Origin of the sequence: Nocardia sp. NPDC049526 (genome assembly GCF_044465765.1) — a bacterium.
Lineage (GTDB): Bacteria > Actinomycetota > Actinomycetes > Mycobacteriales > Mycobacteriaceae > Nocardia.
The window spans coordinates 110,602-166,914 of record NZ_JBITMA010000008.1 but is presented as its reverse complement, the minus strand read 5'-3'; the positions used below and the strand labels follow the sequence as shown (position 1 = coordinate 166,914).

58 protein-coding genes (2 of these 58 cut by a window edge) are annotated in these 56,313 nt (G+C 65.2%); 24 read left to right on the top strand and 34 right to left on the bottom strand.

Features of this window, described 5'->3' with window-relative positions; genetic code table 11:
• A protein-coding gene (locus tag ACIBW7_RS25290; protein WP_397050321.1) for an XdhC family protein crosses the window boundary here: on the top strand, positions 1 to 854 show its 3' portion. The gene continues 184 nt to the left of window position 1, outside the view; the window shows 854 of its 1,038 coding nt (coding positions 185-1,038); its start codon lies beyond the left edge, outside the window; its stop codon occupies positions 852 to 854.
• Positions 855 to 856: 2 nt separating this feature from the next.
• Here the strand turns inward: ACIBW7_RS25290 and ACIBW7_RS25285 are convergent, their stop codons facing one another.
• The 5 genes from ACIBW7_RS25285 to ACIBW7_RS25265 form a co-directional block, all read right to left on the bottom strand.
• Positions 857 to 1,948, bottom strand: coding sequence for an ABC transporter substrate-binding protein (locus ACIBW7_RS25285; RefSeq protein WP_397050319.1), 1,092 nt, complete (start codon positions 1,946 to 1,948; stop codon positions 857 to 859).
• A gap of 78 nt (positions 1,949 to 2,026) precedes the next feature.
• On the bottom strand, positions 2,027 to 2,764 hold the full coding sequence (locus ACIBW7_RS25280; protein ID WP_397050786.1) for an ABC transporter permease: 738 nt from the start codon (positions 2,762 to 2,764) through the stop codon (positions 2,027 to 2,029).
• Positions 2,765 to 2,910: 146 nt separating this feature from the next.
• On the bottom strand, positions 2,911 to 3,102 hold the full coding sequence (locus ACIBW7_RS25275; protein ID WP_397050318.1) for a hypothetical protein: 192 nt from the start codon (positions 3,100 to 3,102) through the stop codon (positions 2,911 to 2,913).
• On the bottom strand, positions 3,099 to 3,848 hold the full coding sequence (locus ACIBW7_RS25270) for an ABC transporter permease (protein ID WP_397050317.1): 750 nt from the start codon (positions 3,846 to 3,848) through the stop codon (positions 3,099 to 3,101). Before ACIBW7_RS25270 ends, ACIBW7_RS25275 begins: the two co-directional genes overlap by 4 nt.
• Positions 3,845 to 4,654, bottom strand: a complete 810-nt coding sequence (locus ACIBW7_RS25265; protein ID WP_397050315.1) for an ABC transporter ATP-binding protein — start codon at positions 4,652 to 4,654, stop codon at positions 3,845 to 3,847. Before ACIBW7_RS25265 ends, ACIBW7_RS25270 begins: the two co-directional genes overlap by 4 nt.
• 221 nt (positions 4,655 to 4,875) lie before the next feature.
• On the opposite strand from ACIBW7_RS25265, the gene pnuC reads away from it, so the two are divergent.
• The 4 genes from pnuC (at position 4,876) to ACIBW7_RS25245 (ending at position 9,579) form a co-directional block, all read left to right on the top strand.
• Positions 4,876 to 5,562, top strand: a complete 687-nt coding sequence (gene pnuC, locus ACIBW7_RS25260; protein ID WP_397050313.1) for a nicotinamide riboside transporter PnuC — start codon at positions 4,876 to 4,878, stop codon at positions 5,560 to 5,562.
• 74 nt (positions 5,563 to 5,636) lie between these two features.
• Entirely contained in the window at positions 5,637 to 7,121 is a 1,485-nt protein-coding gene (locus ACIBW7_RS25255; protein ID WP_397050311.1) for a DHA2 family efflux MFS transporter permease subunit, read from the top strand.
• A gap of 41 nt (positions 7,122 to 7,162) precedes the next feature.
• Positions 7,163 to 8,128 (top strand): sigma-70 family RNA polymerase sigma factor, encoded by a 966-nt coding sequence (locus ACIBW7_RS25250; protein ID WP_397050309.1) that lies wholly within the window; start codon positions 7,163 to 7,165, stop codon positions 8,126 to 8,128.
• Between the two features lie 83 nt (positions 8,129 to 8,211).
• Positions 8,212 to 9,579 carry a HEAT repeat domain-containing protein gene (locus ACIBW7_RS25245; protein WP_397050307.1) on the top strand — a complete coding sequence of 456 codons (1,368 nt, stop codon included), beginning with the start codon at positions 8,212 to 8,214 and terminating at the stop codon, positions 9,577 to 9,579.
• A gap of 9 nt (positions 9,580 to 9,588) precedes the next feature.
• Here the strand turns inward: ACIBW7_RS25245 and ACIBW7_RS25240 are convergent, their stop codons facing one another.
• Positions 9,589 to 10,380, bottom strand: a complete 792-nt coding sequence (locus ACIBW7_RS25240; RefSeq protein ID WP_397050305.1) for a DeoR/GlpR family DNA-binding transcription regulator — start codon at positions 10,378 to 10,380, stop codon at positions 9,589 to 9,591.
• Positions 10,381 to 10,500: 120 nt separating this feature from the next.
• Entirely contained in the window at positions 10,501 to 11,073 is a 573-nt protein-coding gene (locus ACIBW7_RS25235; protein WP_397050303.1) for a TetR/AcrR family transcriptional regulator, read from the bottom strand.
• Positions 11,074 to 11,163: 90 nt separating this feature from the next.
• Here ACIBW7_RS25235 and ACIBW7_RS25230 point away from each other — a divergent pair, with 90 nt between their 5' ends.
• Positions 11,164 to 12,312, top strand: coding sequence for an FAD-dependent monooxygenase (locus ACIBW7_RS25230; protein ID WP_397050301.1), 1,149 nt, complete (start codon positions 11,164 to 11,166; stop codon positions 12,310 to 12,312).
• Positions 12,313 to 12,342: 30 nt separating this feature from the next.
• Here the strand turns inward: ACIBW7_RS25230 and ACIBW7_RS25225 are convergent, their stop codons facing one another.
• The 4 genes from ACIBW7_RS25225 to ACIBW7_RS25210 form a co-directional block, all read right to left on the bottom strand.
• Positions 12,343 to 12,996: a TetR/AcrR family transcriptional regulator gene (locus tag ACIBW7_RS25225; protein WP_397050299.1), complete on the bottom strand. Its 654-nt coding sequence runs from the start codon at positions 12,994 to 12,996 to the stop codon at positions 12,343 to 12,345.
• Between the two features lie 79 nt (positions 12,997 to 13,075).
• Entirely contained in the window at positions 13,076 to 13,981 is a 906-nt protein-coding gene (locus ACIBW7_RS25220; protein ID WP_397050297.1) for a carbohydrate ABC transporter permease, read from the bottom strand.
• Positions 13,978 to 14,886 carry a carbohydrate ABC transporter permease gene (locus ACIBW7_RS25215; protein ID WP_397050294.1) on the bottom strand — a complete coding sequence of 303 codons (909 nt, stop codon included), beginning with the start codon at positions 14,884 to 14,886 and terminating at the stop codon, positions 13,978 to 13,980. Before ACIBW7_RS25215 ends, ACIBW7_RS25220 begins: the two co-directional genes overlap by 4 nt.
• Position 14,887: 1 nt before the next feature.
• On the bottom strand, positions 14,888 to 16,138 hold the full coding sequence (locus ACIBW7_RS25210) for an extracellular solute-binding protein (RefSeq protein WP_397050292.1): 1,251 nt from the start codon (positions 16,136 to 16,138) through the stop codon (positions 14,888 to 14,890).
• Between the two features lie 158 nt (positions 16,139 to 16,296).
• Between ACIBW7_RS25210 and ACIBW7_RS25205 the strand changes: the two genes are divergently transcribed.
• The 6 genes from ACIBW7_RS25205 to ACIBW7_RS25180 all read left to right on the top strand — a co-directional run bounded on the left by ACIBW7_RS25205 (position 16,297) and on the right by ACIBW7_RS25180 (position 22,773).
• Complete coding sequence (locus tag ACIBW7_RS25205) at positions 16,297 to 17,211, top strand: SIS domain-containing protein (protein WP_397050290.1); 915 nt, start codon at positions 16,297 to 16,299, stop codon at positions 17,209 to 17,211.
• Positions 17,212 to 17,241: 30 nt separating this feature from the next.
• Positions 17,242 to 18,291, top strand: coding sequence for an ROK family protein (locus ACIBW7_RS25200; protein ID WP_397050288.1), 1,050 nt, complete (start codon positions 17,242 to 17,244; stop codon positions 18,289 to 18,291).
• Complete coding sequence (locus ACIBW7_RS25195; RefSeq protein ID WP_397050286.1) at positions 18,288 to 19,457, top strand: N-acetylglucosamine-6-phosphate deacetylase; 1,170 nt, start codon at positions 18,288 to 18,290, stop codon at positions 19,455 to 19,457. The genes ACIBW7_RS25200 and ACIBW7_RS25195 overlap by 4 nt, the downstream gene beginning before the upstream one ends.
• Positions 19,454 to 20,404: a hexose kinase gene (locus ACIBW7_RS25190; protein WP_397050284.1), complete on the top strand. Its 951-nt coding sequence runs from the start codon at positions 19,454 to 19,456 to the stop codon at positions 20,402 to 20,404. The genes ACIBW7_RS25195 and ACIBW7_RS25190 overlap by 4 nt, the downstream gene beginning before the upstream one ends.
• Entirely contained in the window at positions 20,401 to 21,228 is an 828-nt protein-coding gene (locus ACIBW7_RS25185; RefSeq protein WP_397050282.1) for a class II fructose-bisphosphate aldolase, read from the top strand. The genes ACIBW7_RS25190 and ACIBW7_RS25185 overlap by 4 nt, the downstream gene beginning before the upstream one ends.
• A 129-nt stretch (positions 21,229 to 21,357) precedes the next feature.
• The gene (locus ACIBW7_RS25180; RefSeq protein WP_397050280.1) at positions 21,358 to 22,773 is read left to right on the top strand and encodes a glycosyltransferase 87 family protein; all 1,416 of its coding nucleotides are present in this window, start codon (positions 21,358 to 21,360) and stop codon (positions 22,771 to 22,773) included.
• A gap of 114 nt (positions 22,774 to 22,887) precedes the next feature.
• Here ACIBW7_RS25180 and ACIBW7_RS25175 read toward each other — a convergent pair whose 3' ends face one another.
• The 5 genes from ACIBW7_RS25175 to ACIBW7_RS25155 all read right to left on the bottom strand — a co-directional run bounded on the left by ACIBW7_RS25175 (position 22,888) and on the right by ACIBW7_RS25155 (position 27,881).
• Complete coding sequence (locus tag ACIBW7_RS25175) at positions 22,888 to 23,244, bottom strand: DUF3349 domain-containing protein (RefSeq protein ID WP_397050278.1); 357 nt, start codon at positions 23,242 to 23,244, stop codon at positions 22,888 to 22,890.
• Between the two features lie 12 nt (positions 23,245 to 23,256).
• Positions 23,257 to 23,538, bottom strand: a complete 282-nt coding sequence (locus tag ACIBW7_RS25170; RefSeq protein ID WP_397050276.1) for a hypothetical protein — start codon at positions 23,536 to 23,538, stop codon at positions 23,257 to 23,259.
• Positions 23,539 to 23,549: 11 nt separating this feature from the next.
• Positions 23,550 to 24,803 carry an anion permease gene (locus ACIBW7_RS25165; protein WP_397050273.1) on the bottom strand — a complete coding sequence of 418 codons (1,254 nt, stop codon included), beginning with the start codon at positions 24,801 to 24,803 and terminating at the stop codon, positions 23,550 to 23,552.
• 90 nt (positions 24,804 to 24,893) lie between these two features.
• Positions 24,894 to 26,150, bottom strand: coding sequence for a lipase family protein (locus ACIBW7_RS25160; RefSeq protein ID WP_397050271.1), 1,257 nt, complete (start codon positions 26,148 to 26,150; stop codon positions 24,894 to 24,896).
• A 219-nt stretch (positions 26,151 to 26,369) separates the two neighbouring features.
• On the bottom strand, positions 26,370 to 27,881 hold the full coding sequence (locus ACIBW7_RS25155) for an ATP-dependent DNA ligase (RefSeq protein WP_397050269.1): 1,512 nt from the start codon (positions 27,879 to 27,881) through the stop codon (positions 26,370 to 26,372).
• A 93-nt stretch (positions 27,882 to 27,974) separates the two neighbouring features.
• On the opposite strand from ACIBW7_RS25155, the gene ramB reads away from it, so the two are divergent.
• A complete protein-coding gene (gene ramB / locus ACIBW7_RS25150) occupies positions 27,975 to 29,381 on the top strand; it encodes an acetate metabolism transcriptional regulator RamB (RefSeq protein ID WP_397050267.1) in 1,407 nt (468 codons plus the stop codon).
• Positions 29,382 to 29,824: 443 nt separating this feature from the next.
• Here the strand turns inward: ramB and ACIBW7_RS25145 are convergent, their stop codons facing one another.
• A complete protein-coding gene (locus ACIBW7_RS25145; protein ID WP_397050265.1) occupies positions 29,825 to 31,057 on the bottom strand; it encodes an MFS transporter in 1,233 nt (410 codons plus the stop codon).
• Positions 31,058 to 31,132: 75 nt separating this feature from the next.
• On the opposite strand from ACIBW7_RS25145, the gene ACIBW7_RS25140 reads away from it, so the two are divergent.
• Complete coding sequence (locus ACIBW7_RS25140; RefSeq protein WP_397050263.1) at positions 31,133 to 31,981, top strand: TetR/AcrR family transcriptional regulator; 849 nt, start codon at positions 31,133 to 31,135, stop codon at positions 31,979 to 31,981.
• 138 nt (positions 31,982 to 32,119) lie between these two features.
• Here the strand turns inward: ACIBW7_RS25140 and ACIBW7_RS25135 are convergent, their stop codons facing one another.
• The 6 genes from ACIBW7_RS25135 to urtA all read right to left on the bottom strand — a co-directional run bounded on the left by ACIBW7_RS25135 (position 32,120) and on the right by urtA (position 37,738).
• Positions 32,120 to 32,824, bottom strand: coding sequence for a GntR family transcriptional regulator (locus tag ACIBW7_RS25135; RefSeq protein WP_397050261.1), 705 nt, complete (start codon positions 32,822 to 32,824; stop codon positions 32,120 to 32,122).
• Between the two features lie 10 nt (positions 32,825 to 32,834).
• Positions 32,835 to 33,527: an urea ABC transporter ATP-binding subunit UrtE gene (urtE, locus tag ACIBW7_RS25130; protein WP_040696473.1), complete on the bottom strand. Its 693-nt coding sequence runs from the start codon at positions 33,525 to 33,527 to the stop codon at positions 32,835 to 32,837.
• The gene (urtD, locus tag ACIBW7_RS25125) at positions 33,520 to 34,362 is read right to left on the bottom strand and encodes an urea ABC transporter ATP-binding protein UrtD (protein ID WP_397050259.1); all 843 of its coding nucleotides are present in this window, start codon (positions 34,360 to 34,362) and stop codon (positions 33,520 to 33,522) included. The genes urtE and urtD overlap by 8 nt, the downstream gene beginning before the upstream one ends.
• A complete protein-coding gene (gene urtC, locus ACIBW7_RS25120) occupies positions 34,359 to 35,507 on the bottom strand; it encodes an urea ABC transporter permease subunit UrtC (protein WP_397050256.1) in 1,149 nt (382 codons plus the stop codon). Before urtC ends, urtD begins: the two co-directional genes overlap by 4 nt.
• Entirely contained in the window at positions 35,504 to 36,388 is an 885-nt protein-coding gene (gene urtB / locus ACIBW7_RS25115) for an urea ABC transporter permease subunit UrtB (RefSeq protein ID WP_397050254.1), read from the bottom strand. Before urtB ends, urtC begins: the two co-directional genes overlap by 4 nt.
• 69 nt (positions 36,389 to 36,457) lie before the next feature.
• Positions 36,458 to 37,738, bottom strand: coding sequence for an urea ABC transporter substrate-binding protein (gene urtA / locus ACIBW7_RS25110; RefSeq protein WP_397050252.1), 1,281 nt, complete (start codon positions 37,736 to 37,738; stop codon positions 36,458 to 36,460).
• A 354-nt stretch (positions 37,739 to 38,092) separates the two neighbouring features.
• Here urtA and ACIBW7_RS25105 point away from each other — a divergent pair, with 354 nt between their 5' ends.
• Positions 38,093 to 39,922 carry an acyl-CoA dehydrogenase gene (locus tag ACIBW7_RS25105; RefSeq protein WP_397050250.1) on the top strand — a complete coding sequence of 610 codons (1,830 nt, stop codon included), beginning with the start codon at positions 38,093 to 38,095 and terminating at the stop codon, positions 39,920 to 39,922.
• Between the two features lies 1 nt (position 39,923).
• On the opposite strand, the gene ACIBW7_RS25100 is transcribed toward ACIBW7_RS25105, so the two are convergent.
• Complete coding sequence (locus ACIBW7_RS25100) at positions 39,924 to 40,808, bottom strand: nuclease-related domain-containing protein (protein WP_397050248.1); 885 nt, start codon at positions 40,806 to 40,808, stop codon at positions 39,924 to 39,926.
• A 343-nt stretch (positions 40,809 to 41,151) separates the two neighbouring features.
• Between ACIBW7_RS25100 and ACIBW7_RS25095 the strand changes: the two genes are divergently transcribed.
• Both ACIBW7_RS25095 and ACIBW7_RS25090 read left to right on the top strand, forming a co-directional pair.
• Positions 41,152 to 41,685 carry a carboxymuconolactone decarboxylase family protein gene (locus tag ACIBW7_RS25095; protein WP_397050783.1) on the top strand — a complete coding sequence of 178 codons (534 nt, stop codon included), beginning with the start codon at positions 41,152 to 41,154 and terminating at the stop codon, positions 41,683 to 41,685.
• Between the two features lie 274 nt (positions 41,686 to 41,959).
• Positions 41,960 to 42,091, top strand: a complete 132-nt coding sequence (locus ACIBW7_RS25090; protein WP_397050246.1) for a hypothetical protein — start codon at positions 41,960 to 41,962, stop codon at positions 42,089 to 42,091.
• Positions 42,092 to 42,101: 10 nt separating this feature from the next.
• Here ACIBW7_RS25090 and ACIBW7_RS25085 read toward each other — a convergent pair whose 3' ends face one another.
• Entirely contained in the window at positions 42,102 to 42,869 is a 768-nt protein-coding gene (locus ACIBW7_RS25085; protein ID WP_397050244.1) for a TetR/AcrR family transcriptional regulator C-terminal domain-containing protein, read from the bottom strand.
• A 133-nt stretch (positions 42,870 to 43,002) separates the two neighbouring features.
• Here ACIBW7_RS25085 and ACIBW7_RS25080 point away from each other — a divergent pair, with 133 nt between their 5' ends.
• A complete protein-coding gene (locus ACIBW7_RS25080) occupies positions 43,003 to 43,380 on the top strand; it encodes a VOC family protein (protein WP_397050242.1) in 378 nt (125 codons plus the stop codon).
• A 151-nt stretch (positions 43,381 to 43,531) separates the two neighbouring features.
• Here ACIBW7_RS25080 and ACIBW7_RS25075 read toward each other — a convergent pair whose 3' ends face one another.
• Entirely contained in the window at positions 43,532 to 44,383 is an 852-nt protein-coding gene (locus tag ACIBW7_RS25075) for an SDR family oxidoreductase (RefSeq protein ID WP_397050240.1), read from the bottom strand.
• Between the two features lie 99 nt (positions 44,384 to 44,482).
• Here ACIBW7_RS25075 and ACIBW7_RS25070 point away from each other — a divergent pair, with 99 nt between their 5' ends.
• Positions 44,483 to 44,881 (top strand): winged helix-turn-helix transcriptional regulator, encoded by a 399-nt coding sequence (locus tag ACIBW7_RS25070; protein ID WP_397050238.1) that lies wholly within the window; start codon positions 44,483 to 44,485, stop codon positions 44,879 to 44,881.
• A gap of 159 nt (positions 44,882 to 45,040) precedes the next feature.
• Positions 45,041 to 45,457, top strand: coding sequence for a PPOX class F420-dependent oxidoreductase (locus ACIBW7_RS25065; protein ID WP_397050236.1), 417 nt, complete (start codon positions 45,041 to 45,043; stop codon positions 45,455 to 45,457).
• Between the two features lie 6 nt (positions 45,458 to 45,463).
• On the opposite strand, the gene ACIBW7_RS25060 is transcribed toward ACIBW7_RS25065, so the two are convergent.
• Positions 45,464 to 46,165, bottom strand: coding sequence for a polysaccharide deacetylase family protein (locus tag ACIBW7_RS25060; RefSeq protein ID WP_397050234.1), 702 nt, complete (start codon positions 46,163 to 46,165; stop codon positions 45,464 to 45,466).
• Positions 46,166 to 46,234: 69 nt separating this feature from the next.
• Complete coding sequence (gene lpdA, locus ACIBW7_RS25055; RefSeq protein ID WP_397050232.1) at positions 46,235 to 47,635, bottom strand: dihydrolipoyl dehydrogenase; 1,401 nt, start codon at positions 47,633 to 47,635, stop codon at positions 46,235 to 46,237.
• A gap of 325 nt (positions 47,636 to 47,960) precedes the next feature.
• On the opposite strand from lpdA, the gene ACIBW7_RS25050 reads away from it, so the two are divergent.
• Positions 47,961 to 48,302: an MmcQ/YjbR family DNA-binding protein gene (locus ACIBW7_RS25050; RefSeq protein WP_397050230.1), complete on the top strand. Its 342-nt coding sequence runs from the start codon at positions 47,961 to 47,963 to the stop codon at positions 48,300 to 48,302.
• A gap of 9 nt (positions 48,303 to 48,311) precedes the next feature.
• Here ACIBW7_RS25050 and ACIBW7_RS25045 read toward each other — a convergent pair whose 3' ends face one another.
• Positions 48,312 to 49,286, bottom strand: a complete 975-nt coding sequence (locus ACIBW7_RS25045; RefSeq protein ID WP_397050228.1) for a dipeptidase — start codon at positions 49,284 to 49,286, stop codon at positions 48,312 to 48,314.
• 169 nt (positions 49,287 to 49,455) lie between these two features.
• Here ACIBW7_RS25045 and ACIBW7_RS25040 point away from each other — a divergent pair, with 169 nt between their 5' ends.
• The 3 genes from ACIBW7_RS25040 (at position 49,456) to ACIBW7_RS25030 (ending at position 53,126) form a co-directional block, all read left to right on the top strand.
• Positions 49,456 to 51,507, top strand: a complete 2,052-nt coding sequence (locus ACIBW7_RS25040) for a prolyl oligopeptidase family protein (protein ID WP_397050226.1) — start codon at positions 49,456 to 49,458, stop codon at positions 51,505 to 51,507.
• A gap of 99 nt (positions 51,508 to 51,606) precedes the next feature.
• On the top strand, positions 51,607 to 52,494 hold the full coding sequence (locus ACIBW7_RS25035; RefSeq protein WP_397050224.1) for an alpha/beta fold hydrolase: 888 nt from the start codon (positions 51,607 to 51,609) through the stop codon (positions 52,492 to 52,494).
• Positions 52,491 to 53,126, top strand: a complete 636-nt coding sequence (locus ACIBW7_RS25030; RefSeq protein WP_397050222.1) for a TetR/AcrR family transcriptional regulator C-terminal domain-containing protein — start codon at positions 52,491 to 52,493, stop codon at positions 53,124 to 53,126. The genes ACIBW7_RS25035 and ACIBW7_RS25030 overlap by 4 nt, the downstream gene beginning before the upstream one ends.
• A 3-nt stretch (positions 53,127 to 53,129) precedes the next feature.
• On the opposite strand, the gene ACIBW7_RS25025 is transcribed toward ACIBW7_RS25030, so the two are convergent.
• The 5 genes from ACIBW7_RS25025 to ACIBW7_RS25005 form a co-directional block, all read right to left on the bottom strand.
• Positions 53,130 to 53,576 (bottom strand): nitroreductase/quinone reductase family protein, encoded by a 447-nt coding sequence (locus ACIBW7_RS25025; RefSeq protein ID WP_397050220.1) that lies wholly within the window; start codon positions 53,574 to 53,576, stop codon positions 53,130 to 53,132.
• Between the two features lie 130 nt (positions 53,577 to 53,706).
• Positions 53,707 to 54,567, bottom strand: coding sequence for an alpha/beta fold hydrolase (locus tag ACIBW7_RS25020; protein ID WP_397050218.1), 861 nt, complete (start codon positions 54,565 to 54,567; stop codon positions 53,707 to 53,709).
• 30 nt (positions 54,568 to 54,597) lie between these two features.
• On the bottom strand, positions 54,598 to 55,230 hold the full coding sequence (locus ACIBW7_RS25015) for a TetR/AcrR family transcriptional regulator (protein WP_040696569.1): 633 nt from the start codon (positions 55,228 to 55,230) through the stop codon (positions 54,598 to 54,600).
• Positions 55,231 to 55,458: 228 nt separating this feature from the next.
• Positions 55,459 to 56,253 carry an HAD-IIA family hydrolase gene (locus ACIBW7_RS25010; protein ID WP_397050215.1) on the bottom strand — a complete coding sequence of 265 codons (795 nt, stop codon included), beginning with the start codon at positions 56,251 to 56,253 and terminating at the stop codon, positions 55,459 to 55,461.
• A gap of 57 nt (positions 56,254 to 56,310) precedes the next feature.
• Positions 56,311 to 56,313 carry the 3' portion of a DUF2867 domain-containing protein gene (locus ACIBW7_RS25005; RefSeq protein ID WP_397050213.1) on the bottom strand. Its footprint extends 180 nt past the window's final position, so 3 of the gene's 183 nt are visible here — the last part of the coding sequence; its start codon lies off the right edge, out of view; it ends in the stop codon at positions 56,311 to 56,313.

Genomic DNA, 56,313 nt, shown 5'->3' with positions numbered 1-56,313 from the left:
CGGCCGCCGACGCCGCGCGCAGCGGTCGGCGCGGACTGCACCGATTCGGCGTCCCGCCGGGCGAGCCCGGATTGGACTCCGGCGGTATGGTCGATGTTTTCATCGAGCCGTTCTCACGCCGGGACTTTCCGGAATTCCCCTCCATGGCCGCGGAAATCGCCGCGCACCGCAGGGTTACCCTCTTCACCGTGGTGTGGAATCCGGATCCGGATCTGATCGGACAGCATCTGATCACCCCGCAGCGTCATGCGACGGAACTGGTCGCGCTGCCCGAATCCGATGTATTCGTGTCCTCGTTCCCACCGCCGCCACGGCTGATCATCTTCGGTGCCAACGCTTTTGCCGCGGCGCTGACCGTGCAGGCCAAACTGCTCGGCTACCGAGTCACGATCTGCGATTCCCGCGACACCTTCGCGACACCCGATGCCTTCCCAGGTGCCGAGGTGGTCGTCGACTGGCCGCACCGGTACCTGAACACCCTCTCGGCAGCGGGTGAAATCGATAGCAGTACGGCGATTGTCGTCCTCGGACACGATCCGAAGTTCGAAATCCCGCTGCTCACCGTGGCGCTGCGACTACCCGAGCTGGGCTACCTCGCCGCAAACGGCTCCTGGTCCGCACATCTGAGACGCATCGAAGACCTCAGAGCGGGCGGCTTCGACGATGCGACACTCGCCCGCCTGTACTCCCCCGCCGGTCTCGACATCGGAGCACGCACCGCCGCCGAGGTCGCCGTTTCGATCGCCGCCGAACTGCTTGTCGCCCGGTCCGGAACCGAGCGGCGGATCGCCGAAAACCGGGACGCCGAACCGCAATTCAGGGAATTACCGGCCAACGCCCCGGTGGCACTCTAGCCCTACTTCAGGCCCGGATTCTCCGCGTACACCTCGCGCAGCACCGAGAGGTCGAACAGCTGGTCGGCCTTGATATCGATCTTTGCATTGCGCAGCGCGGCGATGTTCTGCTCGATCAACTGATCGGTCATGGTCAGCAAGCCATTGGCGGTCGAATCCGCGGAGACGACGAGGCCGTTCTGCGCGGTCGCCTCCTGGGTCTGTTCGTTCAGATCGAGTTTCTGATCCTTGCCGTATACCTCGACCGCGAGTCGCGCCGATTCGGCCGGATTCGCGATCGCATCCTTCCAGCCCTTGATCTCCGCGATCAGGAAGGCCTTCAGCTTGTCGCGTTCCTTATCGATGGTGGACTGCTTGACCGTCAGAGTCTCGGCCACCAGCGGCAGGTTGTAGTCGGCGAAGAGGAAATTCGTATTCTGGAATCCCTTGGCGGTCAGCGTGATCGGCTCATTGGTCACATAGCTGACCCAGCCGTCGACCTCACCGTTGGCCAGCGGAGTCGGATCGTATTGCGCGGGCACGATGGTCACATCGCTCGGCTTCATGCCATTGGCGTTCAGCAGCGCGTTGAAGATCAGCTGATTGGTGTCCTGGACGCCGATCTTGCGACCCTTCATATCCTGCGGGGTCTTGATGGGCTTGGCGGCGGAGCTGACGATGCAGAACGGGTTCTTCTGATAGGTGGTCGCGACGATCTTGGCGGGTAGGCCCTCCAGGATCGCGGGCGCGGTGGTCTGCGGAGCCGAGGTGCCGAGCCAGACCTTGCCGGTGTCCAGGCCAGCCTCGACCGAGGTGCTCGCCGCGCCACCGGCGATCAGATTCACCGAACCGAATCCGGCCTCCTTGTAGTAGCCCTTGGAATCGGCGAAGTATTCGCCCGCGAATTCGATGTTCTTGAGCCAGGACAGTTGGATCGCGACGGAACCGTACTTGGATCCGTCCGCCACCGACCCGCCCGACGAGTCTTTCGAATCATCGCCACATGCGGCCAACAGGCTCGCACCGCCCAATGCGGCGCCGGCCAGCGCGGAGTAACGAAGCAGGGATCGCCGGTTCAGGTTCGGCCCGAACGAAGAGCGTTGTACGGGGTTCATGAGCCGAATCTAAGGGGATTGGTGTTTCGATTTCTTTACTTTGGCGTTCCGAGCATTGATTTGCGAAAAACTGACCGGTCAGCGGCGCCCCGCCTCGGGGCCGAAGCGGGCCAGCACCAGATTTTCGATCACGCCGACAATCGCGTACAGCAGCACCGAGACGATGGTCACGATCACGATCGAGGCCCACAGCTTGCTGTACTGGAAGGTCGGGATGGCGCGAATCAGACTGGCACCCAGCCCCGTTCCGCTCCCCAACCATTCGCCGAGCAATGCGCCGATCAGCGCACCGGGCACCGAAATTCGCGCCGCCGCGAACACCGAGGGCAGGGCGGCGGGCACGGCGACCATGCGCAGCCCGGTCCAGCGGGAACCGCCGTACGCGGCCACCAGATCCATCGCCTGCCGCGGTGCATTGCGCAATCCCGCCATGATCATCACCAGCGCCGGGAAGAACACCACGATCGCCGCGAGCACCGTCACACCGGCCAGTCCGCGCCCGAAGACCAGCACGATGATCGGGGTCAGCGCCACCAGGGGCACCGACCGCAACAGCATTGCCACCGGCATGAACGTCTGCTCGACCACCGAGAACGAGACGAACAGCGCCGCGACGACGAGTGCCGCCAGCATGCCGACGCCGAAGCCGATCACGGCGTCGCGCAGGGTGATCTGCAGGTCGTCGAAGATCGCCTGACGTGCGTTGTGTGCGCCGGAGGAGTTGAACAGGTACTTCCAGATATCGCTGGGCGTTTTGCCTACTCGCGGGCCGACCTGGGGGAAGGCCTCGAGGAAGACGTACCAGATCACGAGCATCAGCAGGAGTGCGGTGATCAGGGGAAACAGGAAGCGGCCGATACGGGTGAGGACGTCGAGGGTCCCGGCGGCGGTGCTGCGCTGGGGTGCGATTTTGTCCGCGCTGGTTGTCGGAGTTCCCGCGCCCTTCGGCGCATCTTCGACTGTCATCGTCTTGCCTCCCATCTCCGGCCGCAGCGCAATTGCCCCGCACCCGAATTCGTCAGCGGTTGTCCGTACTGCACGCCGCAGCCGGTGCCCGAGCCGATACCGCAGCCCGTGCCGATGCCGATGCCGATACCGATGCCGATGCCGATGCCGATGCCCGAGCCGATACCGCAGCCGGTGCCGAGCCTCATCGCGCGGCCTCCTGCGCGGTCCACGGCGCAACAAGCCGCGCCGCCAGCGCGACGATCGCGTACCCCAACCCCGCGAGTGCGGCGGCAGCCAGCGCCATCCCCCACGTGCGCGGCACGTTATATGCGGTCTGCGCAGCAGTCAGCGCGACACCGATCCCGCTGTCCACCCCGCCGAGATACTCGCCGATGATCGCACCGAGCACGGCCGACGGCGCGGCAATCTTCAACGCCGCGAACAGATTCGGCAGCGCAGCGATCGCCTGCACCCGGTAGAGCTGCTGCCAGCGACCGCCGCCATAGGCGCGGATCAGGTCGAGGCTGGTGACATCGGCCGAGCGCAGTCCGGTGACCGTGCCGACCATGGTGGTGAAGAAGCAGTACATCGCCGCGAGGAAGACCGTCGGGGTCCGCCCGCCGAAGACCACCAGGATGATCGGCCCGAGCGCGAGCAGCGGGATGCAGTAACTGAGGATGGCGAGCTGGGTGGCCAGCGGTTCGATCCACGGGATCAGCACGATCAGAATCGCCAGGCCGATGGCCAGCGCATTGCCCCAGATGAAGCCTTTCAGCGCGCCGAGGGCGGTGATCCGGAAGTTGGGGCCGTACAGATCCCAGCCATCGGTGTACATGGTGTGCAGGACGGTCCACGGACTCGGAATCGTGCCGCCGGCGACATCCAGCGCGGCCAGCAGCCACCACACCGCGATCAGCCCGAGGACGCCGATCAGTCCGCCGATCCGTTTCATGCGACTCCACCCTTGCCGGACTTCCCGAACAACAACTCGGAGAGGTAGTCGTGCAACTTGTGGAATTCCGGCGTACGCATCATCTCGGGCGTGCGCGGGCGTGGCAGATCGATCTTCACCAGTTCCAGCACCCGGCCCGGCCGCGGACTCATCACCGCGACGACATCGGAGAGGAAAACCGCCTCGGCGATGCCGTGCGTGACCATCAGGGTGGTCGCGGGCTTCTCGGTCCAGATCCGCAGCAGTTCCAGATTCAGCCGCTGCCTGGTCATATCGTCGAGAGCGCCGAAAGGTTCGTCGAGCAGCAGTACGGTCGGCTTCACGACCAGGGCGCGCGCGATCGAAACACGTTGGCGCATACCGCCGGACAGCTGCGCCGGTTTGGCCTTCTCGAAGCCCTCGAGCCCGACCAGCCGGACCAGATCCGCGATCAGTCCCGGATCCGGCGAGATGCCCGCGACCTGCAAGGGCAGTTTGATATTGGATTCCACCGAACGCCACGGCAGCAGCGCCGAATCCTGGAAGGCGATGCCGAGTTCGTGGCGGCTGCGCAGTTGGGCGGGGGTCTCACCGTCGATGAGCGTCTTGCCCGCGGTCGGTGTCTCCAGTCCGGCCAGGATGCGCAGCACCGTCGATTTGCCACAGCCGGATGGGCCGAGCAGGGACAGGAACGCGCCCTGTTCGGTATGCAACTCCACATCGTCGAGCGCCTGCACCGTCTTCCGGCCGACCCGGAATGTCTTCGTCAAACCGCTGATGTGGATGCCCGTCCCACCGGTGGGCTCCTCGGTACCGCTCGCCGTCATGACCAAAACACTAGGAGCAGGTCGTTGCACAGATATTGCGAATCGCCACCCCAGATTGCGCAATCGTTACGCGCGCCGCTTCGCAGCCTGCCTCGCAGATCTTTCTCACACCTCACACACCGACTCGCCGCGCGAAACGCCGTCACCGGAACGCCAAGGTATGCGCGAAGCTCAGCGGCGGCTTCGGGATGAGAAGTTGAAGTGCTCGGGTTATAGCGGGGGTGAACCCTTTGGTTGCGCTGCTCGACGCCAAGCTGGATATCGGGGGCTCGGAGATCCTCTGGCGCGAGGTCATCGGCAATGGCTTCGGTCTGGCGTCCGCGGTCGGCGGTATGCGGCGGCGGGTGTGGGCGTGGCCGATCGGGATCGCGGGCAATGCGCTGCTGTTCACGGTTTTCGTCGGCGGAATCTTCAACACGCCACAGCATTTGAATATGGCCGGACAGGCCGGGCGTCAGCTGATGTTCATCGCGGTCAGCGTGTACGGCTGGTGGAGTTGGTATCGGCATGCGCGCGCCGAAACCGGACTCGAACACCGCGGCGTCGTGCCGCGCTGGGCCAGTGGGCGGGAACGGCTGGTGCTGGTGGCTGCCATGTTGGTCGGCACGGCCGCATTCGCTCGATTGTTCGCGTTGATCGGTTCCTATGGGCCGTGGGCGGAGGCGTGGATCTTCACCGGATCGGTGCTGGCGACCTATGGGATGGCGCGCGGGCTCGCCGAATTCTGGCTGATCTGGATTGCCGTCGATCTCGTCGGCGTGCCATTGCTGCTGAAGGCGGGCTATTACCCGTCCGCGACGCTGTATCTGATCTATGCGGGCTTCGTCGCGTGGGGCTTCGCCGTATGGGCGCGCACCCTGCGCAAATCGGCTCCCGTGGTCGCTGATCTCGCGCCTTCGCGTCCCTAGAACTTTTTTCGCAACCTCCGATGAATCGGCGCGGCGGCGCCGGTATGTACCCGCAAGACCCATCGGAGGAAGCAATGAAGATGACCACGGGGCAGCGCTGGGTACTGGCGCTGACATCACTCGCGGGTTTGATGATCGTGCTCGACGCACTGGTCGTCACGACCGCGATGCATGCGATCCAGCTCGATCTGCACGCATCGATCGGCGAGCTGGAATGGACGATCAACGCTTACAACCTGAGTTTCGCGGTGCTGTTGATGGCGGGCGCGGCGCTCGGTGACCAGTACGGCCGCAGACGGGTGCTCGTCGGCGGCTTGGCGTTGTTCAGTGCGGCGTCGGCCGGATGTGCGCTGGCACCGAATCTGGGTCTGTTGATCGCCGCGCGGACGGCACAGGGCATCGGGGCCGCCGCCATCATGCCCGTTGCGGTGGCCCTGCTCTCGGCGGCGTTCCAGCCGGAGCAGCGGACCAAGGCGCTCGGATTATTCGCGGCGGCAACCGGATTGGCCACCCTCGGCGGACCGCTCGTCGGGGGTGCGGTGGTGCAGGGCCTGGCCTGGCAGTGGATCTTCTGGTTGAACCTGCCGATCGGGGCGGTGCTGATCCCGCTGGTACGCAGGCGCCTGGCCGAAAGTGTGGGCGAGGCGCGCAGATTGGACTTGCTCGGGATCGCGTTGGTGAGCGTCGCCGCCTTCGGCATCGTCTGGGGGCTGATTCGGGGCAATGAATCCGGTTGGGCCAGTGCTGAAGTCGTGCTCGCTTTTCTGTCCGGTGCGGTGGCACTGATCGGATTCGTACGCTGGGAGCTGCGCACCACCGCGCCGCTGATTCCCATGCGATTCTTTGCCTCGCGCGCCTTCTCCGCGGGCAACGCGGTCGGGTTCCTGCTGGCCGCCTCGATTTTCAGTGGCGCGTTCTTCTTCGCCCAGTTCCTGCAGATCGTGCAGCAGCAAGGCCCGCTCGGCGCGGGACTGCGTTTGGCACCGTGGACGGTCACCCTGTTCCTGGTGGCACCGATCGCGGGCAAGCAGGTCAACCGGTTCGGTGAACGCCCTCTGGTTGTCGCTGGTTTGCTCATGCAGGCCGTCGGCTACGGGTGGATCGCCCGCACCGCCGGACCGGACCTGCCGTACGCCGCGATGATCGTCCCCTTTGTCATCTCCGGCATCGGCGTTTCGATGGCGATTCCCGCCGCGCAGAGCGCGGTACTGCGCGCGGTTCCGATGCCCGCCGTCGGGGCCGCGTCGGGCACCTACAACACCCTGCGACAACTCGGTGGCGCATTCGGAATCGCGGTCCCCGCAGCTGTTTTCGCTGCGGTGGGTAGCTTCACCAGCGCACGGGCCTTCAGCGACGGCTTCGCCGCCGCCATCGGGACCGCTGCTCTGCTTGCGCTCCTCGGTGCTGCGATCGGTCTGCTGATACCGGCCGGCGCGCCCACTGCGCAGGGTGCGCCGGTCCGCACAGGCGCCCAGGGCCGCGCGAGCGTGCCGACGCCACAGGAGGCGCGCCCGGCAGGTTCGGCGATGGCCGACGATCACGCGGGGACGGCCCGATGACCAGCATCGACGCACGGCGCGCGACGGTAGGTTATGCACCCATGACGGTCAGTGCGGACTTCGCGGCCAGGACAGCTCCGTATCGACCCGAGCTGCTCGCGCACTGCTATCGGATGCTCGGCTCGATTCATGATGCCGAAGATCTGGTGCAGGAGACCATGCTGCGCGCGTGGAAGGCCGCCGAGCGGTTCGACGAAGAGCGCGCGTCGCTGCGCACCTGGCTATACCGGATCGCCACCAACGCCTGCCTGACCGCGCTCGAACAGCGCGGCAGGCGGGCGCTGCCCACCGGACTCGTCGGACCCAGCGATACCGTGGTCACCAAACCGGAGCGTCATCCCGAAATTCCCTGGCTGGAACCGATTCCCGATGCACTACTCGGCACCGCGGCCGACGATCCGGCGACTGTGATCGCGGCCCGCAGCGGCATCCGGCTCGCATTCATCGCGGCCCTGCAATACCTACCCGCCAGGCAGCGCGCGGTATTGATCCTGCGCGACGTACTCGCCTGGTCCGCGGCCGAAGTCGCCGACCTGCTCGAAACCTCCACCGCCGCAGTCAACAGCGCACTGCAACGCGCGCACGCCCAATTGGAGAAAGACGCACCCATGCTCGACCGCATATCGGAATCGTTGAGCCCGGACGAACGCGCGATGATCGACCGATACGTAACCACCTTCGGCAACGCCGACATGGCTTCATTCGCCAAGCTCCTGCGCGACGATGTGGTCCTCGAAATGCCGCCCGCTCTGCTCTGGTTCGCCGGCCGCGCACATGTCGTCGAATTCTTCACCGACAAATGCGGTTCCACACCCGGCGAGTGGCGCGCAATCCCGACCTCCGCCAACACCCAACCCGCCATCGCCTACTACCGATTGGACGAAAACAACACCTACCACGCTCATTCCATCCACCTGCTCACGTTGCGCGATACGGCTATCGACCGGATCACCGTCTTCCTCGATGCATCGCTCTTCCCCGGCTTCGGCCTCCCGACCACCCTCTGAACCGTGTTTCGCCGTAGTTCGGCCACTGCATCAGGGCGGGCTGGATTGTCGAGCTTGTCCGTGGCGGATGGTAGGAACGGTGCGTGGACCTACAAACCGCAGCAGCAGCGCTCGCCGATGCGTCTCTGCGAGATGAGGCGGTGGAGGCGATGGTGGCCGCGGGCGACTATGTGATCGAGCCGCTACTCGACGAGTTGGTCGATCCGGATTCGTGGCTCGACCGCTCGGGCATTATCGCGGTGCTGCGGCGATTCGGGCCCGTCGCCTATCGCCCGCTGATCGTGCAACTCACGATCGCGCAGACTCCGGACGCTGTCGAGTTGTGCTGTCGGGCATTGGGTATTGCGGCGGCTTCGGATACCGCGGATTTTGCGCTCCAGGTGTGTAGCGAAGATGCGGAGGTGCGAGCGGGCACCGCCTTCGTGCTCGGCTACCGTCGCCGCAGTGAGTACGCGCCCTTGTTGGTGCCGTTGCTGGCGGATCCGGTGCAGCGGGTACGTGACGAAGCGATCGGCGCATTCGGCCGGCTGGGTCGTTCCGCGGTGCCGCTGTTGCGCCGGGTCCGAGGCTCGCGGGCGCCCGAGCGGCGGTATGCGCTGGCGGCGCTCACCCAGATCGGCTGGGACACACCGGAACCACCCGACTTGGCGGCTTTGGCCCGGCTTACGCGGACCAAGATCGCGGCAGATATTCCCGAACCCTTTGTCCCGCAAGATGGCTGGTATGCCATCGAAACCACGGACCGGGCCGCGGTACTGGAGGCGTTCGACCTGTCCGATCCGGTAGCGGTGACCTGGTCGATAGGCACCGACACCTGGCGGGGCCACGACTCACGACACAGCCGCACCGCTTACGACGAGCACGCCGATTGCGCCCGGATGTATGTGAGTCCCGTGCTCGATGATTGGACGCTGGTGTTCGGCACACCCGTTGCCGACGGAGAACTCGATCGCCACGATCACGAGTTGAACCGGCTGCTCGATATCGAGGGCGATTACACCTCGGACGGCCGCGAACACCAGCGGCGGCAAGCCCGCTGCGCGGCCCTGAGCGAGCAGTTCGGGCGGGCGCACTGGTACGGCCAGAACTACGAAAGCGGCTGCGGCGACTGGCAGGGATGGTGCCTGGCAGAGCACGGGAAGGTGCTGCGCTACTACTACCGTGACTGCAGCGAATACGTCGAGCCGATCCAATTCGGCGCGGGACCCGCAGCAGAGACCGGCCTGCGGATCGATTCCACCGAGACCGAAGACAGGTTCGCGCGGCAAAACGGAATTCCCGACACCGTGACACCAATGCTGATGGCCGGACGTGCCTCGGTCGATCCGTCGCGGATCGGCGCGAACACCCGTACCCGAGGGCACGGCGTGCTGGCACTGACTGCCTGCGGGCGGCGCTTGGGCCACCGCGGCGCCTTCAGCATCGAAAGCTCGGCCAGAGGGGCGTCCTAGCGAACCGCCCTAGACCACGTCCACCCGAACCCCCGCAGCCCGAATCGTCGCCACCGCAACCGGATCCGCATCCGAATCGGTCACCAGCACATCGATCTGCTCGATCCCGCAGATCCGAGCCAGCGCCGAGCGTTCCAACTTGTCCGCGGTGGCGACAACCATCACGTGCCCGGACCGCCGCACCATCTCGGTGGTCACCCCTGCTTCGTCGATATGCCGACACTGCGCCCCGCCCTCGGCGGAAATCGCATTCACTCCGAGAATCAGTGCGTCCAAACGCAATTCGGCCAATGCCCGCTCGGCCAACGGTCCATGCAGCTCATAGGATTCCCGTCGCGCCACCCCGCCCAGCACGATCGTGCGCATATGCGGACGCAACACCATCTCACCCGCGATATTGAGCGCATTGGTGACGATGGTCAGTTGGTCGCCGACAGCATTGGCCAGATCTGTCCGCCCGGCCAATGCCCGCGCCACGGCGGTCGTCGTTGTCCCGCCGTTCATTCCGACGACCGCACTCGGTTCGATAAGTCCCGCAGCATGTTCCGCGATCCGCTGCTTTGCCTCATCCGCACCCTGCCGGTAGCGCGCGGGCAGGTCGTAGGCGACCGAAGTCGCGACCACGCCGCCGTGCGTCCTGGTCGCCAATTGCTGTTCGGCGAGTGCGGTGAAGTCGCGGCGCACCGTCGCCGGGGAAACCCCGAGACGTTCGGCGGCTTCTTCTACCGAGAGCCGACCGGTCTCGGCGAGCAATTCCAGCAGTCGGTTCCATCGCTGCGGCCGGTCCGTCGGTCCGGTCATTTCATACCGTCCCGCCCACGCGGAGGACCTGCCGTTTTTCTATGCACGCCAATAATCTGACCACAAGCACCTGCCGACGGTAGTTATTCGGCCGCCGTACTACCAAGTCGGACCCGTTCATCACCGCGCGCGCAAACCATCGAGCACGAGATCGACCACCCGAGCAACCGCCTCCGGATACGACTCACCAGCCCTGGTGTAGATCTGCAAGGTCATCAGCCCGGCCACCTCGCCGGGCTCGATATCGGCACGCATGGCACCGGCGGCCTGCGCCTCCCCGGTCATCCGCGCGACCAGTTCGACAATCCGCCCCCGCACCTCGCGCAATCGCGGATCGGCCTGAATCTCGGCATGCAGATTCGGCTCGATCGCCGACGCCAGCGCCCCGACCCGGCGCTGCGCACATTCGTGCAGAAACCGCGAAAGCGCAGGCCACGCCGCGCCCTCCTGCTCCAATGCGGTCGCCGCCAACCGGGCCAGATCCGCGAGGTAGGACTGGGCCGTCTCGGCGATCAATGCATCCCGATCCGGGAAGTGCCGATACAGCGTTCCAACACCCACACCCGCCCGATCCGCGATCTCCTTCATCGGCACATCGACACCTTGCTCACGGAAGGTCACCAGCGTCGCGGCGATGATCTGATCCCGATTGTTCCTGGCATCCGCCCTTTTCAGACCGGTCGTCGCCCTCACCTCCGAGTTTAAGTGGACGAAATCCTTCCACTTACTGTACGCTCCATTTAACCGGACGAAATTCGTCCACTTAGCCGAAAAGGTGTAGTCATGAACAAGACGGTTCTGATCTCGGGCGCGGGCATCGGCGGCTCGACGCTGGCGTACTGGCTGGCCGGCCGCGGGTTCCAGGTCACGGTGGTCGAGCGGGCGACGGGCCAACGCTCCAGCGGAAATCCGGTCGACGTAAAGGGACCCGCCATCGATGTGGTCGAGCGCATGGGCCTCATGCCGCAGTTGCGTGCCGCGAATTCCACTGTGTCCCAGATGAATTTCGTCAATGCGAGCGGCCGCCGCGTCGCTCGGGTCGACCTGAAGGCCTTCCAAGGATCGGCGGGCGACCGCGAAGTCGAGGTCCCGCGAGCCGATCTCGCCGCGATCCTGCTCGACGCGAGCCGCGACAGTGCCGAATTCCTTTGGGGCGACACCATTACCGGCCTGACACAGCAATCCGACGGCATCGATGTCACCTTCGAACACGCCCAACCCCGCCGCTTCGACTTCGTAATCGGCGCGGACGGCCTGCATTCGGTGGTGCGCCGCCTGACCTTCGGCGACGAATCCGAATTCGTCCGGCATATGGGCATCTACATCGCCACCATTCGGATCGATGAACCATTCGGCAGCGACCGCGAAGTTCTCATCTACAACACACCGGGACGGGCACTGTCGGTGCACCCCACGAAGGGGCGCGCCCTCGCGGCATTCATGTTCCGGCACAAGGGCGTACCCGGTTTCGACCACCGCGATACCGAGATGCACAAGCACCTGGTCATCGAGGCCTTCACCGATCAGGGCTGGCGGGTCCCCGAATTGCTGGACCGCGTCCGCGACACCGATGACCTGTTCTTCGACTCCGTCAGCAAGGGCGAGCTGCCACGCTGGTCGGACGGACGCATCGCCCTGCTCGGTGACGCCGCATCCTGCGTCTCGCTGTTCGGCGACGGCTCCACCCTCGCGATCGCCGGTGCGTATACTTTGGCGGAGGAACTGGCGTCCACACCCGAGGACCACGAGGCGGCGTTCCAGCGCTACGAGACCCGGCACCGGGTGCTGGTCGATCCCAAACTCAACGGCGTTGCCACCGCGGCATCGATGCTCATTCCGGCGACGAAAGCGGGAATTGCACTGCGTAATACGGCAACTCGCGTCCTCCCCGCTGTCACGGCCATCCGCAATCGAGCCCGGCACGCGGCCTGAAGCCCAGTGCCGCCCAGGCTGATCCGGCCGTCAGTTCAACGCAAGTCCGGAATTCACGAAATACGCGATCTCCTCGCATATTTCATCGAGCGACACCTCGGTATCGGGATGGGTGGTCCGTACCAACTCCTGGGCCAGCGAATTCACCGCGCCGATCACCGCGAGCGCGAACAGATCGAACCGGCGCGCCTTGGTCTCGCCGCGCTCGACGGCTCGCTCCGCCTCGCTGATCAGCAGCGATGAGAGCAGGCGGCGCTGCTGCCTGCGCCAATCCTCCACTGCCGAACTGACGCCGACCACTTCGACGTAACACACCCGCGCCGACCGATGATCGGCGCAGGTCACCTCGAGGTAGGCCCGAAAACTATCGACGACCCGGGTCGAAAGCGGTTGGCCCGCAGTCTTCGACATACTTTCCAGCGCACGTTCGACCGCATGCGAGGTGATGCGATTGACCAGCGCGATCAACAATGCCTCGCGGCTGCCCATATCCTCGTAGAAACTGCGCGTGGAAACATTCGCGACGGCACACAATCGTTCGATCGAGGTGGCCGCATAGCCCTGGGTGCCGAATAATTCCAGCGCGGCATCGATGAGTCGCGCCTGCCGCTGGGCCACCCGCTGTCCCTTGGACAGCCCGCCGTAATTGCGGCCCTCCTTGGGTTCGTCATCCTGCCGTGCCACGGATTCGATGCTACCGGCCGCAAGCGCCTACCCCCGGGGCACGGCGGGGGCACAAGGCCACCCGCCGTATCTCGGACGATTACTTGACGCTGCCCGCGGTAAGCCCCGCGACCAAGCGCTTCTCGATGAACGCGAACAGGATGACCACCGGAACGATGCCCACTGTGGAGATCGCGAAGACGTACTGCCACGCCGTGTCGTACTGCCCGACGAATTTGGTCAGCGCCACCGACAGCGGCTGGTTCTCCGGCGTGGTCAGCACCACCAGGCTCGCCGCGAATTCGTTCCAGCAGGCCACCACCACGAAAATCGTCGCGGTGACGATGCCCGGCCAGACCAGCGGCAGGCTCACCCGGACCAGGATCTGCCAGCGACTCAGACCATCGAGTTGTGCGGCCTCCTCGATCTCCACCGGAATGGCGGCGAAGAAGCTGTGCAGGATCCACACCGCGAACGACAGGTTGAACGCGGCGTTCACCAGGATCATAGCCAGCCAGGTGTCATTGATACCGAGGGTGAAGAACTCCCGGATCAGGCCGGTCACCAAAACCGTCGGCTGCAACATCTGGGTGACCAGCACCAGTGCGAGGAATATCGCGCGTCCCGGAAACTTGTGCCGCGCCGTGTAATACGCGGCCGGGATGGCCGCGAAGAGCACCAGCAAGGTGGCGCAGACCGAGATGATGATCGTGCTCGCCAAGTTGTACGGCAGCGGCGTCTCCGGGGTGTCCCACATGGTGGCGTAGTTGTCCGGATGCCAGGTCTCGGGCAGATACGTCGGCGGGATGCGCAGGATTTCGGCGCGGCTCTTCAACGAGCCGAGCACCATCACAACGAACGGGGTCAGGAAGATGACGGCAAGCACCACCCCGACCGCGGTGAGTTCCCATCGCCGCCGCCGAGTTCGGCCGGTCGGCGCGTCGGCATCCGTTGCGTCCGGCGGGATTTCCACACCCTCGATGTGAATGTCGGCCTGTGTCGTCATGCGTCCACCTGCTGGGTCGGCTTGATGACCTTCACATAGATCGCGATGATGACCACGATCAGCGCGAAGTTGAGCACGCTCATGGCGGCGGCGGTGTCGAGTTGTTGGTTCTGCCGAATCAGCTTGAACGTCAACGTCGTTGTCGTATCCGCACCGAAGCCCGCGATACCGCCGGTGATGACCTGCAGAATGGGCAGCGAGTTGAACACATTGATGATGTTGATGATCGTGGCCACCGCGATCGCCGGACGCAGTTGCGGCAGTGTGAGATACCGATAGCGCTGCCACGCCCCGGCGCCGTCGACCCGGCCCGCCTCATCGATCTCGGCCGGAATCGATTGCAGTCCGGCCAGAATCGTGTAGGTGGTGAACGGGATCGAGACGAAGACCGCGACGCCGATCGCCACCAGGAAGGCGGGCGTCGGCTGTTTGGTGAAGCCGTAGCCCCGGTCCAGCAGCCCGATGTCGACAAGGAACCGGTTGGCGATGCCGACATCGGGATCGAGCATGTAATAGAAGATGGTCGTCGTCATCACGACCGAGGCGGCCCACGGCACCAGGATCGCCATGCGCACCGCGGTGCGTCCGGGGAAATCCTTGTTGAGGAACTGCGCCAGCCCCGCCGAGAGCACCAGGGTGATCAGCACGACGCTGACCACCCAGACCACGGTATGCGCCAATACCGATCCCAGTTCGCTGATATCGAACAGGTTTCGATAGTTGGCCAGTCCGGCGGGACCGCGGTCCTGGCCGTAGGCGCTCAGGTCCCGGGTGCTGGTCCAAACCATGTAACCGACCGGGAACGCGACAATCGCCGCGATCAGCACCAGAGTCGGCCCGATCCAGGGGACGGCCCGCAGTGTCGAATTCTTCCCCGCGAGTACCCGGGTTCCTGGGCGCCCCACGCTATTTCGCTGCTTCCTGAATCCGCTGCAATACCTGAGCCGGGTCCGCACCCTGCGCGATGGTGCCCATCTGCTGATGCATGGCGCCCTGCACCGCAGCCCATTTCGGGTTATTGCTCGGGTAGAACTTGGCCACCGGCAGGGTCGCCGCGAAGGCCTTGGTCACCGGGTCGTCGGCGAGCACAGCGGTGGCACTGGTCGTGATCGGGATGAAGTGCTCGTTCTTGACGAAGTTCGAGTACACATTCGCCGAGTAGAAGAAGTCGAGGAACTTCTTGATCGTCTCGGCCTTCTTACCGTCCTTCTTGAATGCCATCAGGTGATCGGCCACGCCCAGCGTGACGGGCGCGCCGTCCTTGGTCGGCGTGGGCGCGGTGGCGTACTTCAGACCCGGATTCTTATCGGCGATCTGGGCGATGGTGGGCGGCAGCCCCTCGATCATCCCGATCTTGCCCTGGATGAAGGAATTGATGACGTCCTTGCGGTTGGTCGCACCTGGATTCGGCTGGGTGACACCGGCGTCGAAGATCTCCCGCATGGCCTTGACCCCCTCCAGGTTCTGCGGGGTATCCACGGTGATCTTGTCGCCGTCGGACCAGTTGCCGCCGGCGCCGAAGGTCCACAGCGACGTCTCGGCCTGCGATTCCTCACTGCCCAGTGGCAGTCCGTAGCCGGAAACACCGCCGCCGAGCGCCTGGATCTTCTTGGCGGCATCGGTCAGCTCGGCCCAGGTCTTGGGCGGTGTGGTCACCCCGGCCTGCGCGAAGAGGTCGGTGTTGTAGAACAGGGTGCGCGTGGAGGCGAACAGCGGCATCGCATACTGCGTACCGTTCAGCGAGGCGTTCTTGGCGAAGCCGGGCTGCACATCCGACAGCACATTCGGGGAGACGACCTCGGATACCGGATAGAGCATGCCGTCACCGGCGAAGCTGGCGTAGGCGTCGATATTCAGCAGATCCGGGGTGGTGGATTTGGACTGCAGTTTGGTCTTCACCACATCGTTGATCGACTCCCAGGACTCCATCTGCAGGTTGACCTTGTAGTCCGGGTTCTGCTTCTGGAAGTCGTCGATGATGCGGTCCCACAGCGCCTTCGTGCCATTGGCACCGTCGCTGTAGGCGGGAGCCAGGAAGTTGATCGTCGTATCGGAGTCGGCCGAATCCTTGGAGCCGAAACCACAGGACGAGACGGCGAGCGCGAGGCCGGTGACCATCGCGATCCCCGCGAGGACGCCGTGCAGGGGTCTTTTCACGAGCTGAACCTTTCAAATTTTCACTCCGGGCGCTAGTGAAGCGCCGATGATGGAGCGAACGAATCGCTTGACCAATAGGCTAAACCGAACCGTGATCAGATGTGACTGATTTGCTCGTAAATTTGACATGAACGATCACCCAGGGTGATTCTGTTGTTGTGCCGATCTCTGCTGACCCCACCCCCGTGACTCATCTGGCCGCCGAAGTCGCCACCCAGCCGGACGACTGGGTTCGCGCCGAGACCACCGCCGCCGAACACCGTGCCGTACTGCCCCGACCAGGCGAGCGCGTCGCCGTCATCGGCTGCGGTACTTCACTGTTCATGTCCCGTGCCATCGCGTCGCTACGCGAGGGTTCGGGGCAGGGCATTACCGATGCCTGGCCCGCAAGCGAGGTCCGCGGCGATCGCGATTACGACCGCTACCTCGTCATCTGCCGCTCCGGCACCACCACCGAGGTGGTCGATGCCATGCGGGCGATACCGACGCACATCCCGCGCACCGTCATCTGCAGCAGTCCGGGCACCCCGGTGCTCGACCTGGGCGATCCGATCCTGATCGACGAGGTCGACGAGCAGTCGGTGGTACAGACCCGCTTCGCCACCACCGCGCTGGCGATTCTGCGCTGGCATCTCGGCGAGGATCTGCGTCCGGCCATCGAGCAGGCCAGGGCGGTACTCGCCGAGGATCCGGCGACCGCGCTGGCGGACGTGCGTCGTGCCGAGCAGATCAGCTTCGCCGGGATGGGTTTCGCGGCCGCGATCGCCGAGGAGGCGGGGCTCAAGCTGCGCGAATCCTGCCAGTCCTGGACCGAGTCGTATCTGCAGACCGAATACCGGCACGGACCGATCAGCATCTCCACACCCGGTCGCGCGGTCTGGGCCTTCGGACCGCTGGTCCCCAATTTCGCGCAGGACGTGGCCGTCACCGGTGCGCACTTCGAACATCGCGATATCGATCCGATGGCCGATCTGGTGCGGGTGCACCAGCTCTGTGTGCTGCGCGCCGCCGACCAAGGGCTCGACCCGGATCATCCGCGCAACCTCAACCGTTCCGTCGTTCTGGATCGGTGAGCGGTCGCTACCAGGAACTACTGTGCGGATATGGCAACGCAACAGCCCCCGACCACCGTGCACCGCGACGATCTCGCGGACCGCACGGACGTGGCGACCTCGGCGGTGCCGGACGCCGCGGCAGCGCCGGGGCCGGTTGCGGAACAGCAACCGGTCACGGCGTTGACCGATGATCTGCTGGTGCTCGGCCTCGATGTCGGCGGCACCACGATGAAGGGGGAGGTCACCGACGCGGCGGGAACAGTGCTCGCGTCGGGGGTGGTGGCCACGCCGCAGGGCGAGGCGGCCTTCGACACCATGGGGGCACTCGGCGATCAGTTGTTGGCGGAGTTGACCGATGACCAGCGCGATCGCGTCGCGCGCGCGGCGGTACTGCTGCCGGGCATTGTCGATCCGATCCGTTCGATCGCGGTATTCAGCAGCAATGTCGGTTGGCGCGATGTGCACATCGGCGATCGGTTCACCGATCGCTGGGGTATGCCGGTGCTGATCGAGCACGATGTCGCGGTGGCGGGCTGGGCCGAATGGCGTTTCGGCGCAGGGCGCGGCCACGATGACGTCTGCGTGGTCATTCTGGGGACCGGCATCAGCGGCACCCTTTCCGTCGGTGGCCGTCTGATGCGCAGCGCATACGGGCAGACCGGCGAATACGGACACATTCCGGTGCGGCACGCCGACGGCTTGCGCTGTCCCTGCGGCAATATCGGCTGCGTGGAGACCGTGGCGTCCGGCGCAGCCATCGCCCGCGCCTATGCGAAGCGAACCGGTCACGAGACAGCAAGCGCGGCAGATGTTTTCGCGATACTGGATAGCGATCCCGACGCCAAAGCCGTGGTCGCCGAAGCGATCAGCGCGCTTGCCGACGGACTGCTCGGCCTCATCCATGCGGCGTGTCCCGAACTGATCATTCTCGGCGGCGGCCTGGCCGGGGCCGGCCCCGCGCTGACCGAACCCCTGCACCACACCATTGCCGAACGCCTGCGCGTAGTGCCCGCGCCGCGGGTTGTGCTCGGCGAGTTCGGTGTCCGCGCGGGGCTCATGGGTGCGGCGCTGTTCGCCAGACACGGAGCGCTCGAGTGACTCGCGTCGAGACCCGCATGAATCTCGAGATTCGCGGACGGATCGTATCGGCGACATCCGAATTCGACGACGGCGTCGTGTCCGTACGCGCAGGCCGGATCGACAAAGTGCGTTCGCTCGCGGACTGGGTTGCCGCACATCCGGATTCGGCTGTGCCGCCCTTTTCCGGCACGGTACTGCCCGGTCTCGTCGATATTCACAACCATGGCGGATTCGGCCACCGGTTCGACACCGTCGACGGTGCCGAGGCCCGCGCGGCCGCCGAGTTCCATCACACGCGCGGCTCCACCACCGTGCTGGCCAGCGTTGTCACCGGCGCCCCGGCCGACATGATCGCGCAGGTCGCTACGCTGCGCCCGCTGGCGGTGGACGGCACCATCGGCGGAATCCATGCCGAGGGACCGTTTCTGGCCGCCGCACGGTGTGGTGCGCAGGATCCCCGATATCTGCGCGATCCCGATCTCGAGCTGACCGAACGACTGCTCGCTGCCGCCGACGGAAATCTGCGGGTCATGACGCTCGCTCCGGAGCTGCCGGGATTCGACAAGGTCGCCCAACGTCTGTCCGACAGCGATGTGGTGGTGTCGCTCGGCCACAGCGATACCGATTTCCCCCGGTTTCGACAGGCCCTGCGACCCAATGGATTCGGCAGTCTGGTCACGCACTTGGCGAATGGAATGCCGCCACTGCATCACCGAACACCAGGTCCGGTGGCCGCCGCACTCGTCGCCGCGGCGCAGCGCCACGTTGTCGTCGAGCTGATCGGCGACGGGGTGCACGTCGACTCCGGCTTCGGCGCTTTGGTTTTCGCGACCGCGCCCGGCCGGGTCGCGCTGATCACCGACGCGATGCAGGCAGCCGGCATGCCCGACGGCGAATATCAGCTCGGTCCGCAAGTCGTGCACGTCGCCGATGGCGTGGCACGGATAGCCAATGGATCCATCGCGGGCGGCACCGCCCACCTCCTGCACTGCCTCGCCTGGGCGGTCCGAGAATGCGGTGTGCCGTTGCGCGAGGCTGTGATCGCCGCCACTTCGGTACCGGCCGCGGCGGCAGGACTGGCCGATGTGGGCGACCTCAGGACCGACCATTTCGCCGACCTGCTGATAGTCGATGACAATCTACAGTTGCGCCGGGTGCTCAGACGTGGACAGTTGTTGACGTGATCCTCACCGTGACAATGAATCCCGCCTACGACATGACCTACCGGGTAGAGCATTTCGAGCGCGGCCAGGCCCATCGGGTCCGCTCGGTCGAACAACGCATCGGCGGCAAGGGCATCAATGTGACGCGGGTGCTCAATCAGCTCGGAAAATATGCCAGGGCAACGGGATTCTCCGACCACGCCTTCGCGGCCGCCGCCGAGCTGGAGATGCCGGTCGACTTCGTGCACGCACTGCCCTGGGTCCGGCGCACGGTGGTGATCAGCGAATCGAGCGACGGTACCGCGACCGCACTGTGGGAGCCGGGTGCACGGGTGTCGAATCCACATGCCGCCGAACAGCTCTCGGTCCGCGTTTCGGGCATGCTGCCCGATATCAACGGCCTGGTCATCTCGGGATCACTGCCTGGCGGCATCGCCCACGGCCTGCCCGCCGAAATCGCGCGCACCGCCATCGCCGCCGGTGTCCCGACCGTCTGCGATGTCGACGGCGAGTCATTGCGCCTCGCCGCGCAGGTTCCCGGCATCGTGCTGATGCCGAATACCGAAGAGCTGGAACGTCTCACCGGACGGGTCCCGGTGACCCCCGACGAAGTCGCCACGGCCGCACTGCCGCTCATCGAACGCGGTGTGCGCGCCGTCATCGCCACCCGCGGCGCCGAGGGCATGGTCGTGATCACCGCCGAGGGCGCGTGGTCGGCTTCCCTTCCCGAACCACTCGCCGGAAACCCCACCGGCGCGGGCGATTCCGCGACCGCTGCGGTGATCGCGGCTCTGTCGGATGCGAAGGACACCCCCGACTGGCCCGCCGTTCTGGTCGACGCCGTCGCCACCTCGGCCGCCGCGGTCGTCATCCCGGTCGCCGGTGAAATCGACCGCCGGCTGCGCACCCAGATCACACCGACGGTGATCGTCGAACGACTAGCCACCCCGCAGGAGAGCTCCCCATGACCTCGAGATCCGTCGCGGACCTGATCGCGGCCGCCCGCCCGGGCGGTCTCGGCGCCTTCAATGTGATCACCATCGAACACGCCGAGGCCATCGCCGCGGCCGCCGAGGCAGCGAAACGGCCGGTACTGCTCCAACTTTCGGAGAATACCGTGCACTACCACGGCAATCTCGCCCCGATCACGCTGGCCTGCTCGAGCATTGCCGCCGACAGCAGCGCCGATATCGCCGTGCACCTGGACCATGCCACTTCGTTCGAACTCATTCGCACCGCGGTCGACCTCGGTATCCGCTCGGTCATGTACGACGGCTCCACCCTCGACTACGCCGAAAATGTCGCTGCCACCGCCGATATCGTCCGCTGGTGTCACGACCGCGACGTCTTCGTCGAGGCCGAACTCGGCGAGGTGGGTGGTAAGGACGGTGCGCACGCCCCCGGCGTCCGCACCGATCCGGACGAGGCCGTCGAATTCGTCGCGACAACCGGCGTGGACGCCCTCGCCGTCGCCGTCGGCTCCTCGCACGCCATGCAAACCCGCACCGCCGAACTCGATAACGACCTGATTGCCCGACTGGCCACGAAGGTTCCCGTACCCCTCGTGCTGCACGGTTCCTCCGGCGTCCCCGATACAGGTCTGCGGGCCGCCGTCGAGCACGGCATGACCAAAATCAATATCGCCACCCGGCTGAATGTCCTTGCCACCGACGCGATTCGGACCGTGCTCGCGGACAGTCCCACCATTGCCGATCCGCGCAGGTACCTGCGGCCCGCCCGCGATGCGATCCGGATCGAGGTCGAACACCTGTTGCGGGTGCTCGCCGGATAGGTCCTACCAACCCCGGGAAAGTACGGGCAGCCGTCGCTGGGCAGCGATGATACGATGGATTGCCTTTAGTTTAGCTAATGATTTGCTGTCCGCTCGAGCTGTATCACCTGATGAAGGAAAAACAACTCCATGGCTGTCATCCTGCAATCAGGAGAACAGCGCGCTGCAGGTGCGGAGACGCAGCCAAAGGTCTCGCACAAATTAATGCTCAGTGCCGCAATCGTTTTCGCCTCTCTGTCCATCGGCGCCTGGCTGCTGTTCCTACGGCCCAACTGGCAGATGTACTGGCACCAAGTCGATCTCCAGGTCTATATGTGGGGCGGTACGGCCGCAGCCACTCATCCCGCGTTGCTGTACGACGGCCGCGGTCCGCTCGGCCTGCCTTTCCTCTATCCCGTTTTCGCCGCGTGGATCTGTGCCGAACTGTCGCGATTCCCGATCAACTACATCGGGACCGGCGTCACGGTGCTCACCATGGTGTCGCTGTTCGTGAGCATCTGGAGCGCCGCCAGACTCCAGCAAATGCGCCGCGGAACGGGATTGCTGGCATTGAGCATCGCCGTCACCGGCGCCGTGATCTGGTTGGAGCCCGTCCAGCAGACGTTCCGGTTCGGTCAGCTCAGCGCGATCCTCATGGCCTTGGTCCTCGCGGATCTGGCCATGCCCAAGGAGAGCCGATACCGGGGCATCCTCATCGGCATCGCGACCGGACTGAAACTGACCCCCGCTGTCTTCATCGTCTATCTGCTCATCACCCGCCAGTTCCGCGCCGCCGCGACGGCCGCCGCGACCTTCGGCGCCACGGTCGCGATCGGCTTCTGGTACCGGCCGACCCAGGCGTTGCAGTTCTGGACCACGACCACGACCTCGCAGAACCGAATCGGCTTCGCCTATGTGCAGAATCAGTCGATCAACGGCATGTTCGGTCGCCTGGAATGGTCGACCTGGAATGACACCACATCCTCGTTCGTCTGCGCCGGACTGCTCGGACTCGCCGGCATGGCGGCGGCACGGATCGCCCACCAGCGCGGTGACGAATTGCTGGGCGCACTGCTCGCAGCGACGGTAATGCTGCTGGTCTCGCCGATTTCCTGGACCCACTACTGGGTGTGGATCGCACCGGCACTGCTGTGGCTGATCCACATGCTGCGCCACCGGCCACTCGCCGTCCGGATCGCCGTACCCGGGCTCTTCTACCTGTTCGTCGTCGCATGGCCACTGCGGGCCGACCGGTTCGGCGCATGGGATCCGGACCTGCCACTGCTGCCGCAGGGGCTGATCTGGCAGGTACCGCAGACCGAGGGCCGCGAATTCCGTTGGACGCTATGGCAATTCCTGCTCGGCGATTCGTACACCCTGCTCGCCACCATCGCGCTGATCGCCGCGATCGTCTGGCTGATTCCGCTCCGGCCGAACGCCGCGCAGCTGCCCGACGAGGGAGTCGCGGACCGGCGGCGCGAGCGAGGGGTGGGCGCCGCCGGTCGGCGGGAAGACGGTCCGAGCAGTGAACCGCCGGGGTCGAGCGAATTGGAAGCCGTGGGGTAAGGCTCCGCTTTTACGAGGAGCCGCTTCGTTCGCCGACACTGATCATCCTGCTCCGATCACCTCGAGAATGCCGGCAAACCAGCTGTGAATCGTCTGGGAACCGATCAGCCGACGCTAACAAGCTGTCGGATCGGAAGATTCGGTATCGGTCAGTGGGGTCGCCAGCGGCCAGCCGCCCGCCGCCAGATGTGAAGCGACCCTGGCGATATCGTGCGCATTCGGCTGCTCCTTGGCCATCCGCGCGATCGCCCCTTCGATATCGGCGTGGCTGATCTCGCCGTCCGGATTGGAGTCCACCAACTCCTCGGCGATCACCACCACCTCGTAATCGGTCAGGTGGCGGTGCAGCACCGCGAACAGGGCGACATAGTCCGACCGCGGAATCCCCTGTGGATAGCCGGCCCGCAGCCAGCCGATGACCCGGCCGAGCAGATTCGGCCGGACCTGATTGGGTTTCGCTGGATCAGTCACGGGTCACTCTCCTCACGCTCCGAACAGATGGATACCGAATCTTGCGGCCAGGAATGCCTTAGCGGTGTAGAGAATTCCGGTGACAATCGCCGCGATGATCAGCGCGAAGCAGGCATAGGCACCGGCCAGTGCCGGGTATTTGCGTCGGGCGGCACCGCCTTCCGCGGGCATCGTGTCGGCGACCGACCAGAGCCGGACCCCGACGGCGAAAACGATCGGCAGGCCTGCGCCGAGCAGCAGACCCGCGACGGTCACCTTCCACAGCGCGTCCAGATTCGTGACGAGTGTGTGCACGACGCGCCTCCTCAGACCTCGGCCGAATGATTAGTGGTTTCCGGCGCGGGCGATCCGGCGGACACATCATGTTCCCCGTCCTCGACGACCGGCGTGGCGTCCTTCGCAACCTCGGTACCGGAGTCCGGCGTGTCGCCGGGCCACTCGTTGACATTGCTGGTATCCACCGGATCCCGCCGCGACCGCAGGTACATCACCAACGACAACGCGATCAGCAGTGCGAATACCACCAGTACACCGGGCAACCCGCCGATGACATGCGCGATGGCCCAGCAGACCGCACCGGCCAGACCCGCGAGCGGCAGCGTCAACAACCAGGCGACCGTCATCCGGCCCATCACACCCCAGCGCACCTCCGCGCCCTTGCCGAGTCCGGTGCCGAGGATGGATCCGGTCGCGGTCTGCGTGGTCGAGAGCGGCAGCCCGAAATGGGCCGAGGTGAGGATGATGGCGGCGGAAGAGGATTCGGCGGCCAGCCCCTGCGGCGAATCGATCTCGACCAGTCCCTTGCCGAGGGTGCGGATGATCCGCCAGCCGCCGAGGTAGGTGCCCGCCGCGATGGCGACGGCACAGGCCACCATCACCCACAGCGGCATTTCGTCGTTCTTGGTCAGGGTGCCGTGCGCGACCAATGCCAGGAAGATCACGCCCATGGTCTTCTGCGCGTCATTGGTGCCGTGCGCCAACGAGACCAGCGACGCCGAGCCGATCTGGCCCCAGCGGAAGCCCTCGTTCACCTTGTCGGGATCGGAATTCCCGGTGATCCGGTAGATGCCCCAGGTGCCGATGGCGGAGACCAGTGCGGCCACGATCGGCGCGAGCAGGGCGGGCAGCACGATCTTGGTCAGCACGCCGTCCGCGCCGTGCGCCCAGATCACCCCGCCCCAGCCGAGTGCGGCGATGGTGGCGCCGATCAGGCCGCCGAACAGTGCGTGCGAGGAACTCGACGGCAGGCCGAACAGCCAGGTCAGCAGATTCCAGAGAATGCCGCCGACCAGACCCGCGAAAACGATGATGAGCAGCGCCGCGCCCTGCACGGCGTCGAGCCGGACGATGCCCGTGGCCACCGTCGCGGCGACCGCGACCGACAGGAATGCGCCGAGCAGATTCAGGACCGCGGATACCGCGACCGCGACCCGTGGCCGCAGTGCGCCGGTGGCGATCGAGGTCGCCATGGCATTGGCGGTGTCGTGGAAGCCGTTGGTGAAATCGAATGCGAGTGCCGTGACGATGACGATCAGAAGTACCAATAGGTCCGCGGTCACCCCTCCAGTGTGCGGCAATCATGATCGGGATTGCCATGCGGTTGCCGCTTGTCGGGACGCATTTTCGATCGGCTACCGTGAATCTTCGCGCTATCTGCTGACCTTCGAGCAGCCGACCGGTTCGGGTGCGCCGGCGACGCGTTGATCAATCCAGGAATTGGCGGCCGAAACTCCGGTGTCGGCGACGATCAGATGTTCGCCGAAGCGGGCCTCGAAGCGCACCGGAACCCCCAACCGGCACCAGTCGTCGTAGAGGTGTTCGGCCCCGGCGAACGGAATCCACACCTCGTTGATGCCGTGGTACAGGAAGACCGGCACCCGCGGCGCCGCGGTGCCGAGGCGGTTCTCGGCCAGGATCTCCCTGATCATCGGCAGCTTCGTCGGGTGGGCCACGTCGGTGAGCGTCTCCGCGGGTATCGGCGCGAGTGCGCCGAGCAACGCCGCGTTCAGGAAGCAGAGATCCTTGGCGAATTGCGATAGCCGCCAACCGTTGTCATTGAACAGGCCCATGATCTCCGGGTACTCCCTGGCCAGACCCAGGGTTGCGGCCAGGAATACGCCGGCGGCGGCATTGGCGCCGTTCATCGTATTGATCAGCAGGCCGAAGTCGGCGGGCACGCCACCGACCACCGCGCCGACGAGGTTCAGCTCCCCCGCGTATTCCGGTGCGAGTTGCGCCGCCCAGCCCGAGGCGATGGCACCGCCGGAGTAGCCGGAGACCACCGTGGGCGCATCGGGCGACAGACCCAACTCGGGCGTCTGCACGGCGGCGCGTATCGAGTCCAGCACCGCATGTCCGGCCATCCGACCGGCCGCGTACGCCTGTCGCGGACCCTGATGATCGGGCACGATCACCGCATAGTTCTTCGACAGCGGCAGCTGCACCGAACGGCGACCGGCCGATAGACCCAGCTTGAGCTGCTGCGACGGCGCACAGAGATTGCCGAGTGAATCGATCGGCACGTTGTCGGCGACGAGGGGCCGGGGCCCCGAACCCGCCCACGGCGCGATGGGCACGAGCAGGGTGGCGACCACCGGCACCGGACGGCCCTTGGCATCGGTCGATCGGATCAGCAGTTCGGTGGCGGTGACCGGCGTCGGCTCCAGCCCGATATCGACAGCACGGGCCGCGACCACCGCGCCCGGACGCAGATTTTCGAAACCCCGCGGCGGTGTATAGAAGGGGTCGGCGAGCGGCGTCGGCATGACGGAGGCGGGATCACGCGCCGGGTGCAAGATACCGGCGACCGGATCCGGCTCCGCCGCAACCGTTCCCGGCACCGCGATATCGACCGCCGCCACCGCACCGACACAAATCACCGCACCGAGCACCGCCACCTTCCGCATCGGCCGGCCGATGGCCGACCACGATTGCATCCATCGGTTTCGTGCCATACCGAGCAAGACCGAGTCCCCGTTTCCGAGCGTGTATCGGACCAAATCTGAGCCAGTCTGGCCTATGACCAGTACAAATACCGGGAACAGGACCGCTCGGTCTGCATAACGATTCGGACGCCGCGCCGCGCGCGGATCCCGATGCCGGGCGAAGCAGCACGGACCGCTCGATTACGGCAGCAGTGCGCGGACCGTTTCGATGGTGTCGGCATCGGCGGCGGACTTATCGGGTCGATACCGCACAACGCGGGCGAAGCGCAGGGCGACACCGCCCGGATAGCGCGGACTCACCTGGACGCCGTCGAGGGCGATCTCGACCACGAGTTCCGGCCAGAGGTAGACGGTGTATTCATCGCGGGCGCGCTCGTGCCGCGGGAATTCGGCGGTCTGCCAATGCAACAGCGCATCGGTGAGGCCCTTGAAGGTCTTGCCGACCATCACCGGGTCACCGGTTTCCGGATCGCGCGCACCGAGGTGCAGATTCGACAGATATCCGGTGCGACGGCCGTAACCCCATTCCGCACCGAGCACCAGCAGGTCGAGGGTGTGCGTCGGCTTGATCTTCTGCCAGGACCGGCCGCGGCGGCCCGCGGCGTATGGCGCGGTCAACGACTTGACCATGACACCCTCGTGCCCGGCGGCAAGCGCGCCGTCGAAGTACTCCGCGGCCGCCTCGGCGTCGGGTCGGGTCAGGGCCGGGATGCTGTGTGCGGCCGCGACCTTGGTCAGCGCCGTGCGGCGCTCGTGCAGCGGCGCGTCGAGCAGATCCGCACCGTTCAGATGCAAGCAGTCGAAGAAGTAGGGGTGCAGCAGTAATTCCCTGGTCGAGCTGACCTCGGCGAAGCGGCTCATCGTCTCCTGGAAAGGACGCGGCCGTCCGGAATCGGTGAGCGCCAACGTTTCTCCGTCCAGCACCACGCTCGTGCAGTCGAGCTGGGCGACCAGATCGACCAGTTCCGGCACACCAGCGGTGATATCGCGCAACGTCCTTGTGAATACCCAGACCCGCGAACCCTCCCGGTGCACCTGGATGCGCGCGCCGTCCAGTTTGTGTTCGACGCTCACCTCGTCGCCGAATTCGGCCAGCGCCTCGTCCAGCGTGGCACCGGGCGAGGCGAGCATCGGTTGGATCGGGCGGCCCACCTCGAGCCGGAATTCGCTCAGCGCCTCGGCCCCACCGGTCAGCGCGGCGACGGCCGTGACCGGCAACTGTCCGGAGAGCATGTACGCCCGCCGGACCAGTTCGATCGGCACCGCCGCGGCCACCGAGACCGCCTCGGCGACGATTGCGGTGAGCGCGCCCTGACGCAACTCTCCGCCGAGCAGGCGCATCAGGAAGGCCTGCTGGTCGGCGGTCGCGGCGGTCCACAATCCGCGTAGCAATTCCTTGCGCCGGTTGGTCGAGCCGGGGCCGGAGGTCGTGGCCAATTCGCTCAGCGTGCCGTCGACCGACGAAACCGTCAGCGTCGCAAGCTCACTCGGCTCGCATTCGAGTGCGGTCAAGGTACGCCAGCCGGTGCCGATGCGCCCCTGCCGTAGTTCACCGGAGACCCAGGCGACCACCGGCTCCAGCTCGTCCGGGGCGGCCCCGGACAACAGCGCGGCCAGGGTCGCGATCTTCGTCTTCCGGGACCGGGTCGCACGGACGGTCTCCGAGGCCTGCACGACATCCGAGAACAGCATCACTCGACGGTAACCCGGCCCTGTGACATATCGCTCAGCTCTGCTGCTAATTACCCATTGGCAGGTTTGCGAATCCGCTCATAAACTGGACACATGGCCAAGACTTACGTCGGGGCGCGGCTTCGTCAGCTGCGGACCGAACGCGGGCTGAGCCAGGTCTCACTCGCCCAGAAGCTGGAGATCTCGGCGAGTTACCTCAACCAGATCGAACACGATGTGCGCCCGCTCACCGTACCGGTACTGCTGCGTATCAGCGAAGTGTTCGGGGTCGACGCGACCTTTTTCTCCTCCCAGGACGACACCCGGCTCATCGCCGAACTCCAAGAGGTCGTGATGGATCAGGAGCTCGGCATCGAGGCCGATACCCAGGAGATCGCGGATATGGTCTCCGCGCATCCGAGCATGGCGCGCGCACTGGTCAATATGCACAACCGGTACCGCAACACCTCCGCACAGCTGGCCGCCGCCACCGAGGACCGCTTCGCCGACGGCTCCGGCAGCGCGGCGATCAGCAAACCGCACGAGGAAGTGCGCGACTTCTTCTATCAGCGGCAGAACTACATTCACGAATTGGATACCGCCGCAGAGGAACTCACCGCCCGCATCCGCTTCCACGGCGGCGATGTGAACAGCGAGATCGCCCGCCTCCTGCGCGCACACGACGTGCGCATTATCGAGCGCATCGATCTCGGCGAGGGCGTATTGCACCGCTACGATCCAGAGACTCAGCGGCTGGAGATCGCGCCGCACCTGTCCGGTGGTCAGCGCACCTTCAAACTCGCCGCCGAACTCGCCTACTTCGAATGTGGCGACCTGCTCGAAAAGCTGGTCGAAGAGGGCAATTTCGCCTCCGAGGACACCCGCAAGCTGGCCATGCTCGGACTGGCGAATTACTTCGCCGCGGCAACCGTCTTGCCCTACACGCACTTTCACGAGGTCGCCGAGGATTTCCGCTACGACATCGAGCGGCTGTCGGCCTTCTTCACCCAGAGTTACGAGACGATCTGCCATCGCCTCTCGACTCTGCAGCGGCCCAAGTTGCGCGGTGTTCCATTCTCCTTCGTGCGCGTGGATCGCGCGGGGAATATGTCGAAACGCCAGTCCGCCACCGGTTTCCACTTCTCCTCCAGCGGCGGTACCTGCCCGCTGTGGAATGTCTACGAGACCTTCGCCTATCCGGGCAAGATCATGACGCAGATCGCCCAGATGCCCGACGGTCGCAAATACCTGTGGGTCGCCCGCACCGTCGAACGCCGCGCGACCCGATACGGCCAGGCCAGCAAGACCTTTGCGATCGGTCTGGGTTGCGAGCTGCGGCACGCGGGTCGCGTCGTCTACGCCGACGGCATCGATCTCGACGTGGCCAAGGCCACGCCGATCGGTGCGGGCTGCCGGGTCTGCGAACGCACCAATTGCCCCCAACGCGCCTTCCCCCCACTAGGCAAAGTCCTCGACATCAGCGAACACCGCAGCTCAGTCTCCCCCTACGTCCTCAAATAGCCCCACCCCCGCACCCCGCCCCGCCGAGCGTAGCGATCAAGATCAGGTGGCAGTGGTGGCGGAGGGTTCTCGGGCGATGCCGCCACAGTTTCCACGTGATCACATGTCCAACTGGGAGGGCCCGGTTCCTGGCGGCGTTGGGGTTGAGGGCTGCGGTGGGTCCTGTTGTTCTGCACCGACTTCTCGGGGGGTGCTGGACCCAGAGGGTTGGGCGTTCCGTGGTTTTGCCGGGGCAGTGCTGGACGCGTCGGGTGCCGTACTCGGCTTACCTCCCGCAGTTGGGTAGGCAGGCCTGCGGCTTCCAGCTCGGTCGACTGGCTGTGGTTGCGTTCTCGAGAGGTTGCGCAGGGTAGTCGAATGGTCGTTGATGATGGGGTTTTGAGCCACCATTTGACTGCGCTCGACGGCCGCCCCCTTCTGGGGGCGGCCGTTGCGGTGAGTGGTCAGGCTGGTTGGGTTGGGCGCTGGATTTGTGTGCCGAGGAGGGTGAGGGCTAGTGCCAGGACCAGCAGGATTGCCAGGGTCCAGGCCAGGACCGAAAAGCCGTGGGGCGCAGCGGCTGCGGCGACCAGCGGGCCGGCGGTGGCGCCGACGTAGAAGCTGAACATCGCGACCGAGGATGCGGCGGCGCGAGCTTCGCCGCCCAACTCCCCCGCGGTCTGCAGGACCGCCGGTGCGATGACGCCCAGTCCACCGACCAGCACGGCGAGCAGAATCGTCAGCACCGCGAGGTGGGTGCCCTCGAAGGTGGCGACCACCATGGCGGTCGCGGCGACCAGCACGCCCAGCACCATCTGCCCCGGCTTGGTCAGGCGCGAGAGCGGGATGGCCAGCAGCGGCAGTGCGAACATCACCGGCAGCGCGCCCGCACGCAGAGCGAGCAGTTCACCGGAACCCTTGACCAGACCGGTGATTTCGATGCCGGTGTACACCCCGACCATCACCGCCATGGCCAGCGCGCCCGCGGCCAGCATCGGCAGCAGCGCCTTGATCCGCAGCACCGCGGGGATCGCGGCGTAGCTGTGCACAAGCGGCTTGTCGCGACCGGTGGGTGCGTCGTCGAGCATGACCGCACGCAGCACGAATGCGAGCGCCACGAAGACCGCGGCCGAGCCGATGAACATGGTGCGCCACGGGAACGAGGCGACGACGGCCTGCGAGGCGATCTGCGCCAGCACGGTCGCGGCCAGGAAGGAGGTGGCGACCGACATGGTCACCACCGCCCGATGTGCCGGTGCGATGCGGGTGGCGATATAGGCCATGATCGCGGGCGGAATCGAACCGACGACAAGTCCCTGCGCGACGCGCAGGCCGACCTCGATCGGCGCACTGAACGATAGGCCGGTCAACAGCGTGACCACCGCAGCGGCGATCATGCCGGTGACCAGTACCCGGCGGTGGCCGTAGCGATCCGACAGCGGGCCGAACAGCACGAAGCCGCCCGCATAGCCGAAGGCGAAGGCGCTGATGATCCAGGTCATGACGCCCGCGCCCACATTCCACTCGGCCTTCATGGCTGTGAACAGGGGAATCGGGATATACATCTGGCCGGTGGCCAGCAGTGCGGACAGGACGAAAACTGGGAGGGTACGCCCGGTGTGCGCGCGTGGTGACGCGCTGCGAGTGCGTGCCCGAGCCGGGATACCGGCCGGAAGCTGAAGAGTCGGCGTTGCCATGTGGACGAAGTTAGGCCCATAGCCGAGCGGTTGTCAACCAAATAGTTGGTTTAATGGGATGGTAAAGTCGAGGTCATGACGGTCACGATGAAACGGAGCGACGCGACCAAGCAGGCCCTGCTGCGCGCCGCGCGCGACGAATTCGCCGAATACGGCCTGGCCGGCGCGCGGGTGGACCGGATCGCGGAGGCGGCCGGAGTGAACAAGGAGCGCATCTACGGTTTGTTCGGCAGCAAGGACAAGCTCTTCGACGTCATCCTGATCGACACCATGCGCGAATTCATGGACGTGGTCCAGCCCCTGGCCGAGACCGAACCCGGCGAGTACGTGGGCAAGCTGTTCGACTACCACCGCGAAAATCCGCAACTGCTACGGCTTTTGCTCTGGGAGGGACTGCACCGCGGCACCGACGCGCACGATATCGATGGCTGGCGCGCCCAGCACTACCTGCGGAAATTCGACCGCGCCAAGGAGCAGTTCGATGTCGACGCCAGCCGCGCGGGCCGACTGCTGCTGGCCCTGTGCGGCCTGTCCAACTGGAGCCTCGCGGTCCCGCAGACCACCCGCCTACTGCTCGGCGCGGATGCCGAGAACCAGGGCGCAACCCGCGAATTCATGATGGAGTTCGCCAGGGCGGCGCTCCGAACGGATAAATCGATCCCGCACCGCGAGCCGGTCAACGAATTGACCATTGAACCGGGCAGTGGGGTTGACGGGACCACCACTGTCGAGGCGCCGACCGATCCCGTAGACCGCGCCGCCCAACGTCTGCGCGAGGCGCAAGCCGCGGCCGACGCTGCCCGCGACGAACTCGCCGCCGCCCTGCGAGACGCGCATGCCGACGGCACCAGCGCCAACCAACTCGCTCGCCAGGTGTCGGGAACCCTGTCCCGCCCCGTCGTCCTCAAGCTCCTCGCCGATTGAACGCTTTCGGTGCTGAGACACGGGGTTCGCGGATTCGACGCCACTCAGGGGCCTGACCACACGGCGTCAGGTTTCATTTCGCACTTCCGCTACTCGATTCCGCTTGCCCCGATCGTGCAGCGCTTTACGGCCGAAGAGTCAATCCCGAACGGCACGTGAGAGTTTCGTGAACTCGATCGCCTGCTGGGCGCGCGCGAGTACGTGTGTACGCGAGCTACCGATGTGCGCGGTGAGCGTGCGCAGCGCGGCATCGGGATCACCATCGAGTAGCTGTTCGGCGATAGCGATGTGCTCGGCAGTCATGGTGGCGATCCGCTCCGGCGTCGGCAGGTCCAGGGTTCGGACCGGGCGGACCCGGACGTACACACCGGTGAGCGCGTCCGCCAGCGCTGTATTACCCGCCGCGGCAAGCAGAGTCGTATGGAACTGCTCGTCCGCGGCGACCAGCGCGGGGCCCGGCTCGGGCGGATCGTCGCGAAATCCGCTCCAGGTATCGAGTTCCGCACGCACCAGGGACAAGTCGTGTGCCGGTGCGGGTTCCCCGACGATGCCGACGACGCGTTGAATTCCCCTGGTCTCCAGCACAATCCGCAATTCGAACAGATTGTCCAGCTCCTCCAACCGCGGTCGATACGGATACAGCCCATCGGCGTGGCGCTCCACCAATCCGTCGGCCTGCAGCCGGGCGAGTGCTTCCCGCACGGGGGTGCGCGAAACCCCGTAGGTCTCGGCCAGCCGTTCCTCGCCGAGCCGCTCGGTGGGCACGATCGCCCCCGTGGCCAGGTCCCGCCGCAGCGATTCGTAAACCTGCTCGCTGAGCGGAACCCGTCCCCTGCGCGTCATCGCGGCCAGCTCAGATCGCCATCGCCGAGCGCACCGAGGTCTCCGCGCCCGCTCCGCCCTCGCCGGTGGATGTCACGCGTCCGGATTGCAGCACGTAGTAGCGTTGCGCCGCTTGCAGCGCGAAGCCGATGTGCTGTTCCACCAGCAGCACGCTGAGTCCGCCGCGACCGGTCAAATCGATTATGGTGCGCTCGATTTCGGCGACCACGGACGGCTGGATGCCCTCCGTCGGTTCATCGAGAATGAGCAGCTTCGGCTCGGTGATCAGCGCCCTGGCGATAGCCAATTGCTGGCGCTGGCCGCCGGACAGCAGGCCCGCCTTGCGATTCAACAGTTCGCGCAGTGCCGGAAACAGGTCCAGCGATTCGTCGATCAAGGCCTTACCGCGCTTGCGGCCGTCGGCGACGACCTGCAGATTCTCGGCGGTGCTCAGCTGCGGGAAACTCTGTTGCCCCTGCGGCACATAGGCGATTCCGCGTTTGACCCGCCGTGACGGCGACATCTTGGTGATCGCCTCACCGTTGAAGTTGATCTGTCCGGATTTGGTGCCGATCAGACCGACGGCCGTGCGCAGCAATGTGGTCTTGCCCGCGCCGTTGTGCCCCATGATCGCCACCACGCTGTCGTCTGGAACGGTGATCGAGACGCCGTGGATCACCTCGGTGCGGCCGTATCCGGAATGGATGTCGATGAGCTCAAGCATCGGCGGACTCCTTTGCGGTCAGCTCCTGCGCGGTCTGCGCGTCTTCGAGTTCGGTGCCGATGGCCGCGGCGGTACCGAGGTAGACCTCCTGCACCTTCGGATCGGCCTGCACCTGTTCGACAGTGCCCTCGCTGAGTACCTTGCCGGCGGCCAGCACGGTCACCGAGGTCGCGAAGGACCGCATGAAATCCATATCGTGCTCGACCACCACGACAATGCGTTCACCCCCGATGCGCCGCAACAGATTTCCGGTTTCCTCGCGCTCCTCGGCGCTCATACCGGCCACCGGTTCGTCGAGCAGCAGCACCGAGGCGTTCTGCACCAGCAGCATGCCGATCTCGAGCCACTGCTTCTGCCCGTGCGCCAACACTCCGGCGGGCTTATCGCGCAGTTCACCGAGACCGGTGATCTCCAGCGCCTCTTCGACACTCGGCAATACCGACTTGCGGCGGCGCAACAGTGTCAGCGCCGAACGCCCTGCACCCGCGGCGATATCGAGGTTCTGCAGCACACTGAGTTGCTCGAAAACGCTTGCCGTCTGGAAGGTCCGGCCGATGCCGAGCCGAGCGATCTGGTGCACCTTCTTCCCGAGGAATTCGACACCGGACTTCTGCGCCGATCCGGTGGCCGGCACCAGGCCGGTGATCGCATCGATGAGGGTGGTCTTCCCCGCCCCATTCGGTCCGATCAGGAACCGCAGATCACCTTGCAGCACAGTGAGATCCACATCGGAAACGGCCTTGAATCCATCGAAACTCACCGAGAGTCCGCGGATCTCGAGGTACTCACTCGACATGCCCGCATTACCGCCCGGTTTCGGGTCGTGCGCGTTCATCGGGATTCCACCTTCTCCTCGGTCACGACTTCGGGCAGCGGTTCATCGACCTCCACCGGAGTATGCGCGGTGGTCTTACGAAACTTACTGCCCAGCAACCCCTTCAACATCGGCCACACCCCCGCCAGGCCCGCCGGAATGAACCCGACGACCACAATGAACAGCACACCCTGCAGATAGGTCCAGCTGGACGGGAACTCCTCCGAGAGCGCCGTCTGCGCCCACGCGACACCGATCGCGCCGAGTACCGGGCCGAGCAGTGTGGTCCGGCCGCCGATCGCCACACCGATAATGAATGCGATGGACGGCACGACACCGATATCGGCGGGTGAGATGATGCCGACGATCGGGGTGAACAGCGCACCCGCGATGCCCGCGAAGAATGCCGCGACGACATAGGCCACGATCTTGATATTGGCCGGATCGTAACCGAGGAAGCGCACGCGTTCTTCCTGATCACGCACGGCGACAAGCAATTCGCCGTAGCGGCTGCGCATGAGCTGGCGCACTGCGGCGACCACCAGCAGGAGGGTGCCCGCGGCGATGAAGAACAGCATCTGCCGGTTCACCGGATCCGAGAGCTTGAAGCCGAAGAAGGCCCGGAAGTCCGACAATCCGGTGAATCCGCCGATCTTCTGCTGTCCGGTCAGCAGAATCGCGAGCGCCGCGGCCAAGGCCTGACTCAGGATCGCGAAATACGTTCCCTTGACCCGGCGCTTGAATACACCGTAACCGAGTGCCGCCGCAATCAGCGCGGGCAGCACCAGAATGCCGATCAGGGCGACCGGAGCCGACGCGAAAGGCCGCCAGAACGACGGCAATTCGCGAATACCGGCGATCTCCATGAACTCCGGCACGTCATTGTGCAGCCGGGCCGCATCGGCCATCTGCAGGTGCATCGCCATGATGTATGCGCCGATACCGAAGAACACGCCCTGACCGAGCGTGAGCATTCCGCCACGGCCCCAAGCCAATCCGATGCCCGCCGCCACGATCGCGAAGCACAGGAACTTGGCGAGCAGGTTGAGCCGGAAGTCGCTGAGCACGGCGGGCGCGACTGCGAACAGCAGGATCGCGGCGACGACGAAGCCGCTCCACGCGGTCATGGAAGGATGTGCGCGCCAACGTTGTCCGAGTGTGGTCATGCCAGACTCCTCGTCCGAACGGTGAATAGCCCCTGCGGACGAACCTGCAGGAAAATGACGATGATGACGAAGACGATCACCTTCGCGATCGAGGCCGTCGTGGAGTACTCGATATACGAATTCAGCAGGCCCAGTGCGAATGCCGCGATCACGGTGCCCTTGATCTGCCCGAGACCGCCGATCACGACGACCAGGAAGGCGTCGATCAGATAGCTCTGCCCGATGGTCGGGCTGGTCGATCCGATCAGGGTCAGCGCGACACCCGCGACCCCGGCCAGGCCGGAACCGATGAAGAAGGTGCTGATATCGGTGACACGGCTGGAGACGCCGCTGGTCTCGGCCAGATCCCGGTTCTGCACGACCGCGCGGATGCGCCGACCGAGCGGGGTGGTCTTGAGCACGGTGGCCAGCACGGTGACCGCGACGACCGCGAGCACGAGGATGAAGATGCGGGTCTTCGGCACTACCGCACCGAGAATGGTGACACCACCGCTGAGCCAATCGGGTGCGAGTACGTTCTTGGCGGGAGCGCCGAAGATGTCCCGCGCGGCCTGTTGCAGCACGAGTCCGACGCCGAAGGTTACGAGCAGGGTGTCCAGCGGCCGGTCGTACATCCAGCGGATCAGACCCATTTCCAGGGCCGCGCCGAGCAAGCCGCCGACCAGGAAACCGATGAGCAATGAAACGACCAGAGATATTCCGGCCGACGAGATGACCTTCTGCACGACATAAGTCGTGTAGCACCCGGCCATGATGAATTCGCCGTGCGCCATGTTGATCACGCCCATCTGACCGAAGGTCAGCGAAAGGCCCAGCGCCGCAAGCAGAAGAATGGATCCCAGACTCAGCCCGGTGAAGAGCTGGCCGATCAACACGTCCATAGTGGATTCCTAACGGGGTCGGCCGGGTGCGGGCTCCCCCTCACAGAGCCCGCACCCGGCGTCAGTCGACTACTTGAGGCCCTTGGCCCACTCGTAGGACGTCAGGTACGGGTCCGGCGTCACGGGCTTGCCCGAGTCCCACACCGTGTAGATCAGGCCGTCCGGACGGATTTCGCCGATCCGGGCGGTCTTGGTTATGTGGTGGTTGGAACCGTTGATGGTGACCAGTCCCTCCGGCGCCTCGAAGGTCACACCGTCGGCCGCGGCCTGAATATCGGCCACCTTGAACGACTTCGCCTTTTCCACGGTGTTCTTCCAGAGGAAGACCGAGGCGTAGGCGGCTTCCATCGGGTCCGAGGTCGGCTTGTCGGCACCGAATGCGGCCTTGTAGTCCGCGACGAACTTCTTGTTGACGGGGGTGTCGACCGTCTGGTAGTAATTCCAGGCGGTCAGCTGTCCGGCGATATTCTGCGCGCCGATACCGGCGACCTCTTCCTCGGCGATGGATACCGAAACCACCGGCATATCAGCGGCTTTCAGGCCCGCATTGGTGTACTCGCGGAAGAAGGCCACATTCGAGTCGCCGTTGAGGGTGTTGAATACCGCGCCCGCCTTGGCATTACGAACCTTGTTCACAATGGTGGAGAAGTCGGTGGAGCCGAGCGGGGTGTAGTCCTCACCCTTGATCTCGATGCCATTCGCCGCCGCGTAGGCCTTGATCTCCCGGTTGGCGGTCTGCGGGAAGACGTAGTCCGAGCCGACCAGGTACAGGGACTTGATGCCCTTCTGCTTCAGATAATCCAGCGCGGGCAGGATCTGCTGATTGGTGGTCGCACCGGTGTAGAAGATGTTCTTGCTGTCCTCCAGACCCTCGTACTGGACCGGGTAGTAGAGCAGCGAATTCAGGCTCTCGAACTTCGGCTTCATGGCCTTGCGGCTCGACGAGGTCCAGCCGCCGAATACCGCGGCGACGCAGTCGGAACTGATCAGCTTCTCGGCCTTCTCCGCGAAGGTCTTCGGATCCGATGCGCCGTCCTCCAGCACCAGGTCGAGCTTCTTGCCGAGTACACCGCCTGCGGCATTGATCTGGTCGACCGCCAGCTTGGTCGAGTTGGCGACGGTCACCTCGGAGATCGCCATCGTGCCCGACAGCGAGTGCAGTGAGCCGATCTTGATCGAGTCCTTCGAGGTATCGACGCAGGACGAGGCGTTCGAGCCGCTGCTGGAGGCGTCATCCTTGGCGCCACAGCCGGTCAGCAACAGACCGGCGAGTGCGACGGCCGTCGGCGCGACCAGCGCCTTGCTGACGCGGCGCGAGCGCGATCGACGGATATCACGGGATTCTGGCATGGAGCGCCACCCTTCTCACTTCATCAGGTCTTCGGCGGCGCTGCGTGCGCCGCGCCGAATACGCCCGCCTCTGCCCCGGTCACGGCTGTAGACCGGGTTGTATACAGAGGCTGTATTCGTGGTGCGAACGTTAGACAGAAGTTGTTGCGCCGGAATATCTCTCGGTGACGAGTCCGTTTCGCACATTTCCACCGTGTGAACGTTTGCAGAAATCGGTCGGCAAACCGCTGTGAGGGCCCCGCGCTGCCTACGGTTGCGTAGCAAGACAGCGGTACGGCAGGCTCTTTTTGTACAACGTCAAAACGCCGATTCCGCGGCTGCCCGGTCGTGGAGGCGTGAGTCCGAGGAGGACCGGTGGGTCACTACAAGGCGAACGTTCGGGATATCGAGTTCAACCTGTTCGAGGTGCTGGAACTGGACAAACTCCTTGATACGGGTGCCTACGGCGATCTTGATTCGGAAACCGTGCGGGAGATCCTGGCCGAGGCGAAGCGGCTGGCCGAGGGGCCGGTAGCCGAATCCTTCGTCGCGGCCGACCGCGATCCGGTGGTCTACGATCCGGCCACCTTCTCGATTTCGGTGCCCGAACCGCTACGCAAGACCGTCCAGGCCGTGCACGAGGCCGACTGGAGTCGGCTCGGCATGCCGGAGGGCATGGGCGGCACGCCCGCGCCCGCCGCGGTCATCTGGTCGATCAACGAGATGCTCACCTGCGCCAACCCGGCCGCGAGCTTCTTCAATATGGGCCCGGTGATGTCCTCGGTGCTGTTCAACGTCGGCACCGAACAGCAGAAGCAGTGGGCCACAAAGGGTTACGACCGCGGCTGGGCGGGCACCATGGTGCTGACCGAGCCCGATGCCGGTTCCGATGTCGGCGCGGGACGCACCAAGGCGGTCGAGCAGGAGGACGGCTCCTGGCATATCGAGGGCGTCAAGCGCTTCATCTCCGGCGGTGATGTCGGTGAGACCGCCGAGAACGTCTTCCACCTGGTGCTGGCTCGTCCGGAGGGTGCCGGTCCCGGCACCAAGGGCCTCTCGCTGTTCTACGTGCCGAAATTCCTGTTCGATCACGAGACGCTCGAGCTGGGCGACCGCAATGGCGTCTACGTGACCGGTGTCGAGCACAAGATGGGCCTGAAGTCCTCGCCCACTTGCGAGTTGACCTTCGGCGCGACCGATGTGCCCGCCAAGGGCTGGCTGGTCGGCGAGGTGCACAACGGCATCGCGCAGATGTTCCAGGTGATCGAGAACGCCCGCATGGTGGTCGGCATCAAGTCCGCCGGCACGCTGTCGACCGGTTACCTCAATGCGCTCGACTACGCCAAACAACGTGTGCAGGGTGCGGACCTGACGCAGATGGCCGATAAGGCCGCTCCGCGCGTCACCACTACCCACCATCCGGATGTGCGGCGTTCGCTGGCGATGCAGAAGGCCTACGCCGAAGGTCTGCGCGCGGTATACCTTTACACCGCCGCCCATCAGAATGCCGATGTGGCGCAACTGGTTTCGGGCGCGGATGCCGAATTGGCGCACCGGGTCGACGATCTGCTGCTGCCGATCGTCAAGGGTGTCGGTTCCGAACGGGCCTACCAGTACCTGACCGAATCGCTGCAGACACTGGGCGGTTCGGGTTATCTGCAGGATTACCCGATCGAGCAGTACATCCGCGACGCGAAGATCGACTCGCTCTACGAGGGCACCACCGCGATCCAGGCGCAGGACTTCTTCTTCCGCAAGATCATTCGAGACAAGGGTGTGGCGCTCGCGCACGTCAACGGGCAGATCGCCGCCTTCCTGGAGGCGAAGACCAATCGCTTCGAAACCGAGCGGGCGCTGCTGGCCACCGCGGCCGCCGATGTACAGGCGATGACGGCCACGCTGACCGGCTATCTGATGGCGTCCCAACAGGATCCGAAGGAGCTGTACAAGGTCGGGCTCGGCTCGGTGCGCTTCCTGCTCGCGGTCGGCGATCTGCTCATCGCCTGGCGACTGCTTGTGCAGGCCGAGATCGCGGCCGCCGCGCTGGCCGCCGAAGCACCGGCGAAGGATCGGGCGTTCTATTCCGGAAAGGTCGCTGTCGCAAGCTTCTTCGCGAAGAACGCACTGCCCGAGTTGACCGCGGTGAAGAACATTATCGCCGCGATCGATAACGACATCATGGAGCTGGACGAAGCCGCGTTCTGAATCAGCAGTTGGTCTGCATTGGCCAGCACTCGGTCGGCCGGTACGGCGGCGGCGAGGGCGTCACGCTCGTCGTCGAGGTCTCCGGGTCGCGGGCCGGATCGGCCGAATCGTGCGCGAGCGAGCTCGCGATCACGATGAGGACCACCACCATTCCGACGAGGGCAACCGCGAAGACCACCCACCCCGCCGCCGTCTGCCGCCTGCTCGGCGGCAGCGGCGCGGGGATGACGTGCCGGCGCAGCTCCCGCGCCGACGGCGACGGCGCTTTGGGCTGTACCTCGTCGAAGCCGTCGGCGAGCAGTTCGGCGCGGGAAGGCTTTTCGGTGGCGCCGAGCGCATCGCAGGCGGCGAAGACCCGATCAGCGGTCCAGCTGCGCGGTCCGGCGGAGAAACCCTCGAGGTAGATACGGAGTTCGGTCGCGTCACGGGCATTCGAGACCACGACATCCATGCCGGGGCGCAGGCTGGTTCGAGCAGGCCGCACCGCGACCCCACGGAACGGCACCAGCACGACGGCGCCGCAGATGTGGCCGGGATCGATCAGCGCCCGCTCGAGCCGGGTCTTCACCGCATGCATACTGTGCTCCAGCTGATCGACGGGATTGCCGGAGATCTCCTCGTCCAGATCGGCAGGCTCTGCGCTGATCTTCCACGGACCGTCGCCCGGAATGCTCAGGATCCCACTCTGGCGGCGTCGGAAGCCCTTGATATCGGCCACGGTAATGCCACGCGGGGTCAGAATGATCGCATCGACCCGACGAGATCCGTGATCGCCGACCTCTAAGCCGACCAACGCGACACCGGTCGTCGGATACGACCGCAGGCATTCCACGAACTCCTGTTCGGCCCCGGAGAGATCCGCTCCGGTCTTGATCTTCACAAGCATCGCGCATTCCCTACCCTCATCCGGTTCGACCCGGCGTCCCACCATCCACCGCGCCGGTACTGATGATGACCCGCCGTCGCCGCGAAGACCACCGGAAAGCCAAGAAGACCAGCACAATTCAGCTATAGAAAACCGGTCAGTCGGATCTACCCCTACCGGCCGATCCCCTAGCGTTACCCCTAGAACTCCGCCGATAAGCCGAGGTCCCGCAACCGCACACCGCACAATTCGGTGCCGCCGACCCGACGATCACGGACCTACCCGCTAGTACGCTCGGATTCGGTCCGGCAGTACGGACCCCGCCATCGGCGGCGGACAAGGAGGCATGAGCATGGTTTCGGCGTTGCAACCACGCATTTCACCCGGTCGGCTCCGCGAGCTGGGCCCGATCAATTGGGTTGTCTGGCAGATACTTTCGCGCGCGGCAGGGACGGACGACGCACATCTGTTCAGCACACTCGGCCGCACCAGGGGCTTGTTCCGCGGCTGGCTGCACTTCTCCGGGCGGCTGATGCCGGGCGGTCGACTGCCCCGGCACGAATCCGAGCTGGTCATCCTGCGCGTCGCACAACTGCGCGACTGCGCCTACGAAATGGACCATCACATTCGCCTCGGCAGGCGGGCGGGCGTCACGCCGGAGATCCTGGACCGGGTTCGCACCGGACCCGCTGCCGACGGGTGGTCGGATAAGCATCGTGCGCTGCTCGCCGCCGTCGACAAGTTGGTCGAAGCCCGCGATATCGACGACACCACTTGGTCCGCGCTTGCCGAGCACTACGACGAGCGCAGCCTGATCGAAATCGTGCTGCTCATCAATCAGTACGAGGGGCTGGCCGCGACCATCACCGCGCTACGGATCCAGCGCGACGGCGTCTGACCGACCGCGGCGTTGGCACACGGTTCACCCCCACGCCAACGCCGCCCATTCTCGATTTAGCAATTTCAGAGCGATCGCCCTCAGTAGCCTCTAAACTGAAACACGACACGCACAGAATGACGACTTTCATCCCAGTCGTCAGGCAGCACCATAGCTTTCGAGATATATAACCGACGTGTGTCGCACACCATAGTGTGACAGCACCCGGATCGGAAACCCCTCCATCAAGCTAGCTGGCAATTAACTGTCGGCTCTAGAGGAGAAAGGGGCCGTCATGACTGTCAGCCTCGTGTTGATCGTGGCGGGATTCATTCTTCTGTCCATCGTGATCACCAGCTTCCTGCTTCCCAGCGGTGCGGACACCGCGCGGCACCCTAAACCGCACAACGAGTCCGGCGATCAGTAGCCCCTGTGGCTCAGCGGTTTTCGATGAGCTGGGCCAGGCCGTCCAGGACTCGCACCAAACCGAATTCGTAGGCGTGGTCGGCGCTGTAGGCGGAGTCGTGCGCCTGCCCCGCGACCGCGCCGACACGGGCGGCCAGCGGGTAGCGCTCGGCATCGAAGAATTGAGCCAGCAGCGGGGCGGCGCGTTCCCACCATTGCCGGTCGGACATGGCGCTCTCCTCGGCGGCGCGTTCGGTGTCGATGGCGATGCGCGCCACCGAGGTGACGAAGCCGAGGATATAGGTGACGGCGGCGTCCATCTCGAGGTCGTCGAGACCGAGGCCGTCGAAGGCTCGTAGTTCGTGTTCATATTTGGCGGCGACGCCCGGGCCGAGTGGTGGCCGCGTGGTCGGCAGATAGGCGACCCACGGGTGGCGGACCAGCATGGCGCGATTCTCGGCGGCGATCGTCGTGACGCGATCGCGCCAGGGCAGATCAGTCAGGTCGGCACGCGACATCTCCCGATAGACCGCGTCGATCATGAGGTCGACGAGTTCCGCCTTGCCCGGCACGTAGGTGTACGTGGCCATCGGAGTCAAGCCCAGCTTGGTAGCGACGGCTCGCATGGTGAGCGCGCCGATCCCATCCGCATCCGCGATTTCGATGGCCGCCGCGACCACGGCATCCACACTGCTGCGCTGCTTCGGTCCGCGCACCGATGCGGCGGGCACGCGCCACAGCAGTTCCAAGGTGCGCAGCGGATCGCCCGCGCTGCTGCGGTCCCGTGACTGCTCGGTCATGCCGCCTCCTCGTGTTCGCGAGATCCCGATCGTATCGGCGTGATCCACGTCGCGGTGCGGCCACTCGGGAATTTCTCTACAACGTACAGAGTACTTAGTATAGTATTCGAGTCCAGCTCTCGAGGAGGACCTTGTGAAAATCACCGCTTCCGCCATCTCGCTCAATGTCGCCGACCCGCAGGCCTCGGCAAAGTTCGCCATCGACCACCTCGGCTTCACCGAGCAGATGTCGGCCGACGGTTTCGTCTCGGTCACCCAGCCCGATGCCGGTTTCACCCTGTGCTACCTGCGCACCGGCCTCGACAGCTTCGAGCCGAAAGACAAAGCAGGGAGTGCGGGCGAGGGGCTACTGGTCGCGTTCGTCGTGGACGATATCGATGCCGAGTACGAACGACTCCAGGGCGAGGGCGTGCCGATCGTCACGCCGATCGAAACCGAGCCCTGGGGTGAGCGCTACTTCCAGACGGCCGATCCGAACGGCATCATCCTGCAATTGGTGCAGTGGGTCTGATGGGGGTCGAGGTCGCATGCCGTGCCGTGAGCAGGGCATGCGACCCCGGCGTCTTCGCCAACCAATTCCTGTGACGCACACCGGGTTCGCACGCCGCTATCGCCAGGGTGCGACGGCGGCGCGCGACCCGGTGAACTCACCCTCGGCTGCCTCAGGCGAGGGCGGCGCGGAAGACCTCGACGGCGGGGGTGGAGGGGCGGCCGAGCAGTTTCTGGAGGTCGCCGGAGTCCACATCGAGGATGCCGTCGCCGACTCCGGCGTCCGCATCCGCGAGCACCGCGGCGTAGTTGCCGGGCAGACCGGCCTGCTCGAGCGCCGCGCTGTAGGCCTGCTCGGATAGGTTTTCATAGCGCACCGGCTTGCCGGAGGCCTGCGAAATCACCTGGGCGAGTTCGGCATAGGTGAGGCGCTCATCGCCGCCGAGTTCGTAGATCCGGCCGGCGTGCCCGTCGGTAATCAGCACCTTCGCGGCCGCCTCGGCGTAGTCGGCACGCGCGGCACCGGCGACGCGACCCGAGCCCGCGGCACCGTGCAGAACGCCGGACTCGACCGTGTGCCCGAGTGCGCCGAAGTAGTTCTCCCAGTACCAGCCGTTGCGCAGGAGTGTGTGCGGAACAGTCGATTCCGCGAGCACCTCCTCGGTGCCGCGGTGCTCCTGGGCCAGAATGAGCGGGTTCTCGGTGGCGCGCGGAATGCTGGTGTAGGCGAGCAGTTTCACCCCCGCCCGCTCGGCGGCCCGAATTACGTTGGTGTGCTGCGTCACTCGCGCACCGAACTCGTTGCCGGACACCAACAGCACCCGATCGACTCCGGCCAACGCGCGGTCGAGCGCTTCGGCGTCGTCGTAGGAGGCCTGCCGGACCTCGACGCCCCGCTCGGCCAGATCGGCGACCTTCTGCGGATCACGCACGATGGCGACCACCGGCGTGGTCCCCTCGCGCAACAACGCCTCGACGACGAGACGGCCCAGCTGCCCACCGGCTCCGGTTACGGCGACGGTCATGACTACCTCCAAGGATATGTACGCTTCGTCAAGTACTAACTAATAGTAAGCACTATGCATTCCGCAGACACTTTGGTCAAGTTGGGTACTATCGATTCCATGACCACTCAGCGCACGCCGTTGGTGGATACCGACGATCCGACGCTGGAAGCCGACGTATTCGCCCGGAACTGCACGTCAAGACCGGTGCTCCAGAATGTCGCCAGCCGCTGGGGCACCCTCGCCCTGGTCGCGCTGCGCGAGGGGCCGTACCGGTTCAGCGCCCTGCGCCGCCGCGTCGACGGCGTCAGCGAGCGCATGCTGTCGCAGACCCTGCAGGCCCTGGAGCGCGACGGCATGGTCCATCGCGAGGTACAGGAAACCATCCCCCCGCGAGTCGAATACACCCTCACCGAGCTCGGAGCCCTGATCGCCGAACGCCTCGAAGACCTCATCCAGATCGTCGAAACCAACATGCCCCGAGTCCTCGAAGCCCAAGCCGCCTACCACCGCGACTGACCCCGACCTGGTCGGCGGATGCGCGCCCAGCACCCACTCCAGGGACGACATGATCACCATGTACCGGTGGCGACGGTCTCTCGACCGATACCGCGACCATTACATGGTGATCAACTGACCAGCGGGAAGGTCGGGGGCTTGCGGTCGGTTGGTGTGGGTATGGAAATTTCCTCGGCTGTTGATTTCGCGCGGACCACCAAGCGGTCCGTGCTCACCACGATCCGGCGCAATGGTCGCCCACAGCTGTCCAATGTGCTGCATGTGGTTGGTGACGACGGGATCATCCGCATCTCCATCACCGCCGACCGGGCCAAGTACCACAATCTGGTGCGCGATCCGTGGGCCGCCATCCACGTCACCCGCGACGACTTCTTCGCCTACGCAGTCATCGAGGGCGACGTCGATCTCACGCCCGTCGCCGCCGACCCCAACGACTCCACTGTCGACGAACTGGTCGCCTACTACCGGGCGGGCTCGGGCGAGCACCCCGACTGGGACGAATACCGCAAGGCCATGGTCACCGACCGCCGCGCCCTCGTTCGCCTGACACCCACCCACGCCTACGGCATGCTCTGACGATTCTCAGTGCTTCAGAAGCTCCGAGACCGTGACGAATTGGTAACCGGCGGAACGGAGTTCGCCGACAATACGCGGGATGGCGGCGAGGGATTCGTGCCACTGGCCCATGACATGCAGTAGGACGATGGAGCCGGGCCGCACCTTGGAAACGGTTTCGGCGACGATGGCGTCGGTACTGGCCTGCTTGCCCGAGTCGGGTTCCACATCCCAGGTGATCGTCGTGCGGTCGTGGTCGGAGAGATACTTCGGGAGCGCCCAGAGCTTCTTGCCATAGGGCGGGCGGAAGGTGACCGGGCCCTGGTAACCGGTTTTCGCGATTTCCGCGTCGGTTCGCTCGATCTCGTCGCGGACGGTATCGCCGGAGACGAGCACCATCCGACGATGACTGTAGGTGTGATTGCCGATTTCGTGACCGGCCTGCGCAATGGCCCTTCCGTATTCGGGATGCGCGGCCAGATCCCGGCCCATGAGATAGAAAGTGGCCGGAATCCCGGCTTCGGCAAGGACTTTCAGCACCTCGGGCGCTTTGTCCGTCGGCCCGTCGTCCAGTGTCAATGCGACCACCTTGTCGGTGGTGTCGACTCGGTTCACGAGCCGCCCCGCCAGTTGGAAGGTGCGCGAGTTCATCAGGTAGTAGCCACCGACCGCCAGCGCCAGCACCACTACGAGCACCAGCGCACTACCGATCAACCATTTGCGTCGCATTGTTCAGCTCCAATGAAAAACGGTGGCGCCCGGTCCTTTCGGCCCGGACACCACCGTCTTCGATACGAATCAGAAGTTGATCATGTGGCCCGCGAGGCCGTGGAACGCTTCCTGCAGGGCTTCACTCAACGTCGGGTGGGTGTGCACGTTGCGGGTCAGCTCGTTGACAGTCAGGTCCCACTTCTGCGCCAGGGTCAGCTCCGGCAGCAGTTCGGAGACATCCGGACCGATGAGGTGGCCGCCGAGCAGTTCACCGTACTTGGCGTCGGCGACCAGCTTGACGAAACCGGTCGGATCGCCGAGGCCGTGCGCCTTGCCGTTGGCGGTGAACGGGAAGGTGGCGACCTTCACGTCGTAGCCCTCGTCGCGGGCCTGCTGTTCGGTGAGGCCGAAGCTGGCGACCTGCGGCTGGCAGAAGGTGGCGCGCGGCATCATCCGGTAATCACCGAGGGTCACCGTCGGCGCGCCGGCGATGGTCTCCGAGGCGACGACGCCCTGGGCCTCCGCGACGTGGGCGAGCTGCAGCTTCCCGGTCACGTCACCGATGGCGTAGATGTGCGGCACGTTGGTGCGCATGTTGTCGTCGATGGCGATGGCGCCGCGCTCGAGCGCGACACCGGTGCTCTCCAGGCCGTAGCCCTCGACCCGGGGCGCGAAGCCGACGGCCTGCAGCACCTTGTCGACGGTGACCGTCTCCAGGTTGCCGGTCTTGTTGTCCTTGATCGACACGGTGACCTTGGAACCGTCGTCGTCGATGGACTGCACGGCCGCACCGGTGGTGATGGTGATGCCGAGCTTCTTGTATTGCTTGGTGATCTCCTTGGAGACGTCGGCGTCCTCGTTGGGCAGCGCGCGGTCCAGGAACTCCACGATGCGCACGTCGACGCCGTAGTTCTTCAGGACGTAGCCGAACTCCATGCCGATCGCGCCTGCGCCGACGATGAGGATCGAGCCGGGCAGGTCGCGGGTGAGGATCTGCTCCTCGTAGGTCACCACATTCGCGCTGAGCGAGGTGCCCGGCAGCAGCTTGGTGACGGTGCCCGCGGCGATGATGACATTGCTGAAGGTGATGGTCTCGGTGCCGCCGCTGGACAGGGCGACCGAGAGGGTGTTCGCGTCGGTGAAGGTGCCCTTACCGTCGAACTCGTCGATCTTGTTCTTCTTCATCAGGAAGTGGACGCCCTTGACCCGGCCGTCGGCGACCTTGCGGCTGCGGTCGAACGCGACGCCGAAGTCGAAGCTCACGTCGCCGGAGATGCCGAAGGTTTTGGCTTCCTTGGTGAAGATATGCGCGAGTTCCGCGTTGCGCAGCAGCGCCTTGGAAGGGATGCAGCCCACGTTGAGGCAGACACCACCCCAATACTTCTGCTCGACGATCGCGGTACGGAGGCCAAGTTGTGCCGCACGGATGGCGGCGACATAACCGCCAGGACCGGCACCGAGAACGACAACGTCGTAATGGGAAGTCACGCCGTCGAGCCTAACTCTGTCGGGGTAACTTCACCCACCGTCCCCCTGCAACTATGAGACGCGCGCCACATGGCACCGCAACTTTTCTGCGTCCAGGCAGCTGTACAGGGTTGCGATACCTCGGCTGTCGACTGTGACACACGGCGGCGGTGAACTAAACCACTCAGGCCTCCAACAGCACTGATAGCCATCGGCTGTTGATCAGGATGACGCCCATCGACGTACGCACCAGGCCGAATCGTCGGTCCGGTGAACATTATTTACACGACCGCGATCCAGCACCGACGCCGCTGGCCGGTGCTGCTCGGCTGACGATAATGGGCCGGTGGTGACCTCCGATGACGTGCGCCGGATCGCACTGAGCCTGCCGCGAACGACCGAGGCGCTGGTGCGGGATCGGGTCAAGTTCCGGGTGGGCCGAATCGTGTACCTGGCGCTGTCCACGGACGAGACCCGCATGGGTTTCGCCTTTCCCAAGCAGGAACGGGCGGCGCTGGTGGCGGGTGAGCCGGACAAGTTCCTGATGCCACTGCCGCGGGACGAGCGGTACAACTGGGTCCGGGTGCGGCTCGATGCCATCGACGAGACGGAGTTGACGGAACTGATCATCGAGGCGTGGCGCATGGTCGTCCCCAAGCGCGTCGCCGCTGAGCACCTCGGTGACTGAGGCACCGCGCTAGTCGCGCCAGACCTGCCGTGCGACCCGGGCGAAGTTGCCGCCGAATACCGCCGCTCGATCGGCCGCACTGAATCCGCGCTCGGCGAGTACCGCATCCACGCCGGGTAACTCGCTCAGCCCCAGTAGGTCCTCCGGCGGCACCCACTGCAGCGGCCCCCACTTGGAATACGCGTCGGAAAACGCCCCCGGATCCTGCGTGAGCATGTCATTGAAATCCGCGGCATCGAAGGAGTAGTCGGATCCGATGCCGATATGGTCGATCCCGACGAGCTCCGCACCATATTCGATATGCGCGGCCATTGCCGCGACCCGCTCGGCCCGGCCATCGATCGCATTCTGGCCGAGGAAGATTCCCACTCCATTGATACCGATAACCCCGCCGGTCCGGGCACAGGCCAGTGCCTGTTCATCGGTGATATTGCGCGGATGCGCCCACAGTGCGGCGAAATTGGAATGGCTGTAGATCATCGGAGCCTCGGTGCATTCGGCGAGGTCCAGTCCGGTGCGCCTGGAGCAGTGCGAACCGTCGACGAATATGCCGACCTCGTTCTGTTTGCGCACCAGATCTCGGCCATAAGCGGTGAGTCCGGTGTCATCGGCATCCAGACAGCCGCAACCGGCCGCGTTGGCGTGGTTGTACGTCGGCAGCATTGAGCGAACGCCCAGTTCGTAGAACATCTCGAGGTTGTCCGGATCACCGCCCAACGGCCCTGAATCCTCCAGGTCGAAGGCCAGCGAAATGGTATCGGCGGCACCGATATCGGCGAACCGCTCGACCAGCCGGAACCGACCGTCACCCAGCGCATCCCGGCGGAACTTGTGCAGCAGCGCGAGCGAATCCTCGGTCGACTGGCGTGAATACCCGACGTTCACCGATAAATACGACCCGAGCGGATAGCGCGCCAGGTCGGCGATCCGAGCGGAATGCAGTAATGGCAGGCAGCAGTGCTGCTCCCAGAGAAACTGTGGCAAACCGGCCACCTTCCGCCTCGGTTCGGTATCGGAGCAGCGATCCTACTGATCCGACCGGTACGTATGCCACGCCTTGAACCGATGTCGAGCAACCGGTAACAGGCCGCCCGAATTGCCCGATTCATCGAGTGATATCTCACCTTCAAAGCCTCTCGGCAACAATGTGGACATGACGGGCGTTGAGCAGACTGTGACCGATCCCTACCTGTGGCTCGAAGAAGTAACCGATGAGCGGGCCCTCGACTTCGCCCGCGCGCACAACGAGGTGGTTGTCGAGCGTTTCGCCAGCTCCGATCGGTTCACCGAGCTCGAGCGCCGCATCCTGGACATGCTCGACACCGATACCAAGATCGCCTACCCGGGTCGGCGCGGCCATTGGCTCTACAACTTCTGGCGCGATGCCGAACATCCGCGCGGGCTGTGGCGGCGCACCACCTTCGCCGAATACGCCAAGGAAGCGCCGGACTGGGATGTGCTGATCGACCTGGACGCACTCGGCACCGCCGAGGGCGAGAACTGGGTGTGGGGCGGTGCCGCGGTGCTGCGGCCGGAGCAGTCGCGTGCGCTCATCAGCCTGTCCCGCGGCGGCGCGGATGCCAAGGTAGTGCGCGAATTCGATATCGAAACAAGGGAATTCATCGATCCCGCCGACGGCGGCTACTTCCTGTCCGAGGCGAAATCCGAGATCCGCTGGATCGATATCGACTCGGTGTATGTCGGCACCGATTTCGGGCCGGGTTCGCTCACCGATTCCGGCTATCCGCGTATCGCCAAGCGCTGGCGGCGCGGCACCCCGCTCATCGAGGCCGAAACGGTATTCGAGGGCGAGGCAGGCGATGTCGCGGTCTCGGCAGGCTACGACCGGACACCCGGCTATGAACGGCATTTCGTCGGCCGTGCCACCGACTTCTTCAACGAAGAGGTGTACCTGCTCGAAAGCGACGGCAGTCTGCGGCATCTCGATGTACCGACCGACGCCAGCGAGTCCTGGTACAAGGATTGGTTCCTGGTCCGGCTGAAGTCGCCATGGGAAATCGGTGACAAGACCTACCCCGCCGGTGCGCTGCTGACCATGGACTTCGAGAAATTCCTTTCCGGCGCACGGGAATTCGAGGTGATCTTCACCCCGGACGAGCACACTTCACTGCACGGCTACGGCTGGACCGAGAACCATCTGCTGTTGATCACCCTCGAGGATGTGCAGACCAAGCTCTACGTCCTCACGCCCGGTCCGGACGGCTGGCACAGCGAGCCGCTCGCCGACACCCCGCCGATGGCGACCACCAGTGTGATGAATCTCGACCCGCTCGAGGGCGGCGACGAATTCATGCTGACCACAAGCGGATTCACCACTCCCGCCACCCTGCTCGCAAGCGCGGTCGGCGGCCGGACCGAACAACTCAAACAGGAGCCCGGCTTCTTCGACGCCGATGGCATCGAGACCGAGCAGTTCTTCGCGCGCTCCGATGACGGGACCATGGTGCCGTACTTCGTGATCCGCCACCGCGACCGCAAGGACACCCCGGGCCCGACGGTGATGTCCGGCTATGGCGGCTTCGAGGTATCCCGCACCCCCGCCTACAGCGGCGCCTCCGGCATGGGCTGGCTGGAACGCGGCGGCACCTGGGTGATGACCAATATCCGCGGCGGCGGCGAATACGGCCCGCAGTGGCACACCTCGGTGCAGAAGGCCAACCGGCACAAGGTCTATGAGGACTTCTCCTCGATCGCCAAGGATCTGGTGGCCCGCGGCATCACCACGCATGAACAACTGGGTGCGGTCGGCGGCAGCAACGGCGGCCTGCTCATGGGTGTCATGCTGACCCGCTATCCGGAACTGTTCGGCGCCATCGTCTGCCAGGTCCCGCTGCTCGATATGCAGCGGTATCACTTGCTGCTGGCCGGTGCGTCGTGGGTGGCCGAATACGGCGATCCGGACAAGCCCGAGGAGTGGGAGTACATCAGCAAGTACTCGCCCTACCAGAACGTCCGCGCCGACGCCGCCTACCCGCCGATCCTGCTGACCACCTCGACCCGCGACGACCGGGTCCACCCGGGCCATGCCCGCAAGATGGCGGCATTGCTGGAGGAACAGGGCCACACGATCTGGTACCACGAGAACATCGAGGGTGGCCACGGCGGTGCGGCCGACAACAAGCAGTCGGCCTTCCAGGCCGGACTCATCTACGAGTTCTTCACCCAGATGTTGATGGAGCGGTAATCACGTCCAACCGGCCCGGTGCATCCGGCACCGGGCCGACTTCTCGCGGCGATATGTCTACGATGTAGACTCGGTCTACGTTGTAGACAAGGAGTCGCGGTGACCGTCATACGAATCGTCGATACCCCCGGCGCCCGGCTGCACACCGAAGCGGCCGGAACCGGACCAGATCTGGTCCTCATCTCCGGTGGCGGCGGTGATGCCGGAATGTACGAAGCTGTCGTGCCACTGCTGGCCGACAGCTTCCGCGTGATCACCTTCGACCGGCGCGGCAATTCGCGCAGCCCGCTCACCGAGCCACACGCCGCGATCGATGTCGCGACGCAGGCCGCGGATGTCATCGCGGTTCTCGACGCCTACGCCATCGAGCGCGCCCACATCTTCGGCAGCAGCGGTGCTGCGATCATCACGCTCGAATTGCTTGCCGCATATGAAGATCGGCTCATCGACGCGGTTGTGCACGAACCTCCGCTGGTCCAACTGCTGCCCGCCGAAAGCCCTGCGCGGCAAGAGATCGCCGACATCGGCGAACTCGCCATCGCGAAAAGTCCGATGCGCGCGTTCGCGGCATTCGGCGTGCTGACCATGCCGAATGTGCCACGGATATTCCGGTCGAGCGCGGGACAGGCCCTCATGGCCGGCGCGAGTCGCGCATCGCTCGCGATAGGAGCCGCACTCCGCCGGATCACCCGGACGCAGCCGTCGACCATGACCCGCCAGCTGAACAATGCCGACCTGCTGCTGCGCCGCGAACTGCCCGCCTTCTGCTTCGACTACCACCCGGACCTGGCCGCCCTCCGGAAGGTCGAGGTGCCGTGGCGGCTCGCGACCGGACGCGAGAGCGTCGGCAAGCCGTACTACATCGCCGCACATGCGCTGGCCGACGAACTCGGCCGGGACTGTGTGGAATTCCCTGGCGGACATGTGCCCTACCAGCTACAGCCGAAGGAGTTCGTCGCACGGCTGGTGGAGCTGATCAGCGCATGAAAAAGCCGACAACCCGGATCACACTGAATCGCGACTATATCGCCGCGGCGGCGCTGACCGTCATCGATACGGCCGGACTCGACGGCTTCACCATGCGGAAATTGGGTGCGGCACTCGGGGCGGACCCGATGGCGGCCTACCGGCACTTCACCGATCAGCAGGACCTGTTCGACGGCATCGCCGAGGCGATGTTCGACGAACTCGACATGGAAACCCTTCCATGGCAGGAAGATTGGCCGGACCTGATGAGCGCCTACGCACATCGCCTGCGTTCCACACTCCGCCGCCACCCGAACGCCGTCCCGATCTTCGCAACCAGACCGGTCCGCAGCGCCACAGCGATCGAAACCGGCAACTGGATGGTCGAACGCCTTCAAGGCGTCGGCTTCACCCCCGCGATAGCCCTGCAGTTCGCCCGCTGCCTCCGCGAATACGTAATCGGGCACATCCTCAGCCACACCGTAGCCGCCGTAGCAGCCCAACGCAGCCGCAAACCCACCCCGAACGCTCCCGACTACAACAGCCTCGCCGCAGCCGCCGACGCCACCGCGAACACCGACCACTTCGAAATCGGCCTAACCGCAATGCTCGACGGCTTCGCCGTACACCTCAGCGAAACCGACCCCACTTAGGAATCAGCGGAGCAGGTTGTCCTGCTTCTGCCCGGTCGGGGTCAGGATGACCACTGGGATCTGCCAGGGGACCTTGGCCTGGAAGTCGGCGAGGAATGGCGCGTCCACCAGCTTGCTTTCCCAAAGCTGTTGCCGTTCATCACCTTCGGCAACCGATGCGACCACCGGCCATGATTCGGTACCGACTTCGACGACGGCCTCAGGGTGCGCGGTCAGATTGTGGTACCACCCCGGACGATTCGGCCGTCCGCCGTTGGCGGCGTAGACCACTACGCGGTTGCCGTCGCGCTGAAAAGCCAGTGGCCAGGTTCGGGATTCGCCCGTGCGGGCACCGGTGGTGGTCAGCAGTAGCAGCGGTGTGTTCGCGAACTGCCCGCCGACCTTTCCCGCATTGGCGCGGAATTCCGTCACGACATCCAGATGTAGTTGCCGCCGTTGCTCATTCGACACGAGCACCAGCCTATGACGGCTTGCACGATTGCGCTTCGTCGCAGCGCAGACCCAGGGTGGCCACCTACCCACGATGGCCGTGCACCCAGTCGATGAAGCGCCGAGCCCGCGGTCACCATCAAGCGTCCGATCAGCGGTCCCGCAGCCATTTCTCGATTTGATCGACCGTGCTGCCGTACCGACGGATCCAGCCGTTGTGCCCCAACGGTTCCGGTTGTACCCAGGTGGTCACCTCGGCCATCGGCATCTTGGCCAGCAGATGTGCGGCCGAACTGCTCGGCGTGAGATCGTCGCCCGTCATGGTGATGGACAGCACCGGCAGCTTCAGTCCGGCGATCCGCTCCTCGTAGTCGATATCCGCATCGACGGGCACGAAGCGGCCGGTGCGGGCCAGCCGGGCCCAATCCGACATCAGCACCTTCGACTGGCGTCCGAAGCCGCCGAGCGAGATGCGGTCGCCGGGCCAGAAGCCTGCCAGATTGGCCGTCAGCGACATGACCGCGGTGGCGGCCAGCATGCCAGGACCCGAAATACCGCGGAATCCACGGTGATACGGGGTACCGGAGGCGATCAGGATCAGCCCACCCAGGCGGCCACGGATCCGCGACGCGTACAGCACCGCCAGCTGGCCGCCCATGCTGTGGCCGAGCAGATACGGGGTGCTGTCGGGGAAACGGTCGCGCACCACCGAGAAGATCGCCGGGAAGTCGACCGATGCCAATTCGTGGTAGCCGAAGGTGCTCGCGGCGCTCGGGCGCGGGCGACTGTCACCCGCGCCGCGCAGCTCACCGATCGCGGCATCGAAGCCGCGCGCGGCCAGCTCCTGGGCGAACAGTTCGTAGTACCCGGCCGGGACACCGAGACCGGGCACCATCACCACCACCGGACGCGGCGCATCCGGGCGCACCGGATGCCGATGCGCACCGGTCGCCGGGAACAGCCGCACCGGCACGGTGGTGCCGTCCGGCATCTGGATGGGAACCGTCTCCATAGAGCGCACGCTAGCCGACGGCCGCCGGAACTACGCGCCGACCGCCCCCATGATGACTCGGCTGAGTACCCGGATCACGTCGTCTAGTGGCGGGCGCGGATCCGAACCGCTCCAGGAATCCACCACGTAGTTGACCGCGCCGATGATGGCCAGCACCCGCATCTCGTAATCGCCCGTTGGGATTTCGCCGTGCAAGGCGGCATCCTCCGCGGCGCCGGCGAGTAGCGAACCCCAGACCCGACGTAGCTCCAGCCGGAACTTCTCCACCTTCGGCCCGGCGCCGACGACCTCTACCAGCGCCACCCGCGCCTTGCGCGGATCGGAGCCGATGGATTCGACGTAGGCGCGCACCGAGGCGTCGATGATCTCCAGCGCGGTCGCATCGGATTTCTTCTCGAGGGCGGCGGTCACCGCATCGCGCGATTCCCTATCGATCTGCTCGTAGAGCTCGAGTAGGAGGGATTCGCGGCCGGTGAACTCCTCATAGAACTGCCTCGAGGAGAGTCCGGCGTCCTTACAGATAGCGCCGACCGAACTATTGGCGTAGCCATCGCGCGCAAAGACCGTCAGGCCCGATTCCAGAAAACGCGCACGCCGCTGACGTTGCCGGTCCTCTACGGGTTGCCCGGCATACATTCGTCCCGTATTCGCATCCTGTGACATTGGGGCAGACAATACCGAAGGGCCCGATCCCCTCGTCATGGATCGGGCCGTTCGTCTCAACCTTCGGCGAAACAGGTGTTAGCCGAAAGTTGGCCGCGCGGTTGCTATTGCGCTTGCCGGATGCCGCTCTCCGATCTAACTGCTGCCACAGTGGTCGTCACTGATTGTTTGCCGCAACGGCAGGATACCGAGGGGTTCGGCACGCCGAAAGTGTTTTACAGGACTTTTTTAGAATAATTCTTTCGACAGACCTTTCAACAACGCGGGCAGTTCCGCGACGGAATCGATGACGTGATCCGGTGTGGCCGAAGCCGCCGCCAGAACGGCAGGCCGGAATTTGCCCGTGCGCACCAGAACTCCGGTCATACCGGCCTGCTGAGCGGCGAGCACATCGGAGTGCAGATCGTCACCGATCATCAGCACCTCGGCCGGGTCGAGGTCCATAAGGTCCGCGCAGGTTCGGAATCCGGCCGCCGCGGGCTTGCCGACCACGGCGATCTCGGCATTGCCTGCCGCCTCCAGACCCGGTAGGTATGCGCCGGCATCGATGCGGAGCCCGGTATCGGTGGCCCACGTCAGCCCGCCGTGCATCGCGACGACCGGAATGCCGTCCAGCATCAGTTCGGCCACCCGGCTCAGCGCGTCATGTGTGAATTCCGTACCAGCGCCGCCGATTACGATGACATCCGGATCTTCGTCGTCGAGAGTCAGCTCGGCGAGGTCGGCCGCGATATCGCCGTGATTGAGCACCCAGACTGCCGCATCCGGGTAGCGGCGGCCCACATATTCGCCGGTGAGCCGGGCGGCGGTGACTATCTCCGCGGTATCGACGTCGAACCCGGCGTCCCGCAGTCGCTCGGCGATCTCAGCACAGGTGCGAGAGGTGGTGTTGGTGAGAAACCTTCGGCGCAAACCACTTTCGCGCACACGGCGCACGGCGTCGACCGCACCGTCGATCTCGTGCCAGGAGGTCACCAGCACGCCGTCGATGTCGTAGAGCACACCGCGCATGTCATCGGACATGGGTTCAGCCTACGACCACCGAACAAGGGCGTCCCCGCATCCGTTCGACACGGCGCGTCA

Excerpts from the sequence above, each read along its gene's own strand:
- ACIBW7_RS25280 (WP_397050786.1), bottom strand. The coding sequence starts at position 2,764 with ATGCTCGTGATCTGGTACGTCTTCCTCGAGGCCTTCCCCCAGGTCGGC.
- ACIBW7_RS25230 (WP_397050301.1), top strand. The coding sequence starts at position 11,164 with ATGAACAAGACGGTTCTGATCTCGGGCGCGGGCATCGGCGGCTCGACG.
- ACIBW7_RS25085 (WP_397050244.1), bottom strand. The coding sequence starts at position 42,869 with ATGACCGAGCAGTCACGGGACCGCAGCAGCGCGGGCGATCCGCTGCGC.
- ACIBW7_RS25135 (WP_397050261.1), bottom strand. The coding sequence starts at position 32,824 with ATGACGCGCAGGGGACGGGTTCCGCTCAGCGAGCAGGTTTACGAATCG.
- ACIBW7_RS25185 (WP_397050282.1), top strand. The coding sequence starts at position 20,401 with ATGACCTCGAGATCCGTCGCGGACCTGATCGCGGCCGCCCGCCCGGGC.
- ACIBW7_RS25240 (WP_397050305.1), bottom strand. The coding sequence starts at position 10,380 with ATGACCGGACCGACGGACCGGCCGCAGCGATGGAACCGACTGCTGGAA.
- ACIBW7_RS25010 (WP_397050215.1), bottom strand. The coding sequence starts at position 56,253 with ATGTCCGATGACATGCGCGGTGTGCTCTACGACATCGACGGCGTGCTG.
- ACIBW7_RS25040 (WP_397050226.1), top strand. The coding sequence starts at position 49,456 with ATGACGGGCGTTGAGCAGACTGTGACCGATCCCTACCTGTGGCTCGAA.
- ACIBW7_RS25100 (WP_397050248.1), bottom strand. The coding sequence starts at position 40,808 with ATGCTTGTGAAGATCAAGACCGGAGCGGATCTCTCCGGGGCCGAACAG.
- ACIBW7_RS25255 (WP_397050311.1), top strand. The coding sequence starts at position 5,637 with ATGAAGATGACCACGGGGCAGCGCTGGGTACTGGCGCTGACATCACTC.
- ACIBW7_RS25155 (WP_397050269.1), bottom strand. The coding sequence starts at position 27,881 with ATGCTGTTCTCGGATGTCGTGCAGGCCTCGGAGACCGTCCGTGCGACC.
- ACIBW7_RS25090 (WP_397050246.1), top strand. The coding sequence starts at position 41,960 with ATGACTGTCAGCCTCGTGTTGATCGTGGCGGGATTCATTCTTCTGTCC.
- ACIBW7_RS25180 (WP_397050280.1), top strand. The coding sequence starts at position 21,358 with ATGGCTGTCATCCTGCAATCAGGAGAACAGCGCGCTGCAGGTGCGGAG.
- ACIBW7_RS25015 (WP_040696569.1), bottom strand. The coding sequence starts at position 55,230 with ATGTCACAGGATGCGAATACGGGACGAATGTATGCCGGGCAACCCGTA.
- ACIBW7_RS25285 (WP_397050319.1), bottom strand. The coding sequence starts at position 1,948 with ATGAACCCCGTACAACGCTCTTCGTTCGGGCCGAACCTGAACCGGCGA.
- ACIBW7_RS25030 (WP_397050222.1), top strand. The coding sequence starts at position 52,491 with ATGAAAAAGCCGACAACCCGGATCACACTGAATCGCGACTATATCGCC.
- ACIBW7_RS25070 (WP_397050238.1), top strand. The coding sequence starts at position 44,483 with ATGACCACTCAGCGCACGCCGTTGGTGGATACCGACGATCCGACGCTG.
- ACIBW7_RS25200 (WP_397050288.1), top strand. The coding sequence starts at position 17,242 with ATGGCAACGCAACAGCCCCCGACCACCGTGCACCGCGACGATCTCGCG.
- ACIBW7_RS25275 (WP_397050318.1), bottom strand. The coding sequence starts at position 3,102 with ATGAGGCTCGGCACCGGCTGCGGTATCGGCTCGGGCATCGGCATCGGC.
- ACIBW7_RS25075 (WP_397050240.1), bottom strand. The coding sequence starts at position 44,383 with ATGACCGTCGCCGTAACCGGAGCCGGTGGGCAGCTGGGCCGTCTCGTC.
- ACIBW7_RS25250 (WP_397050309.1), top strand. The coding sequence starts at position 7,163 with ATGACGGTCAGTGCGGACTTCGCGGCCAGGACAGCTCCGTATCGACCC.
- ACIBW7_RS25020 (WP_397050218.1), bottom strand. The coding sequence starts at position 54,567 with ATGGAGACGGTTCCCATCCAGATGCCGGACGGCACCACCGTGCCGGTG.
- ACIBW7_RS25145 (WP_397050265.1), bottom strand. The coding sequence starts at position 31,057 with ATGGCAACGCCGACTCTTCAGCTTCCGGCCGGTATCCCGGCTCGGGCA.
- ACIBW7_RS25140 (WP_397050263.1), top strand. The coding sequence starts at position 31,133 with ATGACGGTCACGATGAAACGGAGCGACGCGACCAAGCAGGCCCTGCTG.
- ACIBW7_RS25065 (WP_397050236.1), top strand. The coding sequence starts at position 45,041 with ATGGAAATTTCCTCGGCTGTTGATTTCGCGCGGACCACCAAGCGGTCC.
- ACIBW7_RS25270 (WP_397050317.1), bottom strand. The coding sequence starts at position 3,848 with ATGAAACGGATCGGCGGACTGATCGGCGTCCTCGGGCTGATCGCGGTG.
- ACIBW7_RS25160 (WP_397050271.1), bottom strand. The coding sequence starts at position 26,150 with ATGCGGAAGGTGGCGGTGCTCGGTGCGGTGATTTGTGTCGGTGCGGTG.
- urtE (WP_040696473.1), bottom strand. The coding sequence starts at position 33,527 with ATGCTTGAGCTCATCGACATCCATTCCGGATACGGCCGCACCGAGGTG.
- urtD (WP_397050259.1), bottom strand. The coding sequence starts at position 34,362 with ATGAACGCGCACGACCCGAAACCGGGCGGTAATGCGGGCATGTCGAGT.
- urtC (WP_397050256.1), bottom strand. The coding sequence starts at position 35,507 with ATGACCACACTCGGACAACGTTGGCGCGCACATCCTTCCATGACCGCG.
- ramB (WP_397050267.1), top strand. The coding sequence starts at position 27,975 with ATGGCCAAGACTTACGTCGGGGCGCGGCTTCGTCAGCTGCGGACCGAA.
- ACIBW7_RS25265 (WP_397050315.1), bottom strand. The coding sequence starts at position 4,654 with ATGACGGCGAGCGGTACCGAGGAGCCCACCGGTGGGACGGGCATCCAC.
- urtB (WP_397050254.1), bottom strand. The coding sequence starts at position 36,388 with ATGGACGTGTTGATCGGCCAGCTCTTCACCGGGCTGAGTCTGGGATCC.
- ACIBW7_RS25060 (WP_397050234.1), bottom strand. The coding sequence starts at position 46,165 with ATGCGACGCAAATGGTTGATCGGTAGTGCGCTGGTGCTCGTAGTGGTG.
- ACIBW7_RS25220 (WP_397050297.1), bottom strand. The coding sequence starts at position 13,981 with ATGACGACACAGGCCGACATTCACATCGAGGGTGTGGAAATCCCGCCG.
- urtA (WP_397050252.1), bottom strand. The coding sequence starts at position 37,738 with ATGCCAGAATCCCGTGATATCCGTCGATCGCGCTCGCGCCGCGTCAGC.